The organism is Streptomyces sp. NPDC020845 (assembly GCF_044334165.1).
GTDB lineage: Bacteria > Actinomycetota > Actinomycetes > Streptomycetales > Streptomycetaceae > Streptomyces.
Genome location: NZ_JBIRSJ010000016.1, coordinates 227,918 through 285,588 on the forward strand (window position 1 = coordinate 227,918; position 57,671 = coordinate 285,588).

The window sequence follows — 57,671 nt, forward strand, 5'->3', positions numbered from 1 at the left end:
CAGCCGCCGCGGTCCCGCGGCGCCTGCGGCGGCGGAACTGGCTGCCCGGCTGCGGGCGTACGGGCCCCGGGTGAGTGTGGTGGCTGCCGACCTCACCGACCCCCAGGCGGTGGCGGGGGTATTGGCCGGCATCGACCCGGCGCACCCGCTGACCGGGATCGTGCACGCGGCCGGGGCACGAGCGGGCGCCCCCGCGCAGGTGTGGCACGCCAAGGCCACCGTCGCCGCACAACTGGCCGCCGCCACCCAGGAGCTGCCGCTGCGCTGGTTCGTGGTGTTCACCGCGCCGGTGACCGACCCGGATGAGCCGAACGCGATCGACCACGCGGCCGCCCACACCTACTGCGACGCGCTGATCGCGCACCGGCATGCCCGGGGCCTGCCGGGGACGGCGGTGACCTGGAGCCCGGGGGCCGATCCCGCTCAGGACGGTGCCGCGCTACTCGACGCGGTGTGGTCACACCGCCAGCCGCACCTGCTGGCCGCCGGACCAGCGGGCCCGCTGCCCGCCGCGCCACCGCACTCGGCCGCCGTACGGGCGCAGGCCGCAGGCCGCCGGCGCGCCGCCGCCGGGCAGGCGGACCAGCCGGCGGACTGGGCCGGCCGGCTGACCGGCCTGTCACCCGACGACCGGCGCCGCACGGTGCTGGAGCTGGTGCGCGGCCACGCCGCGGCGGTGCTCGGCCACACCGATCCGGCTGCCGTCCCGGCCCAGGCCGCGTTCAAAAAGCTCGGCTTCAGCTCGCTGACAGACGACATCGACGTCGTGGAGCAGGCGCCCCCGTTCGACCTGTGCGTCAACATCCGCTCGTTCACCGAGATGACCCCCGCCACCGTGCGGGAGTACCTCGACCTGATCGCCGAGAAGTGCCGCGCCTTTTACGTGAAGAACCCGGTCGGCAAGTTCCTCGACAAGGCCCTCGACGGCCACTTCAAGGGCAACGAGGCCGTGCAGATGGCGCTGCAGACCGGCCCGCTCCGCAAGGTCATCGACATCTTCGACAGCGAGGCCGTGGCCAAGGTCGTGCCGGACTACATCGACGCCTACACCCCGGGTGAGGGCTGGCACTGCGTCGCCGAAGCCCGCGCGATCCCGTGGAGCTACTTCCGGCAGGCCCTCTACAAGGACGGAAGCGGCCGGTAGCGATGACCACCCGCACCGCCCCGGACCGCGGCCCCGGCCGTACCGGCGGCAGCGTCGTCGTGCTGGGCGGCACCGGGTTCTTGGGGCGCCACGTGTGCGCGGCGTTCGCCGCCGCGGGCGCCGACGTCGTGCCCTTCTCCCGGACCGCCCGCCCCGCCCTGGACAACTGCGGCCCAGCCCGCCCGGACCCGCTCGCCCCCGACACCGGCGCACTGGCCCGGCTGTGCGCGGACGCCGACATCGTGGTGAACGCTGCCGGCGCCGTCTGGGGCGGCACCGAGCAGGAGATGATCGAGGCCAACACCCACCTGGTGGACCGGCTCACCCGGGCCCTCGCCACCCTGCCCGCCCGGCCGCGACTTGTGCAGCTCGGCAGCGCGTACGAGTACGGGCCCACCGAGCCCGGCGCCGTGACCGGCGAGGACCACCCCCCGGCCCCGACCACTCCCTACGGCCGCACCAAGCTGGCGGGCACCCGGGCCGTGCTGCGGGCCGCCGCTGAGCAGGACATCGACGCGGTGGTGCTGCGGGTGTCGGTGGCCTGCGGCCCTGGCGCGCCCCCCAACAGCCTGCCCGGCATCGTCGCCGCGCACCTCGCCGAGGGCCGCGGCGAACTCCGCCTCGCCCCGCTGCTCGCCCACCGCGACCTGGTCGACGTCCGGGACGTCGCCGACGCCGTGGTCGCCGCTGCGCGGGCCCCCGCGGGCCAGGTCACCGGCACCGTGGTCAACATCGGCAGCGGGCGGGCCGTGCCCGTGTGCACGTTGGTCGACCTGATGATCTCGCTCAGCGGCCGCCCACTGCGCATCGTGGAGGAGCGGACCGCCCGGGGGACCCGTTCGGACGCGCCGTGGCAGCGGCTGGACGTGGCCCGCGCCCGCCGGGTGCTGGGCTGGGCACCCCGCCGCTCCCTGGAGGAGTCGCTGGCCGACTTCATGGCCGCAGCCGGAGTGCCGCCGGCCCGGTCGCGCCCGACCGGACAACCCAAGCCGCCCGGCCACCAGGCCGGGGCCCGACGCACTGACGGCCGTGCCGACGGCGAGCCCGGCCAAGGGAAGGATGGACAATGACAGAACGGGTCGCGCGAATCCTCGACGAGGTCCGCAAGCACCACCAGGACACCCAGGCCGCACAGGGTGGCTTCGTGCCGGGCGTCACCGAGATCTGGCCGTCCGGCGCGGTCCTCGACGAGGACGACCGCGTCGCGCTGGTCGAGGCCGCCCTGCAGATGCGGATCGCCGCGGGCCGCTCCTCACGTCAGTTCGAGCGAACCTTCGCCCGTACCCTGAAGCGCCGCAAGGCCCACCTGACCAACTCCGGCTCCTCGGCGAATCTGCTGGCCGTCTCGGCGCTCACGTCCCACCTGCTCGGCGACCAGCGCCTGACCCCCGGCGACGAGGTCGTCACCGTCGCGGCGGGCTTCCCCACCACCGTCAACCCCATCCTGCAGAACGGGCTCACACCCGTCTTCGTCGACGTCGACCTGCGTACCTACAACGCCACCCCGGAGCGCATCGCGGCCGCCATCGGCCCGCGCACCCGGGCCATCATCATGGCCCACACCCTCGGCAACCCCTACCAGGTCGCGGAGATCGCCCAGTTGGCCGAGGAACACGGCCTGATGCTCATCGAGGACAACTGCGACGCGGTCGGCTCCACCTACGACGGGCAGCTCACCGGCACCTTCGGCGATCTGACCACCGTCAGCTTCTACCCGGCCCACCACCTGACCATGGGGGAGGGCGGCTGCGTGCTGACCTCGAACCTGGTACTGGCCCGGATCGTGGAGTCCATGCGGGACTGGGGCCGCGACTGCTGGTGCGAGCCGGGCGAGAACGACACCTGCCGCAAGCGGTTCGGCTACCAGATGGGCACCCTCCCCGCCGGGTACGACCACAAGTACATCTTCTCCCACGTCGGGTACAACCTGAAGGGCACCGACCTGCAGGCCGCCCTCGGCCTCAGCCAGTTGGCCAAGCTCGACGAGTTCTGCGCCGCGCGCCGCCGCAACTGGCGGCGGCTGCGGGAGGGCCTGGACGGCCTGCCGGGTCTGATCCTCCCCGAGCCCACCCCGCGCAGCGACCCCAGCTGGTTCGGGTTCGCCATCACCGTCGACCCCGACGGCCCGTACAGCAGGGTGGAGTTGATGGACTTCCTGGAGTCCCGGAAGATCGGCACCCGCAGGCTGTTCGCCGGGAACCTCACTCGCCACCCCGCCTACCTCGACCGTGCGCACCGCGTGGCGGGCGACCTGACCAACAGCGACATCGTCGCCGGACAGACTTTCTGGATCGGCGTCTACCCCGGCCTGACCGACGAGATGATCGACTACGTCGTGGCCACCATCACCGAGTTCGCCGGGGCCCACCGGTGACCGCCGTCACCACCGCCCAGCCCCTGGCCTGGCCCCGTGGGGACGCCGGGCTGCCCGCCCGCACCCCGCCGGCCACCGTGCCCGGCTGGGCCCGCGACGGCACGGCGGTCCGCCACGCCGACGGGCGGTACTTCGAGGTGGTGGCCGGGGCCGTGCAGGCGGGCAGCCGCGAGGCCGCCCTGTGGCCCCGGCCGCCCCAGGCACCGCCCGGCTTGCAGTGGACCTCCCACGCGTAGCTGTCCGCGCTCGGCCGCTACGGACACCACGTCAGCGTGCAGGCGCGGCCCGGGGCGGCCGTCGCCGGCCCGGGCCGGCCGCCCCGGGACCGGTCCGCGCGGTTGTCACGCGGTCACCCGTCGCGGCTCCCACCAGGCACGGTTGTCCCGGTACCAGTCGACGGTCCGGGCCAGCCCGCGCTCGAAGCCGGTGACCGGCCGGTAGCCCAGCTCGCGGCGGAGCTTGCCGCCGTCGATCGCGTACCGCCGGTCATGCCCCTTGCGGTCCGGTACGAACTCCACGCTGTCCCAGTCCTTCCCACACGCCGTCAGCAACCTTTCGGTGAGTTGACGGTTGGTCAGTTCCACTCCGCCGTCCACGTTGTACACCTCACCGGCCCGGCCCCCGGCCCGCACCAGCTCCACCGCCCGGCAATGGTCCGTCACATGCAGCCAATCCCGCACATTCAGGCCGTCGCCGTACAGCGGCACCCGGCCGCCATCCAGCAGCCGGGTGATGAACAGCGGTATGACCTTCTCCGGGAACTGCCACGGACCGTAGTTGTTACTGCACCGCGTCACCCGCACATCCAGGCCGTGCGTGCGGAAGTACGCCAGGGCGATCAGATCCGAGGACGCCTTCGACGCCGCATACGGCGAGTTCGGGTTCAGCACGTCCGCCTCCATCGATGAACCGGTCTCCACCGACCCGTAGACCTCGTCCGTCGACACGTGCACGAACTGCTCCACGCCGTGCCGCAGCGCCGCCTCCAGCAACGTCTGCGTGCCCAGCACATTGGTGCGCACAAATGCTCCCGAGTCGGCGATCGACCGGTCCACATGAGACTCGGCCGCGAAGTGCACCACTTGCCCGGCCTCCGCCATCAACGTGCCCACCAGATCCGCGTCGCAGATGTCGCCCTCGACGAACCTCAGCCGCCGGTCGGCCAGGTCGAGATTCTCCCGCGACCCGGCATAGGTGAGCTTGTCCAACACCGTCACACCGGAGACCCCGGCGCCCGAGAGCTCGCCCTCCAGCAGCATCCGCACATACGCCGAACCGATGAACCCCGCGGCCCCGGTCACCAGAAGGTTCACGCTGATCCCCAGCACCTCAGCACCCGTCGACGCCGCCACCCGCAACGCCGGACTGCCGATCCCACACCCCGCATCCAACACCCGACACCCCACACCCACCCCCAATCGCTCCGCCAGCACATCCGTAAACCGATCCGTCGCCTCCTGCGGCGAACTCCGATCCGACGGCCCCTCCCAATAACCGAAGTGGAGGTTGTCGCCCCACGCCATCCGCAACAGCGGCCCCAGCGCGCTGTAGTAGTCGGTCACCTGGTCGCTCGTCGGCGGCGCAGCGGTCTGCCACGCTCCCGCGGAACCGACCGCGGCCGGCCGCGGTCGGCCGCGGATTCGGAAGCTCCCCGCTCCTTGCGCAACGGCTATACGTGTGTATCATCGACGGTACGGCCGTATAGTAAACGACGCGGCCGTACAGCCAGCAATACGCGTGAGTGGGAGCGCCGCATGAAGGGAGCAGGGGATGGCGCCGCCGGGCGCAAGACCCCGGGCGGGATCGGTAGATCAGCACCCGAGTCGGAGGACCTGACCGCCCGCGCCCGCATCCGGGACGCGGCTCTCAAGCACTTCACCGATTCCGGGTTCGCGAAGGCGACGATCCGTGAGATCGCCCGCACCGCAGGTGTGTCCCCCGGGCTCGTCCGGCACCACTTCGGATCCAAGGAGGACCTCCGGGACGCCTGCGACGCATACGTCCTCCAAGCCCTCCACCGCTTCAACGACCAGGCCCTGGAGCGGGAGCGGCAGCCCGGCGGCGTGGAGCCCGAGGTGGCCGACCGCCACACCCTGGACCCCTTCCAGCGCTACCTGGTGAACGCCCTGTGGGACGACTCCTCCGTCGCGGCGCCGATGTTCGACGAAATGGTGAAGATGGTCGACCGATGGCTCGCACGGGCCGACGCCGAGCGGCCGGACGAGCCCCGGGTGGACCGGACGACCCGCGCCGCGCTGATGGTCGCGCAGTCCCTGGGGATCGCCACGTTTCACGAGCACATCTCCCGCACGATGGGCATGGACATCTTCTCCGTGGAGGGCGACCGGACGATCGCCCTGGCCTTGCTCGATATCTACTCCCACCCCCTGGTGAGCCCGGAGTACGCGGCCTCCGCTCAGGAGAACCTGGCCGGCGGCCACACTCCCGGACCCGAGCACCACCTCCCGGACGACCAGCCGCCCGCAGGGGCAGGCGGCACGTCACCCTCCGATGAACACCGAGACGAGAAGACATCCCCCATGACTGAAGGACGCTGCCATGTCTGATGCCATTACGGTGACCGGGCTGGTGAAGCAGTTCGGTCCCACCCGTGCGCTGGACGGACTCGAACTGAGCGTGGCCACCGGCGAGGTCCACGGATTCCTCGGGCCGAACGGCGCGGGCAAGTCGACGACGATCAGGATCCTCCTGGGGCTCATGCGCGCCGATCAGGGTGAGGTTCGGCTGCTCGGCGGCGACCCGTGGGCCGAGGCGACCGAGCTCCACCAGCGGATCGCCTACGTACCCGGCGACGTCAACCTCTGGCCGGCCCTGTCCGGTGGTGAGGTCATCGACTTACTCGGCCGGATGCGCGGTGGCCTGGACAAAACACGGAAGACAGAGCTGCTGGAGCGGTTCCAGCTGGACCCGAAGAAAAAGACGCGCACATATTCCAAGGGCAACCGGCAAAAGGTCGCGCTGGTGGCGGCCCTCGCCTCCGACGCCGAACTGCTGCTGCTGGACGAGCCGACATCGGGCCTGGACCCGCTGATGGAGGAGGTGTTCCGGCAGTGTGTGATCGAGGCGCGTGATGCGGGCCGTACGGTACTGCTGTCCAGCCACATCCTCTCCGAGGTCGAGGCGCTGTGCGAGCGGGTGAGCATCATCCGCGCCGGGCGGCGGGTGGAGGCCGGCACCCTCGCGGACATGCGGCACCTGACGCGCACCTCAATCGACGCCGTGGTGAAGGAGTCGCCGGCCGGGCTGAAAGGCCTCGTGGGCGTCCACGGACTGCGGGTGGACGGCGGCCGTGTGCGGTGCGAGGTCGACACCGACGAACTGGACGGGGTGCTGGGGCGCCTGACGGCGCTGGGAGTGCGCAGCCTGGTCAGCCAGCCGCCGACGTTGGAGGATCTCTTCCTGCGACACTACGCCACGGACGGCGAGAGCAGCGGTGACAGCGGCCAGGGCGCCGGAGTGGGGGCGGCCCGGTGACTGCTTTGACCGGTACGGGCAGGCTGATCCGGCTGATTCTGCGCCGAGACCGCTGGCTGCTGCTGGTGTGGATGCTGTGGCTGGTTCTGATCGCGTCGAGTCTCTCCACCACGTATCAGGACCAGTACTCGACGGCTGCTGACCGCGCGGAGTACGCGAACACCAGCGGCACCAATCCCACGTTCCTCGCACTGTACGGACCATTGCAGGACTCCGGCGCAGGGGGGATCATCTCCCAACGCCTGGGCGCGGTTCCGATCTTCATCGCGCTGGTGAGCGTGCTGACGGTGATCCGTCATACCCGGACGGAAGAGCAGGCGGGGCGGCGTGAACTGCTCAGCGCCGGCGTCTGCGGACGACACTCCGCCCTGGCCGCGGCCGTGTCGGTGACCATGGTGGCCAACCTCGTGGTCGGTCTGCTGATCGGCGCCACACTGCGTCAGGACCTCCCCGGCTCCGGCTCCCTGATCCTGGGGCTGGGCTTTGCCGCGGTGGGGTGCGTGTTCGCGGCGGTCGGTGCGCTGGCGGCGCAGGTGACAGAAAACGCGGGAACGGCCCGTGGTATCGCCATCGGCAGCCTGGGGGCATTCCTGCTGATCCGGCTCGCGGCGGACGCCAGCGGCGAGGACAGCGGCCTCAACTGGCTGAACTGGCTGTCGCCCCTGGGGTGGCGGACGGAGCTGAGCGCGTTCGCGGAAGACCGGTGGTGGGTGTTGCTGCTGTTCGTGGTGTTCACCGCCGTGGTGTCCGCGGTCGCGGTGACGGTCTCTGCGCGGCGGGACGTCGGTGCCGGCTTGCTGGCGGCCCGCCTCGGTCCGGCCGAGGCCGCTCCGGCGCTGCGTGGCCCGCTGGGTCTGGCATGGCGCCTGCACCGGACGCTGCTCGTCGGCTGGGCGGGCGCGTTCGTGATCCTGGGCGGGGTGTTCGGCGGACTGGCCGAGGGCGTGGGCGATCTGTTGAAGGACAATAAGAACCTTCAGGATGTGTTCGCCCGGATCGGTGGACAGCAGGGGCTCGTCGACTCCTACATCGCGGCCATGATGAGCCTGGTGGGTCTGATCGCCGCCGGTTACGGCGTCCAGGCGGTACTGCGACTGCGCCAGGAGGAAGAGTCCTCCCGCGGAGAGTACCTGCTCGCCTCCGGCGCCGGCCGTATCCCGTGGGTGGCCAGCCACCTGGTGTTCGCCTTGATCGGTCCTGCGGTTGCGCTGGCCCTGGCCGGTGTGTCGGCGGGCGTGGTGCACGGGGCGAACGTCTCGGACGTGGGCGGCCAGCTGCCGTCGATCCTGGGGGCAGCGATGATCCAACTGCCGGCGGTGTGGATCCTGTCCGGTCTGACGCTGGCTCTGTTCGGCCTCCTGCCCCGGCTGACCGCCACGGTGGGATGGGGCGCGCTGGCGCTGTGCTTCGTGCTGGGCCAGTTCGGTCAGGCGCTGGAATTCGACCAGAGTGTGCTGGATGTGTCACCGTTCACGCATATTCCGCGGGTGCCGGGCGGTGATGTGGCGGCAGCCCCGCTGCTGTGGCTGCTGCTGACGGCTGTGCTGCTGACGGCGGCGGGACTGGTCCGCACCCGCGGGCGGGATGTGGGCGCCTAGCGGCGGATGCCGTCCCGCGCAGCCGTACGCTCCAGAGCGGCTGCGCCGGGTACGTGAACCGGCCCGTACCGCGGTTTCTCCCTGTGCCCGCGGCGCGGGCCGGTTCTGCCGGGTCGCCTGCGGCGACCGAAAGCGCGTGGGTAGACACTGTATCCGCCCCGGATGATCACGTCCTTCGTCCGGCCGACGATCCAGAAGTATCCGTCCTGGTCGACCCGGCCGAGGTCCCCGGTGTGGAAGCAGCCGTCCCGGATCGGGATGCCGACCGAACCGGGTCTGGGCCATCCCGCAGGGAGCTGGCAGATCGGTGGCCACGATGTCGCAGTTGCGGGTGGGGTTCGCGTGGGTCACTCGGCGCCCTTCGGTGCACCTGTGGTTCCAGAGGTGTAGAGCACCACGGCGGTGTCGTCCTCGTGCAGGTCAGCCACGTCGTCGCCGGACGGTCCGGACTCGGAGAGCTCGTCGAATCCGCCGGCGTCGACGATGACGGCTTCGGCACCGGCCCGCTGTGCACCGATCCGCGCCTCATCGGCGAAGGCGTGCCAGACGGACAACAGCCGGGCCCTGAGTCACCGAGGTAGTAGGCGACTTCCCCAAACTTGAGCAAGAAATTCATCGGAACGACGATGCCGCCGGTCCGGAGCACGCCGAGGTACGTAACGTCCGGGCGCATCGCCACCGCGGGCCGTCTCCGGGGGCCGTCGGCGGCTCGTCAGCCGATGGGTTCCGGCATGGGGCGCACGTCGTAGGCGAGGCGGATGGTGTCGCCGGTGGCGGGGTCGCCCAGTTCCACGCGCCAGGCGTCGGCGAACTGGTCGACACCCGGGGCCATGGGGATGGTGCCGGAGATGAGGACGGTGCCTGGGGTGAGGGCGTCGCGGGAGCGCAGGACGTCGACCCAGTAGGCGGGGGTGAGGAGTTCGCCGAGGGTGCCGTGCTGGATCTCGGTCTCGGTGCCGTCGTGGGTGACCCAGGCGCGCAGGGTGAGGTCGTCCAGGCGTGATTCGACGTCGGCGAGCCGCCAGGCGCGGCGGGCGAGGACGTCGGGGCCGGCGTTCTTGCTCCAGGCCACGCCGTGCACCTCGAGGTCGCGGTCGGTGTGGTCGCAGGCGGCCGTGAGCAGCAGCTCGCCGTCGCCGGCCACGACGAGTGCCCACTCGGCCTCGCCGGAGGTGCGCCGGTGCTGGACCGCGACGCGGTCGATCTGCTGGGCGAGGTAGGGGGCGACGGGGTAGAGGGTCGGGGTCACGGAGGGGGTGGGTACGCCGAGCTCGGCGAGTTCGGCGATATGCGCGGCGACGTCGTCCTGGCTGCGCCCGGCGTACCCGGCGTTGAGGACCTGGACGATGTCGATCTCGCGCGTCGATCCGTCCGGCAGTTCGAAGGTCAGCTGGGCCATGAAGGCACTCCCAGAGTTCGGGTGACGGTCCGCGGTGGTGGATTTCTCCGCGGTTAACTTCTTGCGCAGGGCTTGCGCATACGACCTGTATACAAGAAGTATGCCGGAAGGTCGATGTCTCCGAGCAAGGATGGGCACCATGCACCACACCACCAAGGACGGTCCGAGAGCGTCCGAGAGGCGCTCCGGCGTCCGCCGGGCCTTCGTCGCGAGCCTGACCGGCACAGCCCTGGAGTGGTACGACTTCGCCGTCTACTCCGCCGCGGCGGCCCTGGTCTTCGGCGATCTCTTCTTCCCTTCGGAGGACCCGCTCACCGGCACGCTGCTGGCCTTCTCCACGTACGCGGTCGGCTACCTCTCGCGCCCGCTGGGCGGGGTCGTCTTCGGCCGCCTCGGCGATGTGATCGGCCGCAAGAAGGTGCTGATCGCCACACTGGTCCTGATCGGCGTGGCCACCTTCCTGATCGGCGTCCTGCCCACGTACTCCACGATCGGGGTCGCCGCCCCGATCGCCCTGGTCGTGCTGCGGTTCGCGCAGGGCGTGGGCGTCGGCGGCGAGTGGGGCGGTGCGGTGCTGCTGTCCAGCGAGTTCGGAGACCCGCGCCGCCGCGGCTTCTACGCCTCCGCCGCGCAGGTGGGACCGCCGGCGGGCAATCTCCTGGCCAACGGCGTCCTGGCCGCCCTCGGCGCGCTGCTGACCGAGGCGCAGTTCGAGGCGTGGGGCTGGCGGGTGGCCTTCCTGCTCTCCGGCGCCCTCGTCGCCTTCGGCCTGTGGATACGGGCGAAGCTGGAGGAGACCCCCGTCTTCAAGGCGATGGAGGCCGAGCAGTCCCGGCCCGAGGCGCCGATCCGCGAGGTCCTCACCACCCAGCCCCGCGCCCTGCTCGCCGCGATCCTCTGCCGCGTCGGCCCCGACGTGCTGTACGCCATGTTCACCGTCTTCGTCCTGACGTACGCCACCGGGGAACTGGGCATGTCGCGTGGTTCCGCCCTCGCGGCCGTCCTCATCGGCTCCTCGTTGCAGGTCTTCCTGATGCCACTGGCCGGTGCCGTCTCCGACCGGATCAACCGTCGCGTGCTGTACGGCTGTGCCGCGGTGGCCGCCGGCGTGTGGCCGTTCCTGTTCTTCCCGATGATCGGCGGCGGCAGCTGGATCCCGCTGGCGCTCGGCGTCGTGGTGGGCCTCGTGATCCACTGCTTCCTGTACGGGCCGCAGGCCGCCTTCATCGCCGAGCAGTTCTCGCCCCGGCTGCGCTACACCGGCTCCTCGCTGGCGTACACCCTGGCCGGCATCATCGGCGGCGCCGTCGCCCCGCTGCTGTTCACCACCCTGCTGAGCGCCTACGGCAGCTGGCTGCCGCTGGCCCTCTACATCGCCGTCGCCGCGGCCGTCTCCCTCGCGGGGGTGTTCCTGGGCCGCGATCCCGAAGCCGCCGTCGACGAGGACGCCCGGCTCGCCACACCGGCCGAGCAGGCCACGGCCGACGCCGCCCGACCCACTGCCGTATGACCGCCTGCCGTCCGACCCACTGTCGTCCGACCCACTGAGGAGGAAGTATGCGGATCGCCCTGAGCCAGCTCACCACCGGCCCGGACCCAGGGAAGAACCTGCGGCTCATCGAGGAATGGGCACAGCGCGCCGCGGACGCCGGAGCCCGTGTCGTCGTCTTCCCCGAGGCCTCGATGGCCTGCTTCGGCACCCCACTGGCACCGCTCGCCGAACCCCTGCACGGACCGTGGGCCGACGGAGTACGGGAGATCGCCAGGGCCACCGGCACCGTCATCGTGGCCGGTATGTTCACCCCGGCAGACGGCGGCAAGGTGACCAACACCCTGCTGGCCACCGGCCCCGGCGTCGAGACGTCGTACGACAAGATCCACCTCTACGACGCCTTCGGCTACCGTGAGTCCGACACCGTCGCCGCGGGCTCGCGGACCACCGTCATGGATGTGGACGGCGTACGGCTGGGCCTGGCCACCTGCTACGACCTCCGCTTCCCCGAGCTGTTCCGGGCACACGCCGACGCCGGGGCGGCCGCGACACTGCTGGCGGCATCCTGGGGCGCCGGGCCCGGCAAGCTCGACCAGTGGGAGCTGCTGGTGCGGGCACGGGCCCTGGACGCCACCCTCTGGCTGGCGGCCGTCGACCAGGCCGACCCCGGCACCGCCCCGGGAAGCGCACCCACCGGCATCGGGCACAGCCGGATCGTCGGCCCCGACGGAACCGTCCGACACGCCCTGGACGCCGAACCGGATCTGCTGGTCGCCGACCTCGACATCGACGAGGTCACGGCCGTACGGAAGAACACATCGGTGCTGGCCAACCGGCGGCCGGAGGTATGGCAGTGAGCAAGCCGGAGCTGGAGTTCCACCTGCCCGCCGGGCCGTGGACCACTACCGCGGAGGCCGGTCCGGGCGTACGGGAACGCGTGCTGGCCGACGACCCCGACGGCGGCGGCCGGACCGTTCTGGTCCACTGGGCGCCCGGCACCGACACCTCGGCGCAGGGCGTGACACGCCACGACTTCTGGGAGGAGGTCTACCTCGTCGACGGGGCGCTGCACGACCTGACGCTCGGCGAGACCTTCACCGCGGGCATGTACGCCTGCCGCCCGCCCGGTATGCCGCACGGCCCGTGGACCTCCGAGAACGGCGTCACGATGCTCGTGATCACCTATCCTGACGGACCACCGGCATCCCGGACCACCGGTCAGTAGCCCTCGAGCAGCACCTTGAGCGTCGACTGCAGGTGATGGTCGATCGCGGCGCACGCCTGCCCGGCGTCACCGGCGGCAAGGGCGTCCACGATGGCCCGGTGCTCCTTCAGCACCGCCTCCTGCCGCCCTTGCTGGTTGAACACGGCCACTACCCCGGCCCGGACCTGGCGGCTGCGCAAGCCGTCGTAGTGCCGGTCGAGCAACGTGTTCCCCACGGCCGACACCAGCGCCGCGTGGAACTGGTGGTCCACCGCGATGAACTCCCGGGCCTGGCCGGGGCCGGTGAGTTCATCCTGCCGCTCCAGCAGCGACCGCAGCTCCTGCACCGGCACCCGTCCGGTGGTGACGAGCTGCTGCGCGGCATATCGCTCCACGACGCCCCGCAGCTCCATCAGCTCCCTGATGTCCCGCCCCGTCAGCGGCGACACCCGGGCGCCCCGCTTGGGCACGAGTTCGACCAGGTCCTCGGCGGCGAGCAGGAGCAGCGCTTCCCGGATGGGGGTGCGTGAGACCCCGATCCGGTCGGCGATCTCCTGCTCGGACAGGAACGCCCCCTGCATGTTGGGATCGGTCAGAACCGTGTCCTTCAGATACGCGTACGCCGTCTCCCGACCGGACGCCACCGCAACCCCCAGAAGCTCGCATACATAGCGTATACAGACGCTACCACGCGCTCTCCCCGCGGCGCCGGACGTCGGGTGTCACCTCGCCCGGCCTTCGACTCCGCCACGGGCCGTGCGGCCGCCTGTCCACGATCGGGCGCCCTGTGGCCCGGACCCTACGAGATGTTCAGGTGTTCTCGCGGTTGTTGAGGATGTCGAGGATTCGGCCGGCGTGCCCGTGGCCCAAGCGGGGAGTCTCCGCGTCGGCCGAAGGCCGGGGAGCGGACGGGACAGCGACCGCGACCATCGCGAACTGTCGCGACTCGCACGCGGTGGCCATGCCGCCTCGGAAGCCGATCGGTGTGCCTTCCCGTCACCCAGGGTGATGCGCTCACAGTGCTGCCTGCCGATGAACCCCCGCAAGGCACCGCAATCAACGTAGCTTCAGCACAACCGTGCCACGGTCGACGAACAACCGTGGGGAACTGGTACGTGTCCGAGGGGGGACACACACCATACGTACACGCCCGTCTTGCGGGGGAAGCTGCTTCTGCCGTAGCCACGGTCAAGGGGAGAGCAGGGCAGCGCCGCGAAGGCACAGCAGCCGTCCGAACGGATCAGCGGGGGAGGATGGGCCGCATCGAGGAAGCCCACACGCTACGGCGCTACGGATAGACCCCAGCGGTATCGCGGACCCCGGGCCGTCATCAGCCGAGGACCCGCAACAGGTGTTCCACCGCCTCGGCCATGCGTATGCGGCCGGTCGCCAGATAGCCCCGCGGATCGACGGTGTGCGTGTCCTCGGTGAAGAAGTCGCGTATCGCTCCCGTGAAGGCGATGTTCAGCGCTGTACCTATGTTGATCTTCGTCATGCCTCCAGCGACCGCACGGCGGAGTTCGTCGTCGGGTACGCCGGTCGAACCGTGCAGTACGAGGGGAGCCGGGACGGTATGCGCGATTCGGGCGATGAGGTCGTGGTCGAGTGTCGCTGTTCTGGTCGTCATCGCGTGCGAACTGCCGACCGCCACGGCGAGCGCGTCGACGCCGGTGGCGGCCACGAACGCGCGCGCGGCGTCGGGATCGGTACGGACTCCGGGAGCGTGTACGCCGTCCTTGCCGCCGATCTCGCCGAGCTCGGCCTCCAGCCACAGGCCCTGGGCGTGGGCCCAGTCGGCCGCGGCCCGGGTGGCGGCGACGCTCTCCTCGTGTGGCAGCGCCGAGGCGTCGTACATCGCCGAACCGAAACCGAAGTCACCGGCGCGGCGCAGCAGCGCCTCGTCGGTGACATGATCCAAATGCAGGCCGACCGGGACCCGGGCAGCCTCCGCCACGGCAGCCGTGGCAGAGGCGAGGGGGCCGAGGGAGCCACCGTGAAAGCGGACCGCGTTCTCGCTGATCTGGCAGATGACCGGCGTTCCGGCAGCCTCGGCGCCCGCGACGATCGCCTCGGCGTGCTCCAGTGTGATCACGTTGAACGCGCCGACGCCGCGGCCGTCAGCGCGGGCCGAGCGGACGAGTTCGGCGGTGGGGATCAGGGGCATGGGGTGGTGGCCTTTCCTCGCGGTGAGGTGATCGTGGATGAAAACGCTTGTTTTGGCGCGATAAAATGCTGAAACAGGCATCATCTTTCAGAGACTCGGCTTTGGCCTGTGATTTCATGGGCCCGCACACCACGGAACAGGGGGATGGCATATGGCGGCACCGCAGGCCCGTTGGAGCGCGCTGCTGGAGATGCTGACGCGTGACGGACGGATCGAGGTCGAGGCCGCCGCCGACGTACTGCGGGTCTCCGCCGCCACGATCAGGCGTGATCTGGACGAGCTGGCGCGCCAGCAGATGGTCACCCGCACCCATGGCGGCGCCGTGATCAATGCGATCGCCTACGACCTGCCACTCCGCTACAAAGCCGCGCGCAACGCTCCGGAGAAGGAGCGGATCGCCGACGCGGCGGCGGGCCTGGTAAAGGCGGGCGCCGTGGTGGGCCTGAACGGCGGCACCACGACCACCGCGGTCGCCCGTGCGCTGGCCACCCGGCCGGAGCTGGGCACGGAGGGCGCCGGGCCCTCGCTGACAGTGGTCACCAACGCGCTGAACATCGCCAACGAACTCGTGGTACGCCGCCATGTGAAGCTCGTCGTCACCGGGGGCGTGGCCCGCCCCGCCTCGTACGAGCTCACCGGCCCGCTCGCTACCGAGGTGCTCGCGCAGATCACCCTCGACCATGTCTTCATCGGCGTCGACGCGATCGACGTCAGGCACGGCGCGACGGCCCAGGACGAGGGTGAGGCCGGTATCAACCGGGCGCTGGCCCTGCGCGCCGAGCAGGTGGTCGTCGTCGCGGACTCCTCCAAGCTGGGCCGACGGGCCTTCGCCCGCATCTGCCCGGTGGAGCACGTCCATGTGCTGGTGACCGACAGGACGGCGGGCCCCGAGCTGACCGAACCGTTCGCCGCTGCCGGCGTGGAGATCGTCCGGGCTTGAGCGTCGGTTCACATCACGACTCACCGCGCTATGACTCACTTGACGCCGCCTGCCGTCAGACCGCTGATCAGATAGCGCTCCACGAAGATGAACAGAACGACGACCGGCACGATCGCGATCAGCGAGGTGGCGAAGAGGTACTGCCACTGCTCCTGGTACGCGGTGACGAATCCGGGGATGGCCTTGGTCAGCGTCGTCCGATCGCCGGACGAGGTGATGGTGAGGGCGACGACGTACTCGTTCCAGGCGCCGATGAACGTGTAGACGAGCGCGGTCACCACTCCGGGCAGCGCCAGCGGCAGAGTGACCCGGACCAGCGCGCCCAGCCGCCCGGCCCCGTCCATGTACGCGGCCTCCTCCAGTTCCTTGGGGATACTCGCGAAGTACGCGTTGAGGATCCAGATACAGAACGGCAGGTTGAACGCCGCGTTGACCAGAATCAGCCCCTCCGGGGTGTCGGTCAGATCGAGGCTGACCATCTCCCGGTAGATGCCCACCAGTAGCGCGGTCGGCGCGAACATCTGGGTGACCAGCACCAGCAGCAGGAAGGCGCCGCGCCCGCGGAACCGGTGGCGGGCCGTGTAGTACGCGGCAGGCAGCCCCACGGCCAGGGCGAGGAGCGTGGACATCCCGGCGACGTACAGCGAGAACCACAGGGCGTCGGCGACCGGCGGGTCCTTCAGTGACCAGACGTCGGCGAAGTTCGACCATTCCCACCGCGACGGCAGATAGGAGGGCGGCGACTTCATGAGCTCCGGCGTCGGCTTCAGCGCGGTCAGCAGCATCTGGAGGTACGGCGCGAGGAACATCAGGGCGACCAGCCAGCCGACCGCGGTGAGCAGCGCGGTGCGCAGTCTGAGCGGGCGCCTTGGCCGGGCGGCCGCGGATTCGGCCGGGACCCCGGACATCAGCTGATCTCCTCTCGTCGGCGGACGACGCGCAGATACACCAGCACCACCAGGAGGATCAGCGCGAAGTTCACTACAGCCATGGCGGCCGACTCGCCGACGGACTGGTTGTCGAACGCGAGCTTGTACATATAGGTGGTGGTCGTGTCGGTGGCGAAGCCCGGGCCGCCGCGGGTCATCGCCCAGATGACCGGGAACGAATTGAACACATTGATGACATTGATGATCACGGCGACCAGCAGGGAGGGACGCAGCAGCGGCAGCGTGATGCCGAGATAGGTGCGGACCGGTCCCGCGCCGTCCAGTCGGGCGGCCTCGTACACCTCTGCCGGAATGGTCCCGAGCCCCGAGAGGATGACGAACGCGGTGAACGGAAGGGAGACGAAGACCGCCACGGCCATCATCCAGGCGAACGCCTGGGCAGGGTCGGCCAGCCAGTTCACCGGCTTGTCGAGGATTCCGAGGTCCATCAGCACGCGATTGACGACGCCGTAGAAGTTGTTGAGCATCCAGCGCCAGGTCAGCGCCGTCATCAACACCGACGCCGCCCAGGGCACGATCAGCGCCCAGCGGACCAGCCGACGCCCCGGAAAGCGGGCGTTCAGCAACTGTGCCAGGCCCAGGGCGACCGTGACCGTGACGGCGACCACGCCGACCACCCAGACCAGGGTGCGCACCACCACGCCGGGCAGGTCCTGCTCGGCGAACAGATCGGCATAGTTGGCGCCGCCCGCGAAGCCACGGGTCAGGCCGGTGGAGCTGATGTCCATCAGGGAGGTGCGGATCATCTCGACGACGGGCCAGATGACCACGGCCAGGATCAGCGCGAGGGCGGGGCCTAGCCACAGCAGCGGTTCCAGCCTCCGGATGCGCGGGATGCCGCGAGTGCGGCGGGACCGGCGCTCCGGTGGTGCCACCGGGCCCCGGTCCCGCGAGGCGCGGGGAGCGTGTGCGGTGACATCGTGTACGGCCACCCCGTCAGCCATCCTTCTCGGCGGTCTTCTGGATCTCACTCAGGACCTTTTCTGGGCCGGCGCTCGACACGGCGGTGCCGATGCGCTGCTTCACGGCGCCCTCCACGGCCGCCCAGTTCGGGTTGTCGGTGGGTGCGAACCGCGCGCCCGACAGCGCGTCGACGAACGGCTTGTAGTAGGCGGCGTCCGAGCTCAGCGCGTCACCGGCCGACTTGGTGACCGACAGGAACCCTTCCGTGGACAGGAACTTCGAGGCGTTCTTCTTCTGGTAGAAGAAGTCGAGGAACTTGTGGACCGCTTCGCGGTTCTTGCCCTCGTGCTTCTTGAAGGCCACCAGGTAGTCCTGCACGCCGAGCGTGTGGTGCGTCGTACCGTCCTTGCTGGGCAGCGGCGCGACGCCGTAGTCGAGGTCCTTGTCGACCGGGTCGATGAAGCCCTTGCGCATGAAGACGGCGCCGTTGAGCATGCCGATCTTCCCCTGGGCGAACTGGTTGAAGACGTCCTTGCGGTTGGTGGCCTCGGGGTTGGGCTGCGTCAGCCCGGCCTTGGTGAGCTTCCGCAGGAATTCAAGCGTCTCCACATTGGCCCGCTGGTCGACCGCCCACTTGCCCGATGTGTCGGTCCAGCCGCCGCCGTTGTTCATGGCCCAGATGGAGAACTCGGCCTGGGCCTCCTCCGCGCCGAGCGGCAGGCCCAGCGGGATGTCCCCGGCCTTCTTGATCTTCTCGGCGGCGTCCTCGACCTCGGCCCAGCTGGAGGGTGGCCCGGAGACGCCGGCCTTGGCGAAGATGTCCTTGTTGTAGAACAACAGCCGTGCGCTGGAGATGAACGGCAGGCCGTACTGGATGCCCTCGTACCGAGCCTGGTCTGCGAAGAGCGGCAGAAAGTCGTCGAGCACCTTCGGTGATACGACATCCTTCGCCTTGAAGATCAGGTCGTCCCGGGCGAAGTCGGAGAACTTGTTGTAGTTGAGGATGTCGGGCTGCTGGCCGGTCTGGACATACGTCTTGACCTTGGAGTCCATCTGCTCCCAGTCGACGACCTCCAGCTCGACCCGGTAACCGGGGTTCGCGGCCTCGAAGTCGCCGATGAGGTTCTCCCAATAGGGCTGGGTGTCGTCGTCGTACTTGGCTGCCATGAACTTGATCGTTTTTCCGTCGGAGCTGCCGTCGGACGAGCCTCCCTTGCCGCATCCGGTGAGACTCAGGGCGAGGGTTACAGCTGCTGCGATACCAACGAGGTGCCGTTTCACGGGGTACCACCTTCACTGCAAGCGAGTGATTGGTTCTGCTCGAAAGTTGCCAGAATCGAGCATCGACATCCATCATGCTCAAAGGTTCGCGCACGATGTCAAGGGCCGCCGGTTGCCACTCGGTTACGTCGGCGGCCCCATCGGCGCCTGAGACGGGAGTCCCTGATGAGTCGGACCGAAATCGAGATCGCCACGCAGCCCGAGTGCTGGAGCCGCGCCGCGGAACTGGCGCGGCGGCCGGACGACCCGGCGTACTCGGCCATGCCAAGGCCCGGCGAGCGGGTCGCCGTCGTGGGATGCGGGACCTCATGGTTCATGGCCCAGGCCTACGCGACGCTCCGCGAATCCGGCGGCCACGGGGAGACGGACGCGTTCCCCGCGTCGGAGATGCCGGCCGGCCGGGCCTATGACCGGGTGGTCGCGCTGACCCGGTCCGGAACCACCTCGGAGGTGCTGGAGTTGCTCGGCCGACTGCGCGGCAGGACGCCCACCGTCGCGGTCACCGCCGATCCGGCGACCCCTGTCATGGATGCCGCCGAGGCGGCCGTCGTACTCGACTTCGCCGACGAGACCTCGGTGGTGCAGACCCGGTTCGCCACCACGCAACTGGTGCTGCTGCGCGCCCTGCTCGGCGAGGACGTCGGCCACCTGGGGGCGCAGGCTGCGTCGGCGCTCGCCGAACCGCTGCCCGAAGCGCTCCTCGGCGCCGAGCAGTTCACCTTCCTGGGCCGGGGCTGGGCGTACGGGATCGCCCAGGAGGCGGCCCTGAAGATGCGCGAGGCGGCGGGCGCCTGGACGGAGTCCTACCCGGTGATGGAGTACCGGCACGGGCCGATCAGCATTACCGGACCGGGCCGGGTGGCCTGGTGGTTCGGCGATCCGGCCGCCGTTCCCGACGGCCTGCCCAAGGAGATCGCCCGCACCGGCGGCCAGTTGGTCGCCCTCGGGCGCGACCCGGTGGCCGATCTGGTCGTGGTGCAGCGGCTCGCCGCCGCCCTGGGTGCGGCGCGCGGCCTGGACCCGGACAACCCCCCGCATCTGACCCGCTCGGTGATCCTTACCTGAACCGGCCCCCTCCCACCTGACCCGCACACAGGGAGCTGGAACCGACCGAATCGGGCGTGGTTCACACAGAATTTACCGCCGCCTTTCCCCGGGTCCGCGGCCTCAGAAACCACGTCGCGGACCCAGGGAATCCGCCGTCACCAGGGACGACGGGGCCGGTGGGTAGAGCCAAGAAAATCATGGAGCCCAGCGTTGACAGCTGACGCTTATGGCCACAACATGAACACAAATAAGCATGATCTTGCAGTGCTGCTCAACGACGCCATGCCCCGCCCCGCAGGAGGACGTCAGTGCGCACCCACCCGCGCAGACCGCGCAGAACCGGCAGATTCGGCACACTCCTGGCCGCCGCGCTGGCCCTGACGCTCATACCGTCGGTGACCGAACCCCTCGCCACACCGGCCCGGGCGGACACCACCGCCCAACCGAAGGTGTCCCGCAGCGCGGATGCCCTCACCATGTCCGTGCCGGCCACCAAGACGACCCCCGGCTACACCGTCGACATCGCCACCGGCGCGCTCGCCGTCACCACCGAGCGCGCCGGAGAAGCCGTGCTCAGCACCGCGGGCGGCGACACGGGGGGCCTGCGATTCCGCTCCGGCGGCCAGTGGCAGCACGCGACCGAGATCACCGACTGGGCGTGGAAGGACGGCGTCCTCGCCCTCACCGCGGACACCACGCTCGACGGCGCCACCGTCAAGGCGCGGCTGACCCCCGCATCCGACCGCTACCAGCTGGACTGGGACGTCGAGGGCGGCAGTCCCGACCAACTCGGCCTCGCCTACGACCTGTCATCGGCGGGCCACTGGTACGGCCACGGCGAGGCGGAGACCCCGCAGGGTGGCCCCGGTGTCAATCAGCCCTGGCCGCTCGACACGGGCGAGGTCGACCACCCGACCTTCGGCCCGGCCTCGTACAACATGATCGACCCGTTCTGGTACACCTCCACCGCGACCGGTCTCCGGGTCGACACCGGGGATGTCATGGACGTGACACTCAACAAGGGCAAGGACGGCCTCGGCCGCTTCACCGTCGAGTCGCCCGACACCTACAAGGCCACCGTATTCGTCGAGTCGACCCCGCTGGAGGTCTACCGCGACTACATCGGCATCGTCGGCAAGCCGGACAAGAGCGATGCCACATACGAGCAGTACGCCAAGCCGCTGTGGAATTCCTGGGCACAGTTCTACACAAAGGTCGACCAGGAGAAACTGCTCGACTATGCCACCGACCTCCACGACAACGGTCTTGACGGGCACACCATCCAGCTCGACGACAAGTGGGAGTCGAACTACGGCAATCTGACCTGGGACCCCAAGACCTTCCCCGATCCCAAGGGCATGTCCAAGAAGATCCACGACATGGGGTTCGACTTCGGCCTCTGGGTCACCCTGTGGATCAACCTGGACTCGAACAACTACCAGCACGCGGTCGACAACGGCTATCTCCTCATGGACGCCAAGGACCCCAGCAAGCCCTGCGAAGTGACCTGGTGGAACGGCCAGGCCGGAATCATCGACCTGGCGAACCCCGACGCCAGGGCCTGGTACGAGGGCAATGTCAAGAAGCTCATGAGCGACTACGACATCGACGGGCTGAAGTTCGACACCCGCTTCTTCGACGAGAAGTGCGCGCCGCGCGAAGGCCACCAGGCCACCGACTACCAGAAGCTCGGCACACAGCTCGCCGACGAGTTCGACCTCCAGGGCGCGGGCATCCGGGTGCACTGGAACGAGACGGCCCACAAGGCCGGCTTCGTCACCCGCCAGGTCGACAAGGGCACCGGCTGGGACTCCCTGCGCGCTTCCGCCACCCAGAACCTGGCGATCTCCACCATCGGTTACCCGTTCGTCGAGTCGGACATGATCGGCGGCTCCGGCGGTCAGCCCGCACCGTCCAAGGACGTCCTGGTGCGATGGGCGCAGTCCGCCTCGCTGATGCCGCTGATGTACTCCTCGACATCACCGGTGGACACCAATGACACCACCACCGGGCAGAAGGTGGACTACGACCAGGAGACGGTCGACCTCTACCGGCAGGCGATCGAGACACACAAGAAGCTCGCCCCCTACATCTGGGACCAGGTCCAGTCCACCCTGAAGACCGGCGACCCGATCATGCGGCCTCTGTTCTTCGACTTCCCGAAGGACAAGGAGAGCTACACCGTCACCGACGAGTGGATGCTCGGCCCGGCCGTGCTCGCCGCGCCCAAGCTGAGCGCCGGCGCCACCCGGACCGTCCATCTGCCGCCCGGCACCTGGTACGACGTCAACCAGGGCACGGTGATCCGCGGCCCCAAGACCCTCAAGGGGTACGCGGCGCCGCTCGGCGTCACCCCGGCGTTCGTCGACCTCAAGGCCAAGGGCGCCGCGAAGGCCATCAAGGCGCTGAAGCGCCACGACGTCCCGGCCGCCTCCGTCCTGATCAGTCCGGACGCCCCGTCCACCGGCTCCGGCACCCCCTTCGAGGTGACCACCGAGGCGACCAACTGGTCCACCGGGGCCATCAGGAACGTCCGAGCGGCACTGGACCTCCCCGGCGGCTGGACCGCCACGGCGGCCGGCCCCACCACCGCGAAGTCCCTCAAGGCCGGCGGAACGCTCACCACCACCTGGACGGTGACCCCGGCCGCCGACGCGAAATGGGGCGGTCACGATCTCACCGGGACGGTGACGTACGACCGGGCCCAGAAGGTCTCCGACACCGTGCGGGCGGAGATCAAGGCGGTCCCCGGCAGCGTGACGGCCCCGTATCTGACGACCGCCACCACCGAAGACGCCCGATACGCCCAGGGCGGGGACCAGTTCGCCATCTGGGCCGGCGGTCAGGACCTGTCCGGCTGGAAGGACGAGAAGGGCGTCATCTACCTCGACGACGCGGCCGGCGAGAAGGCCACGGTGCAGACCCAGCTGGTCTCCCAGCACAGCGCCTCACCCTTCGGCAAGGCGGGGATCGCCCTCGCCAACGATCTGACCGCGCCCGGCAAGGGCGGTTACGCGGTACTGGTCATGACCGAGCAGTACGGGCTGGAGTTCATGACCGACAGCAATGGCGACGGCGCGCTCGACACCTGGGCGGGCGGTGGCTCCACCTACCACCCGGCGTATCTGAAGCTGACCCGGGACGGCACCGCCTACACCGCGTATGCCAGTAAGGACGGCGAGACCTGGTCGCAGGTGGGCACCGCCGAGGTGCCGTCGGCCGCGGGCACCGGTGACGCCGGGATGGTCGCCAGCGCGGCCAACGTCAGCTACCCCGGCGAGAACATCGAGGCCGTCTTCAGCGGGTTCTCCGTCGCCTCCTGACGCCACCAGGGCCAGGTGCACCGCCCCTTCCCGGCAGGCCCCGCCCCTCCTCCCCGGGGGCCTGCCGGGAGCCACGCCCGTGCACGTCCGTAAGAGAGGGAACACAGACCCATGGCACGTACGTCCTCACTCGTCGCCGGCTTCGTCGCGGGTGTCGTGGTGGCCGCGAGCACCACCGCGATCGCCGTCACCGGTACGAGCACCGATACCGCCCTCGATTCCAAGGCCACCACCACCTGGCTGACCGTCAAGGTCGCCGATGCCATGGGCACCAGAGACACCATCACCTGGGTGCCCACCGGATCCTTCGCCAGCTCCGCGGAGGAGCGGGTCCCGCGCTACCCGATGACAGCCATCCAGGGCAAGGACACCAAGGAGCTGACCCTCTCCGCCGTGCGCAACGAGCAGATCTCGGCGCAGCTGGCGATCGCGTCCGGCGAGGATCTCGACAACGTCAAGGCCGTGGTCGGCGATCTCACCGGACCTGGCGGGGCGAAGCTGCCCGGAGACGACGCCCAGGTCCGGTTCGTGAAGTACGTGCCCGTGCAGCGTTCCAAGAGCGAGGTCGGCTGGTCCGCCACCATCGACCAGGTCAGCTCCGGCAAGGAGGTCTCCGGAGACCGCAACCCCGATGTGGTCGGCGACCCCCTCGAAGAGCGGTCCTCCGTGGACGTGCCCGCGTACGCGGCGCAGCCGCTGTGGTTCACCTTCCATATTCCCAACAAGGCCAGGCCCGGCGCCTACAAGGGTACGGTGAAGGTCGAGGCCGACGGCCGCACCCAGGCCAGTTACCCGCTGACCATCGAGGTCGCGGACGCGAGCGCGCCCGACTCCGATGACTACAGCTTCTTCCTCGACGTTTGGGCCCAGCCGGAGACCATCGCCCAGGCACACGGTGTGAGGCTCTGGTCCGACAAGCACTGGAAGCTGATCGAGGCCTACAGCCGCGACCTGGCTTCCCGGGGCCAGAAGGTCATCAACACCACCATCGTCGACAACCCCTGGCACCATCAGTGGTCGCTGGGCACCCGGGAGTCGCAGACGGCCACGCCGTACTCCAGCATGGTCGGCTGGACGTGGGACGGGAAGTCGTTCTCCTTCGACTTCGGCCGCTGGGACAAGTACGTCCGGACCGCCAGACACGCCGGGCTCGGGCCCGACATCGGCGCCTTCTCCATGCTGGCGTTCCAGGACAAGGAGCACCTCACCTACACGGACACCCGTACCGGCAAGACCGTCTACGAGAACGTCGATCTGGGCGGGGACCGCTGGCGGGAGGCGTGGGGGGCGTTTCTGCCCGCCTTCGAGAAGCATCTGAAGGCGAAGGGCTGGCTGGAGAACACCTGGCTGTCTTTCGACGAGCGCCCGATCGACACCATGAAGGTCGTCAAGGACTTCGTCCACGAGGTCGCGCCGGTCTTCGACGACCGTATCTCCGTCGCCGGGTCGATCAGCACGGAGGGCGTCGCGTCGAACCTGTCCGTCGACTGGGGCGGCATCGACGCGATGACGAAGGAGAAGGCGGCGGAACGGCGCGCGGCCGGAAAGATCACCACCTTCTACGTGTACGGTTCACCGGCTCACCCGAACACCCTGTCGTACTCTCCCGCCGTGGAGTCACGCATGCTGCCGTGGATCTCCGCCCAGCGGAATCTTGATGGGTTTCTGCGCTGGTCGTACAACAGCTGGACCCGCGACCCCTTCAATCAGCCGGTGCATATCTTCACCCAGGGCGACGAATACCTGGTCTACCCGGGCAAGGACGGGCCGATGTCCAGCATTCGCTGGGAGCAGTTGAAGGAGGGCATCGAGGACTACGAGCTCATCGCCCGGCTGAGGAAGAAGGAAGGCGGCGCCGCCGACAGCGACGCCCTGACCGAAGCCCTCGCCACGGCGACCCGGAACCTCGACGGCCGCACGAAGGACGTCACCGACATCGAAACCGCGCGTGCGGCCGTGGTGAAGGGGCTGACGTCATGAGAGGGCGATGGCGCCCTCTGTTGCTCGCCACGCTTCTGGCCGTCATTCCGCTGACGGGTACGGGCGCCGCGACACCGGCTCAGGCGAAGCCGCAGGCGCAGGAGCACACGGTCACCTACGACCAGTACTCCGTGAAGGTCGACGGCGAGCCCCTGTACATCTGGGGCGCCGAGTTCCACTACTTCCGGCTGCCCAGCCCCGACGCGTGGCGCGACGTGCTCCAGAAGATCAAGGCGGGCGGATTCAACGCGGTCTCGCTGTACTTCGACTGGGGTTACCACTCGGCCAAGCCCGGCTCCTACGATTTCACCGGCATCCGGGATGTGGAGCGGCTGCTGGACGAGGCCGAGCGCGCCGGCCTGTACGTCATCGCCCGCCCCGGCCCGTACATCAACGCCGAGGTCTCCGGCGGCGGCTTCCCGGCCTGGCGGAAGACGCGAAAAGGTGTGAACCGCACATCCGAGGCCGACTATCTGGACGATGCGCGCGAGTGGATGAGCCGGATCAACCGGATCATCGCCCGCCACCAGTTCACCCGTGGCACCGGCACGGTGATCCTCTACCAGGTCGAGAACGAGTACCAGGGCGGCCGCGCGGACGCCGACTACATGCAGACGCTCATCGACTGGGCGAAGAGCGACGGCATCGATGTGCCGACCTTCGTCAACGACGGCGGGGCCAACAAGAACTGGGTGAGTGGCAAGGGCGCCCCCGACATCTACGGCTTCGACGCCTACCCGCAGGGCTTCGACTGCTCGCAGCCCGACGCCTGGAAGAACCTGCCCGACTATTCCCATGTCAACGACTGGAAACCCGAGTCCCCGCTGATCATCCCGGAGGCACAGGGCGGCGCCTTCGACCCCTGGGGCGGTACCGGGTACCAGGACTGCGCGCGGCTCACCGGCACCGACTTCACCCGGGTGTTCAGCAAGATGAACATCGCCGCCGGGGTGAGCGGCCAGTCCTTCTACATGACGTACGGAGGCACCAACTGGGGCTGGCTCGCCGATCCGAACGCGGTGTACACGTCGTACGACTACGGGGCCGCGATCAACGAGTCCCGTCAGCTGACCGGCAAGTACCAGGAGTTCAAGCGTCTCGGGTACTTCGTCAACTCGGTCCGCTCGCTGGCGCGGACCGACAAGGCCGAGGTGCCCGCTCCTTCCGATGAGGCACTGCGCGTCGACCGGCGGGTCAACCCCGACGACGGCACTCAGTTCTTCACCGTCCGGCACGCCGACACACGGGTGAAGGACAAGGATGAGACCACTCTGTCCCTGACCGGCGCGGACGGCGACTATCCGCGCGTGCCGCAACAGGGCACGATCACGGTCGACGGCCGGGACGCCAAACTCCTCGTCGCGGGCTACGACCTGGGCGATCAGCGGCTCGTCTACTCCACCTCGGAGATCATGACGCACGCCCGCGTCGGCGATCGTGACGTGGCGCTGCTGTACGGGCGCAAGGGCGAGGCCGGTGAGACCGTGCTGCGGTACGCGAAGCGGCCGAAGGTCACCGTGCTCGACGGCGATGTCACCACCGCCTGGGATGCCGCACGCGGCGATCTGCGGCTGAACTACACCCATGACGGCCTGGCCCGAGTGCTGGTGAACGGCCTGGAACTGCTGATCGCCGACACCGCGGAGACCGCCCACTGGTGGCGGCAGGACACCGCCGCGGGCCCGGTCCTCGTGCGTGGCCCGTCCCTCGTCCGTACGGCCGAACTGGACGACGGAACGCTGAAGCTGACCGGCGACTCCACCGATGCCGCGAAGATCGAGGTCATCGCGGATGCCACCAAGGTGACGTGGAACGGCCGCGAGACCGCCGTCACCCAGGTGCCTCGCCCCCTCGAGCTGCCCGAGCTGACGACGTGGAAGTACAAGGAGGAAGCGCCCGAGTCCGCCCCGGGCTTCGACGACTCCACCTGGACCACCGCGGCCAAGCTCAGCGCCAACAACGCCGAGCTGGACGGATCGCTGCCCGTCCTCGCGATGGACGAGTACGGCTACCACCACGGCGACGTCTGGTACCGCGGCCGGTTCAAGGCCACGGGGAAGGCCACCGCGATCGTGCTGAACGCCAACACCGGCCCGACCGGCCAGTACGCGGTCTGGCTCAACGGCAGCTACCTCGGCAGCTCCGGCGACGGTGCGCACACCTTCGACATCCCGGCGGGGACGCTCGAGGCGGAAGGCGACAACGTCCTCTCCGTACTCGCCGAAAACGCGGGCCACAACGAGGAATGGGGCCACGACTACTCGAAGGAACCACGCGGCCTGCTCGGCGCCGAGGTGATCGGCGGGGCCACCACCCTCACCTGGAAGATCCAGGGCAGCCGGGGCGGCGAGAACCCGGTCGACACCGCGCGGGGCCCGTACGACAACGGCGGGCTGTACGGGGAGCGGGCCGGCTGGTCGCTGCCGGGTTACCCCGACAACGGCTGGAGTCGCACCACCCTGTCCGGACAGACCGGGAAGACCGGGCCCGGCGTGCGGTGGTATCGCACCACCGTCGGGCTCGACCTACCGCGGGACCAGGACAACGCGATCGCGCTGGATCTCGCCGAACCCAAGGGCGGCAAGACCGACTATCGCGCCCAGATCTTCGTCAACGGCTGGCTGATCGGCCGCTACCTGGCCGACACCGGGCCCCAGACGCGGTTCGTCATCCCCAAGGGCATCCTGCGCGAGCAGGGGACCAACACCATCGCCCTGGCCGTCTGGTCCACCGACAAGGCCTCGGGCCCCGGTTCCGCGACCCTCGTCGACCTCGGCGCGACGGCGGGCGGGATCAAGGTCCGTGCGGTGGACGCGCCCTCGTACGACGCCAAGACCTACGCCATGCCGACATCGGGCGCCCGGGTCACCGTCGGCGCCGAGCCGTTCCTGAGCACCGGCACGGCCACTGAGGTCCCCGTCACGCTCACCGTGCCGAAGGACGCGCCGACCGCTCGGAGCGTCAAGCTGGACCTGACCGTGCCGGACGGCTGGACCGCGACCACCGACGACACCACCCGTCTCGACCGGGTCCGGCCCGGCGACACGGTGACCGCGACCTATACCGTCACCCCGCCCCGCGACCCGGTCCATTACGCCCTCCTGTCCGCGACCGCGGAGCTGACGCAGACCGGCCATCCAGGTGCCGTCACCGGTCAGCGGGGAGTGCAGGTGCCCCCGCCAGGGCTGTCCGCCGACGCCTATGTGAGCGACCTGACCTGGGTCAAGGCGGTCAACGGCTGGGGCCCGGTCGAGAAGGACGCCTCCAACGGGGAGTCCGCAGCGGGCGACGGGCGGCCGCTCGCGATCGGCGGCACCACGTACGCCAAGGGCCTCGGCGTGCACGCGAACAGCCAGATCCGGGTCTACCTCGGCGGCGGCTGCACCCGGTTCACCGCCACCGCCGGGGTGGACGACGAGGTCGGCGACAACGGCAGCGTCTCCTTCCAGGTCATCGCCGACGGCCGCTCCCTCTTCACCAGTCCGGTGCTGTACGGCTCCGGCGGCGGCGCCGCCGTCGACGTGGACGTGACCGGCGCCCGCTGGCTGGACCTGCTGGTCGACGGTGACGGCGATGTCTCCACCGACCACGCCGACTGGGCCGACGCCAAGCTGACCTGCGCGGGAGGCACCTCGTGAACCTCGTCCGTTTTCCCTCCTCTTCTCCCTCCCCTTCCGGCCTCGCGCGAGCCGACCGGCTGCGCTCCGCGCTGGCCGGAGCACTGGCCGCCGTGCTGCTGACGGTCCTGTCCGCGGCGGTGCCCGCCCACGCCACGGGCACAGCCGCCGAATCCACCAAGGCCACGCCGCACACGGTCAGTTACGACAAGTACTCCGTCAAGGTCGACGGCGAACGACTTTTCGTATGGTCCGGAGAGTTCCACTACTGGCGGCTTCCCAGCCCCGACCTGTGGCGTGATGTGCTTCAGAAGATCAAGGCAAGCGGCATGAACGCCGTCTCGATCTACTTCGATTGGGCCTACCATTCCCCCGCCAAGGGCCGCTACGACTTCACCGGCGTCCGTGACGTCGACAAACTGCTCGACATGGCCGAGGAGGCCGGGCTCTATGTCATCGCCCGCCCCGGACCGTACATCAACGCCGAGACGGACGGCGGAGGCTTCCCCGGCTGGCTGATGACCCAGAAGGGACAGGCCCGCTCCACCGACCCCGAATACCTCGACGCCGCCCGCGAGTGGCTCCGGGAGATCGACCGGATCCTGGCCCGCCGCCAGGTCACCGACGGCACCGGACCGGTGCTGCTCTACCAGGTCGAGAACGAGCTGTACGACCCGGATGGCCGGAACTACATCGTCGAGTTGAGCAAGCAGGTGCGGGCCGACGGCATCACCGTGCCCCTCGTCGGCAACGAGCCGATGCCGCAGTACGCGGGCGGTGAGGGTCTGGACTTCGTCGGCGAGCTGGACCAGTACAACTCCTTCTGCAAGGGCGAGTGGTGGCTGCCCGCCCTCAAGCGGCAGCAGGACGACGCACCGCTGGCGATCTTCGAGGCGGGCACCGGCTGGTTCCAGACCTGGGGCGACACGGGCTACGAGAAGTGCCGGGAGAAGATGGGCCCGGCCTACCAGGAGATCGTCAACAAGCACGAGGTCATGCAGGGCACGACGATCGAGAACCTCTATATGACCTACGGCGGCACCAACTGGGGCTGGCTCGCCGACCCGCGGCAGGTCTACACCTCGTACGACTACGGCGCACCGATCAGCGAGCCGCGCCAGACCGGCGCCGACTACGACGAGATGAAGCGGCAGGGCCTCTTCTACACCACCACAGGACCACTCACCGCCACCGATCCGGCCGACGCGCCCGCCTCGTCCAACGATGCCGTGCACATCGAAGCCCGCGCCAACCCGGACACCGGCACCCAGTTCCTGTACCTCCGGCACGGCGACCCGATGGCCGGCGCCGACGCCACCACCACCTTCGACTGGAAGACCCCGGACGGCACCTATCCGGTCACCGCACGGCTGAACGGGAAGACCGGCAAGATCCTCGTCGCCGGCCACGACCTCGGTGGCCGGCAGCGGCTCGTCTACTCCACCAGCGAGCTGCTGACCAGCACACGGATCGGTGACCGCACGCAAGCCGTGCTGTACGGCGGCGAAGGCGACCCCGGGCAGACCGTGCTCCGTTACTCCGCCAAGCCCAAGGTCACCGTGGTCGACGGCAAGGCCGACGCGACCTGGGACGCCGAGCGCGGCGACCTGAAGCTGGACTACACCCACTCCGGTCTCACCCGGATCCTCGTCCAGGGCGGCGGCCGCCCCGATCTGCTGCTGCTCATCGGCACCGACGACCAGGCCGCCGATTTCTGGCGGCAGGACACAAAGGCGGGTCCGGTCCTGGAACGCGGCACCGAGCTGGTCCGTACGGCATCCGTCACCGGCCGGACGCTCGCCCTCACCGGGGACGCCCGGAAGGCGGGGCCGCTGGAGGTCTTCGCACCGCCCGGCGTACGGAGCGTCACCTGGAACGGCGTACCCCTGAAGGTGAAGCCGACCGGGTCCGGCAGCCTGCTCGGCACGGTGCCCGGGCCGAAGGACGTCACCCTGCCTGAGCTGACCGGCTGGAAGACGTCCGCCGAAACCCCCGAGGCCGACCCGGACTTCGACGACTCGTCCTGGACATACGCCGACAAGCTGACCACCGACAACCCCACCAAGCCCGGCACTCTGCCGGTGCTCTACCAGGACGAATACGGCTACCACTACGGCTATGTCTGGTACCGGGGCCGCTTCAAGGCCACCGGCACCGAGAAGTCACTGTCCCTCGCCGCGAACGCCACCAACCCGGACACCGGCTCGGCCGCGGTGGGCGCGTACTCGGTGTGGATCAACGGAAAGTTCGCCGGCACGAGCAAGACCGGCCGCCGGACCTTCCCCCTGGCCGACGGTCTGCTGCGCAAGGGCAAGGAGAACGTGATCTCCGTCCTGGTCGGCAACATGGGCCACAACGAGGACTTCACCTGGAACAGCGACGACCACAAGCAGCCGCGCGGCCTCACCACGGCGTATCTCGCCGGCTCCGACGCGCAGATCACCTGGCGTATCCAGGGTGCCCGGGGCGGCGAAGAGCCCGTCGACACCGTGCGCGGGCACATGAACAACGGTGGCCTGTACGGGGAGCGTTCGGGCTGGACACTGCCCGGCTACCCGGACCGCTCCTGGGACGCGGCCACGCTGCCGACCAGTGACACCACCCCCGGTATCGCCTGGTACCGCACCACCTTCAACCCCAAGCTGCCCAAGGGCCAGGACGTGTCGGTCGGCGTCACGATCGCCGACAACCCCGACCGTGACTACCGCGCCCTCATCTATGTCAACGGCTGGCTGATGGGCCAGTACGTCAACGACACCGGCCCGCAGCACACCTTCCCCGTTCCAGGCGGCATCCTGCGCGCCGACGGCAAGAACACCATCGCCATCGCCTCGTGGAGCGAGGACGCCAAGAGCGGCGGCCTGGGAAAGGTGGGTCTCACCACCCTCGGCAATGTCACCTCCTCGCTGCGGGTGGCCGATGTGGCCGCTCCGGCCTACGACGCCGCCACCTACGCCGACCCGGCCACCCCGGCGCGGATGACCGTCGACGCCCCCGACACCGTCGAGCCGGGCAACACCTACCAGGTCACGGCGACGGCCTCGGTACCGGACAACGGCAAGACGCTCAGCGACCTCACCCTGAGCCCGAACCTGCCGGACGGCTGGACCGCGACCCCGGCCGGCCCGGTCCGGCTCGGCACCCTGGAACCCGGTGCCTCGGCGAGCGCGAAATGGACCATCTCCGTGCCGTCGGCCCAGAAGACCGGCACCGTCGCGATCGTCGGCGCCACCGCCGCGTTCACCCGGCGCGGCAAACCCGGCTCGGCGGCCGGGGAAGAAATGGTGGCGGCGCAGCCACCGCCGCTCACGGCCGGCGAACACTACGTCAGCGATCTGCCGTTCCAGTCCAGCAGCAACGGCTGGGGCCCGGTCGAACGCGACCAGTCCGTCGGCGAGAACGCCCAAGGCGACGGCCGGCCGCTCACCCTGCACGACACCGTCTACGAGAAGGGCCTCGGTACGCACGCCGCCAGCAGCCTCCAGGTGTGGCTCGGCGGCACCTGCACCACCTTCCACGCGGCCCTCGGCCTCGACCAGGAGACCTACGGCCGGCCCGACGGCCCGGCCACCGTCACCTACACCGTCCTCGCCGACGGAACACCCGTCTACGAGAGCGGCACCGTCGACCGGGACACCGCGACGAAGAGGATCGACGTCGACGTAAGCGGCGCGCGCCGGCTCGAACTCGTCGTCTCGGACGCGGGAGACGGCAACGCCCTCGACCACGCCGACTGGGCCGACGCCAAGCTGACCTGCGGCGGCGGTGCCTGATGGCCGGCGTGAGACGGACCCTCCGCCGCTGCTCGGCGGCGCTGGCCCTGGCCGCCCCGCTGCTCGGCGCGGCCCCGGCAGCCGCCGGAACCGGGACGATCACCCTCGCGACACCAGGCTACGAACTGCGCGTCGCGACGGACCGGCTGACCCTCACCACGGTACGGGCGGGCCGGACCGTCCTGGCCACGGCGGCGGGGGCGTTCCGGTTCCGGATCGGCGGTGACTGGTACCTCGTCCGGGAGGTCACCGGCAGCGCCCGCGACGGCGACACCCTGCGCGTCACCGCCGCCACCGATCTGCCGGGCGTCACCGTCGACCTGAGGATCACCCTGCGATCCGACCGGTACGACGTGACGTGGTCGCTGTCCGGGGCGACCGCGGACGCGCTCAGCACGGCATACGACCTGAACAGCGCCGGGCACTGGTACGGGCACGGCGAGAACGGCGACCAGACAATCCAGCCGTGGCCGCTGGACTCCGGGCAACTGGTGGACACCGGGTTCAGCCCGGCGTCGTACCAGGTGGTGTCCCCCTTCTGGTACACCGCGAGCGCCACCGGGCTGCGGGTGGACACCGGTGAACCGATGGACGTGCGCATCAACTCCGGCGGCAACGGGCTGGGAGAGTTCACCGTCACCGGAGAGCGGCCCGCCGCCTCCACCGTGTTCGTCGAGGACACCCCGGCCGAGGTGTACCGCGACCACATCGGACTGGTCGGCAAACCCGAGCGCTCCGACACCCCCTACGAGCAGTACGCCACCCCGCTGTGGAACTCCTGGGCCCAGCTCTACACGGAGCAGAACCAGGACAACGTCATCGACTGGGCCCGTTCGCTGGCCGAGGCGGGGCTGGACGGGCACGCGGTACAGGTCGAGGAGAGCGTGATCGCGGCCGACTTCGGCGAACGCTTCCCCGATCTGCCCGCCCTGTCCAAGGAACTCGGCCGCCTCGGATTCGACCTCGGCATGTGGACCGGCCTGTACATGCCCGAGACCGCCGCCGACTTCGCCTACGCCGTCGACCACGGGTATCTGCTGAAGGACCGCTCCAACTCGTCCCAGCCATGCCTGTTCACCTGGTGGAACGGCCGCCGGACCGGGCTGATCGACCTGGCGAATCCGGCCGCGCGGCAGTGGTACACCGAGGATCTGAAGACGCAGACGCGCGAATCCGGAGTGGCCGGATTCAAGTTCGACACCGCCTTCTTCGACGACCGGTGCGCGCCCTACCCGGGAGCGACCCGTGCCGACTACGTGACCTACGGCACCGAACTGGCCGACGAGTTCGACCAGCAGGGGGCGGGGCTACGGGTCGCGTGGAACGCCGCGCAAGCCAAGGGCTTCGCCACCCGCACGGCCGACAAGCCGGCCACCTTCGGGGGCCTGCGCGCCTCCGTCTCGGCCAACCTGGCCGTATCCACGGTCGGTTACCCGTTCGTCGAGACCGACATGATCGGCGGCTCGCTCCTGTATCCGCCGCCCACCAAGGCGGTCCTGGTCCGCTGGGCACAGGCGGCTTCCCTCATGCCACTCATGTACGCGTCGACCTCGCCCACCGGTGTACGGGACGCGACGACCGGCGAGTGGGTCGGCTATGACCGGGAGACGGTCCGGCTCTACCGCGCGGCCATCGCCACGCACGAGCGACTGGCCCCGTACATCTGGGACCAGGTGCGGAACACCGTCAAGACCGGCGATCCGATCATGCGGCCGCTGTTCTTCGACTTCCCGCAGGACGAGCGGTCCTACACGGTCTCCGACGAGTGGATGCTCGGTCCGGCCGTGCTGGCCGCGCCCAAGCTCGACGAGGGCGCTACCCGGGACATCTTCCTGCCGTCCGGAGTGTGGCGGGACGTGGGCCGCGGCACGGTCGTCCACGGCCCCGTGACACTCAAGGACTACGCGGCGCCCCTCGGGATCACCCCGGCGTTCGTGAACCTCAAGGCCAAGGGCGCCGCCAAGGCGTACCAGGCGCTCGCGCGTACCGGCGCGGAACGGTAGGGGCGGCACATGCATGCGATACGCGGCAGGCTCGCGGCATTGCTCCTGGCGGTCTCGGCCGTTGTGGCCGGGACGGTGGCGCCCGCCGAGGCCGGTCAGCAGGACGATCGGCGCGGCTGGACGGGGACCTGGGCGACGGCGGCCAGCGAGCACTACGAGGTCTCGGGGATGTCCGAGGTGACGGTACGGATGCCGGTGCACACCAGCGTCGGAGGTTCCTCCGTACGCATCCGGCTGACCAACGCCTACGCCACCGACCAGGTGACGATCGGGCACGCGACCGTGGGCCTGCGCGACGGCGGTGCCGCCGTCGCCCGTCCGTACGACCTGCGGTTCGGCGGGAAGCGCACGGTCACCATCCCGCCGGGCGGCCAGGCTGTCAGCGATCCGGTCGGACTCGCCGTACCGGCCCTGGCCGACCTGGTGGTCAGTCTCCATCTGCCCGGTCAGGTCACGCACATCACCGATCACTGGTGGGCGCAGCAGACGGTGTACTGGACGGACTACGGGGCGGGCGACCACGCCGCCGACACCGCCGGTGACGCCTACACCTGGACCACCACGAGCTGGCCGTTCCTCAGCGGCGTCGACGTGACCGCGCCGAGAACCGGGTCGGTGGTGGCGCTCGGCGACTCGATCACCGACGGGTCCTTCTCGACGGCCGATACCAACCAGCGCTGGCCCGACCTGCTGTCCGCCCGGCTGAACGCCTGCCTGCCCGGCGCCGGAGTGCTCAACGCGGGCATCACCAGCAACCGGATCACCGCCGGGACCGCGACGAAGCCCTCGGCCCTGGACCGGCTCGACCGGGACGTGCTCTCCCAGCCGGGGGCGCGGACCCTGATCCTCTTCGAGGGGATCAACGATCTCGGCGGGGCGAGTGCCGAGCAGATCATCGCCGGGATGACGGAGATCGCCGACCGGGCGCACCAGCGCCGGATGCGGGTCGTTGCCGCCACGATCACCCCGTACGAGGACTTCACCTGGGGTGGTTGGACCGAGGAGACGGAGGCGCGGCGGCAGCAGGTCAACGCGTTCGTCCGGGACTCCGGCGGGGTCTTCGACGACTACGCCGACTTCGACCGGGCGGTCCGCGACCCGGCGGACCCGCGTCGGCTGGGCGCGGCGTACGACTCCGGTGACCACCTCCACCCCAACGACGCCGGAATGAAGGCATTCGCCGACTCCATCGACCTGACCGAGCTCGGCCTCGGCCGCGGCTGTTCCTGAGGAGACCCCGTGTCCAGACCCCTTGAACACCTGTGGGGGCAGCGAAGATTCGCGGCCCTGGCCACAGGCATGGCGGCCACCTTGGCAGCCCTGCTTCCGGCGGCGCCGGCCGCGGCCGAGACCCAGCAGCCGGAGTGGACGGGGACGTGGGGGACCGCTCAGCACGCCTCGTACGACCCGGGCACCTCAGAGGTGACGGTTCGGATACCGGTGCGGGTGAGCGCCGGCGGATCGAGCGTACGCATCCGCCTGACCAACGACTTCACCACCGAGCCGGTGACGATCGGACACGCGACCGTGGGGCGCGGGGACGGCCGTTCCGCCGTCGCGACCCCGCACGAACTGCGGTTCGGCGGCAAGGCGGAGGTGACGATCGCAGCCGGGGAACAAGCGGTGAGCGATGCCGTCCGGGTCCCCGTGCCGGCCCGCAGCGACCTGGTCGTGAGCCTGTACTTCCCCGGCCGGCTCACTCATATAAGCCAGCACTGGATGGGCCTCCAGACCGTCTACTGGACGCCGGACGGCGGCGGCGACCACGCCTCGGACGCGGACGGGGACGCCTTCGCCAAGACCGATTCCACCTTCCCGTTCCTGACCGGTGTCGATGTGCGGGGCGGTGACACGGCGGGCACCGTGGTGGCGCTCGGCGACTCCATCACCGACGGCGCGTCTTCTACGGCGAACGCCAACCGGCGCTGGCCCGACTATCTGGCGGGGCGGCTGTCGGCCTGTTCGTCCACCGCGGGGGTGCTGAACGAGGGCATCAGCGGCAACCGGATCACCGCCGGAACCGACGGCAACCCGTCGGCGCTTGACCGGCTGGAGCGCGACGTGCTGTCCCAGCCGAACGCCCGGACGGTGATCCTGTTCGAGGGCGTGAACGACCTCAGCTGGGGCGGCGCCACCGGCGACCAAGTGATCGACGGCATGAAGGAGATCGCGCGGCGGGCGCATGCCCGGGGGCTACGGGTGGTCGGCGCGACCGTGGTCCCGTACCGGGGCTGGGGCGACTATTGGACGGAGGCCAAGGAGGCCGACCGGCAGCGGGTCAACGCGTTCATCCGCGACTCCGGCGGCGTCTTCGACGGGTACGCCGACTTCGACAAGGCGGTCCGGGATCCGGCCGACCCCACCCGGTACGCCGCCGCGTTCGACTCCGGTGACCATCTGCATCCCAATGACACCGGGATGAAAGCGTTCGCCGACGCGGTCGACCTCACCACCCTCGGCGCGGCCCGCGACTGCCCCTCGGCCCGCGTCCGGCTCACCCCGTACCGGCCGACCCTGGAAGCCGACGGCGACGGCACGAAGATCACGTCGACCGTCACCAACACCGGGCCCACAGCGGTCACCCGGGTCAGCACTCGCCTCGATCTCCCCGACGGCTGGTCCGCCGAACCGGCCGGCAGCGCGCGGATACGCTCCCTCGCCCCGGGCGACAGCGCCACCGCCACCTGGACGGTGACCTCCGCGGCCGACGCGGCCTGGGGCACCCACCAGATCGGCGTGCGCACCTCCTTCCGCCAGGACGGCCGGACACGGCACGACTCCGACAGCGTGGACGGCACGGTGACCCCCGTTCCGTCCGAGGTGCGGCCTCCGTATCTGACGACCGCCACCACCACCGAAGAGGCACAATACGCGCAGAACGGCGGCCAGTTCGCCATATGGGCGGGCGGCCAGGACCTGTCGGGCTGGAAGGACGAGAAGGCGGCGGTCTACCTCGCCGACGCCGCGCCGCCGTCCGGCACCGTGACCGCCCGGGTCGCCGGTCAGAGCGGCAGTGGCCCGTCCGCCAAGGCCGGGATCGCTGTCGCCAACGACCTGACCGCGGCGGAGAAGGGCGGCTACGCCGTGCTGACCATGTCGGCGCGGTACGGCGTGGAGTTCATGACCGACAGCGACGGCGACGGCCGCCTGGACACCTGGGCCGGCGGCGGCGACTCGTACCACCCCGCCTGGCTGCGGCTGGTCCGCGACGGCACGACGTACACCGCGTACGCCAGTGCCGACGGCACCGCCTGGCAGCGGGTCGGCACCGCGACCGTGCCGTCGGCGAGCGGCAGCGGCGACGCCGGCCTGGTCGCCAGCGCCGTCAACCTCAACTATCCCGGCCAGACCACCACAGCTGTCTTCGACTCCTTCTCCGTCACCGAGTGAGAGGCACCTTCATGGCAGTCAGCCGCAGAGACCTCCTGACCACCGCGACCGCCCTCGGCGGGGCCGTGCTGCTCGGCCCGCCGGGGATCGCTCACGCCCTCGGCGGCAGGGCGCGCCCCGACTATGAGCCCACCAAGGCGTCGCTGGACACCCACCCGGTGCCGCGCTGGTACAAGGACGCCAAGTTCGGCATCTTCATCCATTGGGGCGTCTACTCGGTGCCCGGGGGCACCGGACGGCACAACGCGGGCGAGTGGTACCTGTGGTACCAGAGCTTCAAGGACACCGCCGAGTGGAAGTACCACCGGGACACCTACGGCGAGGACTTCGTCTACGACGACTTCATCCCGCAGTTCAAGGCCGAGAACTTCGACCCGGACTCCTGGGTCAGGCTCTTCGAGCAGGCGGGCGCCCAGTACTTCGCGCTGACCAGCAAGCACCACGACGGTTTCGCCCTCTTCCCCAGCGAGGTCACCGACCGGCACTCGGTGAAGTACGGCCCCAAGCGCGACCTGGTCGGTGAGCTGATGACCGCCGCCCGAAAGCGCGGCACCGTACGGCCGGGCCTCTACTACTCGCTCGGCGAGTTCTTCAACCCGGCCATCGGCCGGCCGATGAAGAACTTCTACACCGACGAGGAAATCCCGATGGTCGGCTACAAGCCGGTCCAGGACTACGTCGGCGACTACGAGCTGAAGCAGCTCTACGAGATCATCGACCGGTACGACCCCGAGCTGCTGTGGGCGGACGGCCAGTGGTTCCGGCCCACCGGGGAGCCGCCGTGGCGCAGCGAAGAGCCCATGGCCTACTACTACAACAAGGCGAAGAACCGGGCGCGGCCCAAGGGCGTCGTGATCAACGACCGGTTCGACACCCACTACGACTTCGCCACCTACGAGCAGCGCACCAACCCCACCATGGACCCGCAGAAGTGGGAGTGCTGCATCACCATGGGCTACTCCTGGGGCTACAACAAGCACGAGCTGGACGAGGACTACAAGACCTCCGAGTTCCTGATCCACCTGCTCGCCGACGTGGTCAGCAAGAACGGCAACCTGCTGCTGAACATCGGCCCCAAGCCCGACGGCACCATCCCCGCCATCATGCGGGAGCGGCTGCGCGACATCGGCGCCTGGCTGGACGTCAACGGCCCGGCGGTCTACGGCTCGACGCCGTGGGTGCGGGCGGAGGAGGAGGGCAGCCCACTCGGCATCCGCTACACGGTCACCCCCGGAAAATTCAACATCATCGCGCTGGGCGCCCCCAGCGGCACCCTGTCGGTGCCCGCCGACATCCCGATCAGCGCCACCTCCAGGATCCGGCTGCTCGGCCACCAGGGCCCGCTGCGGTGGACCCGCGAGGACGGCAAGATCCACATCACGGTCCCCTCCGCTCTCCCCAGCGACATCGCGAATACCTTCACCGTCGACTGGGACCGGGGGCGAGCCTGATGACCGGACGCGACGAAACCCGATTCGACACCCTCGGGCCCACCCTCACCGTGACCACGGTGCCCGCGGACCCGGCCGGCGGCGACGCGGTGACGGCCACCGCACACCTCACCAACGACTGCCCCTTCCCGCTCCGCGACGCCGTTCTCCACCTGATCGGCCCGGGTGCGACGACGGCCGCCAAAACCATCCCCCTCGGCGACCTGCGGCGCGGCGCGAAAGTCACCCGCAGCTGGCAGACCACGATGCCCGCCGACGTGGCGGGCGACGTATCGTTCACCGCGCACCTCGTCTTCGACGTCGACGGCCACAGCTCCGACTGCGCCCGCTCCGCCAAAACCGTCAGCATCCCCTACGAGCCCAACGGCGTGCGGGAGCCGTACACCACCTTCGCCACCACCGACGACGCCACGTTCGGCCAGTACGCCCCCGGCCAATTGGTCATCTGGGCCGGTGGCCGGGACCTGTCCGGCGGCACCGACGAGAAGGGGGTCATCTACCTCCCCGGCGCCGCCGCCGAGTCCTGTGTGGTGCAGGTCAGGACGGCCGGCCTGACCGGCAGCGACAACCCCAGCGCCAAATCGGGGATCGCGATCGCGGGCGACCTGACCGCACCCGGCAAGGGCGGCTACGCGGTGCTGACCATGTCCGCCCGGTACGGCCTCGAATTCATGACGGACAGCGACGGCGACGGACACCTGGACACCTGGGCCGGGGGCGGCGGCTCCTACCACCCCGCCTGGCTGCGCCTGGTGCGCTCGGGCACCACCTACACCGCGTACGCCACGGGCAACGGGCTGGCGTGGGAGCGGGTCGGCACCGCCACCGTGCCGTCGGCGAGCGGCGCCGGGGACGCGGGAGTCATCGCCAGCGCCGTCAACGCCAACTACCCGGGCACCACCGTCCGGGCGGTCTTCGACCACTTCTCGGTGGAGGCGCCATGAACGGCCACGCGTACCGGCCCGACGAGGACTTCCTCACCCCGCCCATCTCACTGAACGTGTCGCCGACGAGTCCGCAGGCGGGCTCGGCGGTGACGCTGACCGCCACCGTCACCAACACCGCCCCGATCGCGCTGCGTGACACGGTGCTCTACTTCGCCGTGGACGGCTCCGGGCGGCCGTCCCCTCTGGGCAGCCTGGCGCCCGGTGCCACGGCCACCCGCAGCTGGCGGACCCGGCTCGCCGACGACGCCGAAGGCCTCGTCTCGTTCACCGCCCACGCGCTCTTCGACGTCCACCGCGACGGCTCCGACTGCGCCCGCGCCACCTCGTCGGTGCGGCTGCCGAACCGGTCGCTCGCCGGTGCCTTCGACAACGCGGGCATCGCCTCCGACGACGCCCTCACGGTCGCCGACATCGACGGGTCGCGGTCCAGCCTGTCCGCGCAGGCGCTGGCCTCGGTCGGGCTGACACCGGGGGCGGCGGTGACGTACGACGGGACGGCCTTCACCTGGCCGGACACCCGGCCGGGGAACAAGGACAACGTCGTCGCCTCCGGGCAGACCGTGCTGCTGTCCGGCTCGGGCTCCCGGCTGGCCTTCCTGGGCACCAGCACCTGGGGCGAGGGCAAGGGCGAGGGAGCCGTCGTCTACGCCGACGGCACGCGGCAGGCGTTCTCCGTCGCCGTCCCGGACTGGTACGGGGCGCACGGCTCCGCCGCCGTGGTGGTGCCGTACCGCCACATCTCCACCGGCCGGGACGACACCCCGGTCAGCCTCTACGTGTTCGGCGTCGAACTGCAGGACAAGGAAGTGCGCGCCGTCGTGCTGCCGAAGGTCAGCGACGGCCTGCAGTCGGGCGTCCCCGCCCTGCACATCTTCGCGATGACGGTCGCCTGAAAGGAAATTCTGAACAACATGGACAACAACGAAGGCGTCAGCCGCAGACGAGTGCTGACCGGAGCGGCCGCCGTGAGCGGCGCGCTGCTGCTGGCGAAGCCGCAGGCCGCGCGGGCGGCCACCGGGAACGGGAGCGCCCGGCCGTTCGACACGGCACCGGCCGCCGCCGCGCTGCGGCGGCTGGTGCCCGCCCACCACCAGCAGGTCACGCTGCGCGCGGTGGCGGCCGGCGACGGCGACCACTTCCGGGTCACCGGCCGGGCCGGGAGCATCACGGTGGAGGGCACCAGCCCCGCCGTACTGCTCACCGGGTTCAACCGGTACCTCGCCGAGACCGCGAAGGCCGACATCTCCTGGAACGGCGAGCAGCTGAACCTCCCCCGGCTGCTGCCCGCGCCCGGCGCGGAGATCACGGGAGCGGCGAACGTCGCCCACCGGTTCGCGTACAACGACACCAACGAGGGCTACACCGGCGCCTACCGGGGCTGGAAGGCCTGGGAGCGCGAGATCGACGTGCTCGCGCTGCACGGCATCAACGAGGTGCTCGTGTACATCGGTGCCGACGCCGTCTACTACGACACCTTCCGGGACTTCGGCTACTCGGACGCCGAGCTGCGGGCCTGGATCCCCGCCCCTTCCCACCAGCCCTGGTGGCTGCTGCAGAACATGTCGGGGTTCGGCGGTCCGGTGTCCAAGCACCTCATCGACCAGCGGGCCGCCCTCGCCAAGAAGATCATCGCCCGGGTGCGGGAACTCGGCATGACCCCCGTGCTGCCCGGCTACTACGGCACCGTGCCGGACGACTTCCTGGCCAAGAACCCCGGCGCGTCGCTGGTCTCCCAGGGCACCTGGGGCGCCTTCAAGCGCCCCGACTGGCTCGATCCGCGCACGGACCTCTTCGCCCAGGTCGCCGCCGCCTTCTACCGGCACCAACGGGAACGCTACGGCGACAGCTCCATGTACAAGATGGACCTGCTGCACGAGGGCGGCAACCCCGGTGACGTGCCGGTCGGAGAGGCGGCCAAGGCCGTCGAGGCGGCTCTCCAGAAGGCACACGCCGGGGCGGTCTGGGCGATCCTGGGCTGGCAGACCAACCCCAGCCGGGAGATCCTCGGCGCGGTCGACAAGAGCACGATGCTCGTCGTCGACGGCCTGTCCGACCGCTACACCACCGTCACCGACCGGGAGAGCGACTGGGACGGCACCCCGTACGCCTTCGGCTCCATCTGGAACTTCGGCGGTCACACCCCGATCGGTGCCAACGCTCCCGACTGGGTGGAGCAGTACCCGAAGTGGCGGGACAAGACGGGCAGCGCGCTCGCCGGGATCGCGATGATGCCGGAGGGCGCCGACAACAACCCCGCCGCGATGGCCCTGTTCACCGACCTGGCCTGGACGCCCGGCGCCATCGGCCTCGACGACTGGTTCGCCTCGTACGCCGTGTCCCGGTACGGCGGCGAGGACCCGCACGCCGTCGCCGCCTGGAAGGCGATCCGTGACACCGCGTACAACATGTCCCGCGCGGACGCGTGGAGCGAGGCGCCCGACGGGCTGTTCGGTGCCCGGCCGAGCCTGGGCGCCAACAAGGCCGCCGCGTGGGGCCCGGAGGCCGACCGCTACGACACCACGGCCTTCGACGCGGCGCTCACCGAACTGCTCCAGGTCGCGCCGGGGCTGCGCGACAGCTCGGCCTACGCCTACGACCTGGCCGACGTGGCCCGCCAGGTGCTTTCCAACCGCAGCCGGATGCTGCTGCCCCAGATCAAGGCGGCGTACGAGGCCAAGGACCGCGGCCGCTTCGACCGGCTCACCAAGACCTGGCTCAGCTGGATGAAGCTGATGGACCAGGTGCTGGCCACCAGCGGCCAGCACCTGCTCGGACGGTGGCTGGCCGACGCCCGGTCCTGGGGCGCCACCAGGGCGGAGAGGGACCAACTGGAGTACGACGCACGGTCGATCATCACCACCTGGGGCGGCCGCGCGAGCAGCGAGGAGGGCCTGCACGACTACGCCAACCGGGAGTGGTCCGGACTGCTCGGCGGCCTCTACCACCTGCGCTGGAAGACGTACTTCGACGCGTTGTCCACGGCGCTCGCGGCCGGCCGGCAGCCCGCCGGGATCGACTGGTTCGCGCTGGAGGACCACTGGGCGCACCAGCACGACAGCTACCCGACGCGGACGTCGGGCGACATCCACAAGCTGGCCCGGAAGGTGCGGGACACCCTGACCGCGGATCCCCACCAGGTGGCGCTGACCGCGTCCGCCGACGGGGGAGCGGTGGCCGAGGACCGCCCGGCCACGGTCACCGTGTCGTTCACCAACCGCAATGGGTTCGGCCCGGCGACGGATGTGAGCCTGTCGGTCGACGCGCCGGAGGGGATGACCGCCGAGCCGGCCGGCCCGACCACCGCGGCGTCCGTCGCCCCGGGCGAGACGTTCTCGGCGAGCTTCCGGGTCACCCTCACCTCCGCGGCCGCCGGTGAGCTGGTCTCCCGGGTGCCGGTGGGCGCGTCCTACCGGACCGGCGGCTCGCGGGGCTCGGCCTCGGCAGCCGTCCGTCTGATGGCGGGCACCGGTGTACAAGCGCCCTACCGAACGGCTTCCTTCAACGACGCCGTCTTCGGCCAGTCGGGGGACGGACTCGCCATCGAAGGCGGGGGCGCCGATCTGTGGGGTGGCACCAATGAGTTCGGCACGATCCACCGGGTCGCCGCCTTCGGTTCCGCCTCGGTCGCCACGGTCCAGGTCACCTCGCAGGACAACACTGGCGGCTGGGCCCGCGCCGGGCTGATGGTCCGTAACGACCTCTCCGCGAACGGCGACGGCTCGGCCGGGTACGTCAATCTGGCGGTGACACCGTCCAACGGATGCGCCCTGTCCTGGGACGCCGACGGCAACGGAACACTCGACTCGATCGAACTGGCCGGGTCTTTCGCCGCCCCGGTGCATCTGCGGCTGACGCGCTCCGGCGACGCCTATACCGGCGAGTGCAGCGGTGACGGCGTCTCATGGACCACGGTCGGCACGGCCACCCCGGGCGGCGTTGCCGACGCCCAGGACATCGGGGTATTCATGACGGCTGCCAACGGCTGGACCGGCACCCGCGGGATCGCCGCCTTCCAGGGCTTCTCCGTCACCTGAGCACCGCGGTCCGCGCGGTCTTGTCCAACCCCATGGCACCGGCCACCGGGTCCAGAACACGCGAGGTCGCCTGCTGGACTGCCAAGGTCTACGGGACCCGGGACTCGCGCAGATCACGAGCCCGAAAGCACCTTGTGCAGGCCGAGCCTCGCCTCGACCCGCGCAAGGTGGGGTCAGCTTGTTCCGCTTCGGACGGACCTCGGGCGGCCAGCTGCGCCCCGCACCGACTACGCGCGATAGGGCAAGGGTGGATCTGACTCGCATCCCTTCGGGCAGCCATGCGAATCCCCACCTCACGCCCTGACAACAGTGCAGGTCACGGCCCTGAGGCCATGACGCCGCAGACCCTGGACACACAATCTCCACATGAACCCGACGCGACCCCCACTCCATGAGATCGAGAGAAACCCCAGGCCAGCGCGGTGCCAGCCCGACAATCTCGCGCGACCCATTTCGGTCACCTGCTCGACGCCTCACACAGAAAGCCTGGTCAGCGCACCGACCAGGCTTTTGGAGTGAGTGTCCGAGGACCGACACGACCACCACGCCCCCGCCCTGGCACGGCCGACGCGGCTGGTGGTGGGGTAGGTGGCCAGGCAGCCAACGCCCACAAGCACGCGTCCGACTGCATGCTTCGCGGAGGCTGCCCGGTTCGGGGCCGGACCGGTTGGCGCCCGGCCCTGAAGTCCGTGTCAGCTCTTCAGATCCCACTGCTGGTTCGATGCGCCCGAGCAACTCCACAGTTGGATCTTCGTTCCGTCGGCGGTGTTCGCGTCGCCGGCCTCAAGACACAACCCCGACTGCACTCCTGTGATCGTGCCGTTGGCGTTGACGTTCCACTGCTGGTTCGTCTGCCCGTTGCAGTCCCAGATGATCGCGGCAGTGCCATTGCCGGTGCCCCGCCCGGAGGCGTCCAGGCACTTGCTGCCGTAGATCATGAGTTGCTTGGAGGCGGTGTAGGTCCACCGCTGGTTGGTGCCGCCGTGGCAGTCCCACAGCTGCGCCTGGGTGCCGTTGGCCGTGGTGGAGTTGGGGATGTCGATGCAGCGGCCCGACTGCCCGCCGACGATCTGCTGGCCGGTGGGCAGGGGCGGGGTGGTCGAGTCGAACTGGGTGAAGAACTTCCACACCTCTCCCGACGTCCAGGTCTGCCAGCCGCTGCCGCCGCTGTCGATGGGGCCGGGGTCGTGACCCCCGTCGAACGCGGCCCATACGACGGGATGCCCGGACGAGCACCCTGAGTAGGCCGTGATGATGTGCGTGTGGCTGCCGGACGACGGCTCGGGCGGGTTCTGCGGGGTGCAGCCGTTGTTCCGTACGAACGTGTCGCGCAGCGCCCGTCCCGAAGAGATGGGCAGGACGTTGTCATTGATGCCGTGGAGCCCCATGTACGCGATGGGCTGGGTGCCGCCGCCGCAGCCGCTGAGGTTCGCGCCGGAGTAGACCGCGACCGCGCGGAAGACCGTCGCCCGGGAACAGGCCAGGGCGTACGTCATCGCCCCGCCGTAGCTGAAGCCCCCGGCGAACAGCTGCGCCGTGTCGACGCACAGGCCTGCCTCGATCTGCCGGACCATGTCGTCGACGAAGGTCACGTCCTGGCCGCCGGAATTGGCCCAGCCGTTGTTGATGCCCTGGGGCGCCACGAAGATCGTGCCGTTGTTCGCGCTGTCCGCCAGCCGCCTGAGGCCGTAATAGGACCAGTTGTATCCGTCGGTTCCGCCCGAATCGACATCGTTGGCGGTGCCGCCCACCCAGTGGAATCCGAAGACCAGCCGGTAGGCGCGGTTGCTGTCGTAGTTCGCCGGGACCCTGAGGATGTAGCTGCGGTTCTGGCCGCTGCTCGAGATCGTGTGCGTGCCGCTGTTCAGCGCCGGAGCCTTGCCGCATCCGTCACTGGCGGCGGCGGCACTGGCACTGGTGGGCGACGTGCCTGCGTCGGGACTGCGGCCCAGCGCCGTACCGGCACCGGACATGACGAGAAGTGCCGCGGCCACAAGGGGCATTAAGAGGGATCTTCTCTTCTTCACTGCTTCTCCTTTTCCGTCGAGGGCACAGGCGGCTCAGACGCCGGCGATGGTCCATGCGTTGCTGGTGCTGGAATTCGGCGTCCACATCACCGTCGTCGAGCCGGACGTGGTGCTGCCCGCGCCGTCGAGGGCGGTGCCGGTGCCGCGGTTGACGATCTGGTAGCGGTTGTTGCCGAGGCTCTTGAGCGACCACTGCTGGTTGTTGCCGCCGGTCCACGCGCTCTGCCGGGCGGGAGCGCCGTTGGCGGCGTTGCCCCAGCTGTCGGCGGCCATGCCATTGGTGCGGTTCATGATCCGGTAGTAGCCGTTGCCGAGGTCGATCAGCTGCCACTGCAGGTTGCTGCTCCCGTCGTAGGTCCACTGCTTGAGGTTGGAGCCGGAGGCGACGTTGCCCCCGCTGTCGAGTGCCAGCCCGCTGGTCACATTGGTGATCTTGGCCCAGCTGGTGGGAACGCCCGCGCCGTTCAGGGCGGGGATCTGGCCGGAGAAGGTGAGCTTGATCGTGTACGCCAGGGCGCTGAACGGCGCGCCGGACGAGGGCATGGCCAGGTGCAGGCCGGAGGTGTCCTGGGTCGGTGCGGGCAGGTTGATGTACTTGCCTGCGGTGTTGTCCAGCAGTTGTGCGCCGGTCAGGCTGCTGAGGTTGATCCGGTTCGAGCTCAGCGTGGCGATGGTCATGGTGCCGCCCTGCCAGCCCAGCGCGGTGGCGTACAGGACCTTGTTGTCCTGGCTGCGGGTGAACCGGATGTCCTTCGCCGTGCCGGCCACCGGGCCGCTGAACGAGCCTCCGCCCATCTGGGTGGGGCCCTCGCCGTAGCTGGTCCAGGAGCGGGTGCCGTAGATCGCTTCTCCGAAGCGGCCGAGCCAGTCACCCATGGCGAGCAGGATCGACTGCTGCCCGGAGGGGATGGTGCCGTCGGCCATCGGGGCGATGTTCAGCAGCATGCTGCCGCCCTTGCTGACGCGGTCGATCAGCGCGTGCAGCAGGGCCTGCGTCGAGTAGTAGCCGATGCCCACCGTGTAGCACCAGCTGGAGGAGGAGATGCTGTCGTCGGTCAGCCAGTACGGGGTGAGCAGCCCGGCCGGGCCGCCGCGCTCGAAGTCGAAGACCTCGCCCTTGTTGTTGAAGCCGTCCTTGTAGGTCGCGGCCACGTCCTTGTTCCAGGCGACCGCCTGGTTGTAGTAGTGCGCGAGGAACTGGAGCCGGTAGGACTCCTGCACCTGACCCAGGTTGAAGTCCTGCCAGACCAGGTCCGGCTGGTAGCCGTCGACGACCTCGATCAGCTTCTGGTACCAGAGCTGGTTCTCCGCGGCCGCACCCTGCTGGCCGTAGAGGATGCGCAGCGTCGGGTCGGACTGGTACGGCACGTGGTCGTAGTAGCCGGTGAAGTGGTACGCGTGGTGTAGCGAGGCCATGAACTTCAGCCCCTGGTCGCGGATGGCCTTCGCGTGCAGCCCGACGAGGTCGAGCTTCGGGCCGTGCTGGACGGAGTTCCACGGGCTGGCGTGGCTGTCCCACATGGAGAAGCCGTCGTGGTGTTCGGCGACCGGGCCGGCGAACTTCGCGCCCGCGGACTTGAACAGCTGCGCCCAGGCGTTCGGGTCCCACTTGCCGCCCTGGGAGGCGAGCTTGGGGGCGAACTGGACGAAGTTCCCGGCCTTGTCGCGGGCGCCGTCGATGAAGTTGTGGTACGGCCAGGCCGACGGGTCGCCGTAGGTGGCGATGTGGTGCTTGTTCTCGTTCGAGCCGCCGACGTACATGTTGCGCGGATACCACTCGTTCCCGTACGCGGGGACGCTGAAGACGCCCCAGTGGTAGTAGATGCCGAACTTGGCGTCCTGGAACCAGACCGGGGCCGGGGGGTGCTGGTCCACCGAGGACCAGCTCGCGGTGTAGCTCTGCGGGCCGTCGGTGGCGGCGGCCTCGGGGGCGAAGCGCAGCAGACCGAAGGCCGTGGCCGCGCCCGCCGCCGCGATCAGCCGACGCCGGCTGATCGGAAGGGAAGAGGAAGTCATAGGGGGGCCTCTCTGCGTGAGTGGCGCGGGTGGATTCAGGAGGGTCAGCCGTGCGTCCACTTCTGACTGCTGCCGCCGTTGCAGGTCCACAGCTGCAGCAAGGTGCCGTTCGCCGTTCCGCCGCCGGTGGCGTCCAGGCACAGGCCGGACTGGACTCCGGTGATCGTGCCGTTGTCGTGGATCGTCCACTTCTGGTTGGCGCCGCCGTTGCAGGACCAGATGTCCACCTTGGTGCCGGGGCTGGTGCCCTGGCCCGAGGCGTCCAGGCAGGAGCTGCCGTAGACCCGCAGCTCGTCTGCCGCGGTCTTCGTCCACTGCTGGTTGCTGCCGCCGTTGCAGTCCCACAGCTCCACCTGGGTGCCGTTCGTCTGCGACTGGTTCGGCACGTCCACGCACCGGCCGGAACCGGTCCCGGTGATCGGGGCCGTTATGCCGCCGGATCCGCCGGACCCGGGGGTGAGGGACAGGTTGTCGAACTGCGCCGTCTCGGTCTGGCTGGTCGCGTAGCCGACCTGGCCGCCGGCATAGGTGTTGTCGTTCACGGAACCGACCTTCGTATCGTCGATGACGGCGGTGATGCTGCTGCCGGAGAAGGTCAGGCCCAGGGTGTGCCACCGGTTGGTGCCCAAGGCCGCGGTCGTGCCCTGGGCCAGGGTGGTGACGTTGCCGTTGGTGTTCGAGCGCTGGATCGACCACGCGCCGGTGTCGCTCACCCGCAGGTGGTAGGCGTTCAGCTGGCCGGTGCTGCTGTAGTCCTGCACGTTCGCGCGTCCGATCAGCTCGGCGTATCCGGACTGTTCGAGCAGCACGTCGGAGGAGACGGTGTAGTTGCTCCAGCCCACGTCGCCGAGCAGGGCGTGCGGATCGGACAGCGCGTCCCAGGTGATCGGCTTCTGCGGGCTCATCTGGCGCACGCACCTGCCGCTACGGCCGCCGCCACAGCCGACCGCCTCGAAGGCGCCCTGCCAGTCCATGAGGTACTTGGCCTCGGTGCCGGTGGCGTAGCTGTCGAAGGAGTCGCTGTACGGCAGGCCGAACGTGCCCCGGGCGGGACCGGTGGCGGTGCCCTTGCCCTGTCCGGTCGTGGTGGTGAGGGTGTACACGCGGCCGGGCTGCACGGTCAGGCTGAAGGCGCCGCCGGACGGGGTGATGTCCGTCGCGTGCACGAAGTGGTCGGACGTGTTGTTGGACCGGACGTCGGTCGACCAGACGTGGACGGTCTTGGTCGAGGCCAGCCCTCCGGCGACGTTGAAGTTCAGGGTCTGGGCGCCGCCGGCGTCCATCGTCTCGATGACCGTGGAGTAGTCGGAGTTGTTCGTGGACTTCAGGGATACATAGCTGCCGTTGTTCCGGTTGCCGCCGATATAGCCGCTGGAGTCGTCGAGGTAGTGCCACCCCGGGGCGGTGAACTGGCTCGTCTGCGCCATCACCCAGGTGTTCTTGCCGATCGCGTAGTAGCCGGACCACGGCTCCGGTGCCAGGGCGAGCCCCATGGTGGGGTAGGGCAGGTTGGGCGTGAGCGCGGCGACCACAGGCCAGTTGAGATACGCGGTCATCCGGCCGTCGATGTATCCGCGGTTGATGCCGCGGGCCACGGCCGTCGCGCCCGCGTTGTAGTCGTCCGAGCCGTTCTCGCTCGCCCACAGCTGCTTGCCGGACGAGGTGGCGGCCGACGGCACCGAGCAGTTGGTCTGTGCGGAACGGTAGCCGCAGGGGTAGTGCGTGCCGATGATGTCCACCGACGCGCGGAACGCCGCGTTGGAGTTGATGTCGTTCGCCACCGCCCAGTCCGAGTCGGCTGCCACGATCTTTACGTTGCCGTAGCCGTTGGCGTTGAGCGTGCTGCGCAGTTGCTGGTACCAGGAGACGTTGTAGCCGCGCTCGTTCCACCCGCCGAGGTAGTCGATGGTCAGCCCGTGCTGTTTGGCGCAGCCGAGCCACGAGACCAGATAGTTGATCATATCGGTGGACCAGAAGTTGCCGTTGCCGATCCAGCCGGGTGCGCCCCAGGCGAGTCCGTACAGCTTGATGTCCGGGTTGCGCGCCTTGGCCTGTTCCATCAGCCACCACTCGTAGCCCCGGTTGCAGTTCAGGTCGGACCGGGTGTGCTGGTGGCTCGGCTCGGCCCCCGAGGTGGAGTTGGTGTCGCCGCCGACCTCGGCTTTGAGGAGGTGCAGGGAGGCGCCGTAGCCGGGCTTGAACAGGTAGTCCAGGACCTGGCCGCGTTGGGGTTCGGGATAGTCGATCAGGAGTCTGCTGTTGCCGCCCCCGCCGCTGATCGCGCCGACGCCGTCGAAGGTGCGGCCGCCCGACGCGCCGTTGATGGTGATCGAGGTGGCGGCCTGGGCCGGCGTGGCGGTCGTGCCCACGATGCCGCCGACGGCCAGGACGAGGCCCGTGAACATGGCCGTCGGGACGCGCAGGCGCCGGAGTAACTGGCGGAATGCTGACACGATGGATTCCTTTCGCAGGTCAGAGGTGCCCCGTGGCCGGTGCGGTGGTCAGCGGAGGATGAAGTTCTGGTTGGTGCCGGGCGCGTTCTTGCACGGCCATTGGTCGAGTTGCTGGCCCGGGTTGCTGGAGGCGCCGTAGACGTCCAGGCACAGGCCGCTGTTCTGGTTCTGGAATGCGTAGGAGCCGTCGGACTGCCGTACGGGCAGCCAGAGGCTGCTTGCCGCCGTGCCGGTGGCCTGCTGGACGATGTCCGGGGTGCCCGCCGTCGTGGAGCCGCCGGCCACCGCCACATCGAGGCCGGAGTTCTGGGCCCGCAGTTCGCCGTAGCCGCCCGAGGCCGGCAGGAACTGGAATTGCTGGTTGCTCTGCCCGTTGCAGGTCCACTGGTCGATCGTGGCGCCCGCGCTGCCGGAGTTGCCGTTTACGTCCAGGCACAGGTTGTTGTTGGCGACCACGAGCTGGTGGTAGCCGCTCGGGAAGCCGGCCTCGGACGTGGCGGGTGTCAGATAGACCGCGAACGCGTCGTGCGAGGCCTGGAAAGACAGCGGCACGGTGATCGAGCCGCCCGAGGTGCTGACGTTCTGGTCGTACACGGTCTGCGGGGCGGCGAGCGGCGCCTGGTCCGGGATGCGGTGCACGGTGACGTGCACGCTGCCGGCGTCCGCCAGCCAGGGCACGGACGCCAGCCCGTTGAAGGCCACGGACGCGGAGCCGGTGTAGCCGTTCGCGTCGCCGATCATCGCCACGGCGCGCTTGTTGACGGAGTCCTGGGAGGCCGAGATCGCGGTGGAGCCGACCTGGCCGGAGGTCTCCACGAGGGTGCCGGTCATGTCGGCGTAGTCCCGCAGCGCCCACCAGTTGCCGGTCGGCTGCCAGCTTCCCCCGCTCTGGGTCAGGACCCCGGTCAGGTTCGGGGTCATGCAGCACACCCAGTTGCCGCGCATCGCGTTGGTGTACCCGGACTGCGCGAACCGCGCCAGGTACCACGCCGTCACCCCGGCGGTCTGCCGGTCGGCCGGCTGGTACTCGTTCGAGGACAGCGGCAGCGGACCGATGCCCGCCGCGTTCAGGCTGCTGTTGAGGGACTGCGAGACGGTGACCGGGTCGTCGACATCGCCCTCATTGTGGTTGGCGATCATGTCCGGCACCGTCCCGGCCGCCTTTACGTGCGCGAGCCAGGTCTGCCATTGGCCCGGATTACGCTGCGGGGTGAAGGCGAAGGACGGTCCCACGATCTTCGCCGAGGGGGCGAGGCGCCGGATCTCGCGGTACGCGGTGTCCCACATCTGGAAGTACTGGGCGCTGTTCACGCCCCGGGTCCAGAAGTAGGAGATGTCCGGCTCGTTCCAGATGTCGTACGCGAACGTCAGCCCCGAAACCTGCAGCGCTCCCACCGTGGAGTCGATGAAATTGATCCAGTTGGAGCAGTCGCCGTTGTCGCACGGGTACCTGGTGTTCGACGGCTGGCCGCCGTTGGCGCCGTAGATGTCGCTGACCAGCACCTGGTACTGCGCGTGATAGGGCGCCTGGGTGAGCCGTTTTCCCAGCGCGATGATCGAGTCGAGGTCGGCCCGGGTGGCGGAGCCGTACAGGTAGTTGTCCTTGATCCAGCCGCCGGAGAACCAGCCGCCGCCGCGGAACGCGTTGATCCCCAGCGGCTTGATGAACTGGTCCGCCGGCTGGCTGCCGTCCGCCGTGAACCCGTAGAGGAACCCCTCGCCCACGCCGGTCGACGGGCCCCGATTCGACGCCAGGTTCACGCTCAGCGCCTCGCCCGCGGCGGCCCGGCTCTCGGCCGTCGCGAGCAGCTGCAGCACGAACGCCAAGACGATGCCGACCGCGAGTACCAGACGGCCGCGTCTCGCTCTCGTCCTCATGCGATCCTCCGGGGTCAGCTCATCGACCATTGCTGGTTGGATCCGCCGTTGCAGGTCCAGAGGTCGACCAGGGCCCCGTTGGCGGTGGAAGCGCCGGTGACGTCCAGGCAGAGGCCGGACTGGGCGCTGGTGATGGTGCCGTTGGCGTTGACGTTCCACTGCTGGTTGTTCTGGCCGTTGCAGGTCCAGGTGATGACCTTGGTGCCGGGGCTGGTGCCCCGGTCGTAGGCGTCCAGGCACAGCTGGCTGCCGCCGCTGTAGATGGTCAGCTGGTTGGCGGACGTACGGGTCCAGGTCTGGTTGGCGCCGCCGCTGCAGCTCCAGATCTGCAGCTGGGTGCCGCTCGTGGTGGACGAGTTCGGCACGTCCAGGCACTTGCCCGCGCCCACCGCGCGCAGCTCGCCGGTCACGTCGGTGCCGCCGCCGCTGGTGCCGCCCGCGACCCGGTACATCACCGTCCCGTGCGCCGGCACCGAGGCGCTGATCGTGCCCGAGGTGGTCGAGGTCGCTCCCGACCACAGGTCGGTCAGGGCGTAACCGGACGCCCCGGTCTTGCCGATCGCCGCCGCCGTGGTGGAGATGGTCGCGGTCGAGCCCGTCTCGTTGAACAGCACCACCGACACGTCCCCGTTGGCCAGCGGCTTGGCCAGCACGTCCAGGCCGCCCGCGGACGACACCAGGGTGCCCTGCTTCCCCAAGGGGTCCTGGTCGACCGCGATCACCCGGGAGTTGGTCAGCGTGGCCAGGGTGTCCGCACTGGCCTGGGGGATGTTGGTGCCGGCGATCAGCGGCGCGGCCATCTCCGCCCACAGGCTGAACTCGCTGCGGCTCTCGGTGGCCGTCATCGAGCCGTTGCCGACCTCCAGCATGTCCGGGTCGTTCCAGTGGCCCGGGCCGGCGTAGGAGGCCAGCCCCACATTGCTGTGGAAGATCGACAGCATGCTGGCGAAGTTCGCGCTGATGTCTCCGGTGGTACGCCAGCTGTTGCCCACGTTCGCGCCCCAGGTCCACACGCTCTCCTGGCCCCAGTTGCACAGGCTGTACAGGATCGGCCGGTCGGTGGCCGCCAGGGCGTCCCGCATCGCGGTGTACCGGGTCTGCGCCGGCACACCGTTGTTGTTGCAGTTGTCGTACTTCAGGTAGTCCACACCCCACGACGCGAACGTCTGCGCGTCCGTGGTCTCGTGCCCCAGGCTGCCCGGATACCCGGCGCAGGTCGCGGTGCCCGCGTCCTCGTAGATCCCCAGCTTCAGCCCCAGCGAGTGCACGTAGTCCGCGGTGCCCTTGATGCCGTCGGGGAACTTGGCCGGATCCGGCACCAGGCGGCCGGCGGAATCGCGGCTGTGCGTCATCCAGCAGTCGTCGATGTTGACGTACTCGTATCCCGCCGCCTGCATGCCGTTCGTATGCATCGCCTGCGCGGTGGACTTGATCAGCGCCTCGGAGACATTGCAGCCGTACGCGTTCCAGTTGTTGAAGCCCATCTGGGGGGTCCGCGCGAGCCCGTTGTCCAGCGCGGCGGCGGGCTGCGCGGTGCCGGGGGACACGACGGATGCCGCCGCGATGAGCAGCGCGACCGAGGTGACCGCCACCGCCCTGCGCAGGAGCGGACGCGGGAGGAGGGACAGAAGTTGTCCGATAATGACCATGTCAATGACTCTCCTGGGCGGGTCTCTCGTGGCGGTGCTCGGGGTGTGCTGGAGGGGGCCGGCCTCCAGCACGGGTGCGCGAAGCTCAGCGGTAGCCGGCCGCGGTGATGTTGGCCTGTACCGCGTCGTCGGTCGCGTCGGACGGGTAGCCGGCGACGATGGCCCCCTCGTAGAAGGTGCCGGCGCTCAGGTTGGCGCCGCCGCCGGGCTTGCAGCAGTCACCGCCGCTTCCCAGGACGATGGCTCCCTGTTTCTTCATCGGGCTGTATCCGTTCGGCAGGCCGCCGTCCCACAAGGTGGTCAGGCTGCCGGACTGCGCGTTGGCGCCCTTGAGGGCGAATCTCGACGTCCCGTTGTTCTTCAGCATCGCGGTGACGAATTTGCTGGTGAACGCCCGCTGGTTGGGGTTCCAGGACTGGCTGCCACCGGAGTACAGGCCCCATTCGAGATCGGCTTGCACCCAGGGGCCGCTGCCCGAGCAGCCGCCGAACCAGCACTGGGTGCTGAAGTTGATCGCGTCCATCGCCCCGGCGGCGTCGGCGCTCCTCGTCGTCTCGCTGTTGCCGTAGTCGAAGCAGCAGCCGCCGTTGACGTGGGTGCCGCTGGTCACCATGTACGCCCCTTCGGGCGCGCTGCCGGTGGGCACGCCCGTCAGGTGACCGTCCCGCCAGTAGCTGTTCCCGGGATTGATGTAGAGCGAGTACGCCTTGGTGCCCCCGGCGGTCAGCGACTCGGAGGCCGCCTTGGCGGGGCTGCTCTGGCTCGATCCCGGGACCTGGGCCGAACCCTGGTACCACAGGTCGTTGCCGTGTCCGGACTGGTCGTAGACGACCGTGATCACACACGAGGTGCCCGCGCAGAACGCGTCCTGCGCCGCCGCGTCGGCGAAGCCGCCGGCCGCAAGCACACCGATGTTCCTGGTCGCGTTGTCCGAGGAGCGCCTGACCTGGTACAGGTTGCCGCCGTACGACCCCAGGAGCGCCCGCACCGTGCTGTGCGCGGCCACGCACGGCGTACCGCCCGCCGCGTAGATGTCGCACGGGCCCGATCCGTCGGGCGACGGAGTCGACGGCGTGCTCCACTTCTGGTTGCTCTGGCCGTTGCAGGTCCACAGGATGACCGCGGTGCCGTTGGCCGTGCCCGCCCCGTTGACGTCCAGGCACAGGCCGGACTGGACGCCGGTGATGGAGCCGTCGGCGTTCTGCCGCCACTGCTGGTTCTGCTGCCCGTTGCAGGACCAGATGATCACCGCGGTTCCCGGAGCGGTCCGGTTGCCGTAGGCGTCCACGCACCGGGTGCCGCCCATCGTCCTCAGCTCACCCGCCGACGTGAACTCGAACGCCTGGTTCGCCTGACCGTTGCAGTCCCCGATGTCCAGCGCGGTGCCCGCCGTGTCGGCACCACCCATGACATCCAGGCACCGCCCCGACGCCGCACTCACCAGGGGTGCCGGCGCCGATGCCGACCGCGCCGGCGCGATCGACAGCAGCATGGCCAGCAGCGCCGTCACGCAGACGGCGGCGGCCGCCGTTAAGCGGGAGCTCCGGAACGAAACCGATGAAGGCTGCATGGTGTTCCTCGGGTATGTGGAGGGCGAGCATCTGGGAGCGCTCCCACTTTGCAAAACGCGCTCAGACATCCCATGTTCCATAGTGATTCCACAAGGTACTTCGTCTGTCAATACGCATATCACTCCCGGTCCGAACCCAATCCATCCCATGTTTTCCTCGGTCAGACCGCCGTGAAGGCGTGCCAGAACCAGCGCCCGGCCAGAGCCGCCGCACCGGGCGCGAGAGTTCGCCGGATCACCTCACTTAAAGTTCCAGTGCTGGTTGGTGCCGCCGTTGCAGTCCCAGATCTCGATCTTGGTGCCGTTGGCGGTGCCGCGGCCGGTGGCGTCGAGGCACTTGCCGAGCGCTCGCAGGGTGCCGTCGGAGCGCGCGGACCACTGCTGCCCGGTGGAGCCGTTGCAGGTCCAGATCTGCGCGGCGGTGCCGTTGGCGCTGCTGCCGCCGTTGACGTCCAGGCACTTCCCCGCGATGCCGGAGCGCACCTGCCCGCCGCCCACGGAGACCGGCGGCTTGATCCAGCCTGCGGCGTCCGCGGCCTGGACACCCGCGTCGAATGCCGCCGCCATCTTGCTGAAGCCGTTGTCGTTGGGGTGCAGCGAGTCGGACAGGTCCGCGGTGGTCAGGGCGCTCATGTCGACCAGGCGGACGTGCTTGCCGGCCGCCTGCTCGGCCTGGACGATGCCGGGCAGCTTGGCGTTGAACGCGGGCCGGTTGGCCTCCTCCGTACCGCTGGTGGAGATGATCACGGTGCCGACGAGGACGGTGGCGTCGGGTGCGGCGTTGGTGATCTGGTCGATCAGCGCACGCATCCGGTCGGCGGCGGTCGGGATCTGGTAGTTGCCGTTCAGATCGTTGGTGCCGATCTCCAGGGTGATGACATTCGGCCGGAAGCGGGCCAGCACGGAGTCCGCGATGCCGGCTATCTGGTCGATCCGCCAGCCGTTATGGCCCTCGTTGTCCGGGTCGGACATGGTGCCGTTGCGGCCCGAGCCGACGAAGTCCTGGGTGTGCCCCTCGGCGGCCAGCCGGTTCCACAAAAAGCTCCGGTAGCTGTTCCCGGACGCGCTGCCGACGCCCCAGGTGATCGAGTCGCCCAACGGCATCAGCCGCAGGGTGGCGGGCGCGGCGGCGGACGCCGAGGTGCCGGTGGCGGCCGCCGCGGGCCATGCCGCGCCCATACCGAGCGCGGTCAACAGCACCGCGGCCAAGGCTGTCAAGAGCTTCTTCATCTGTTTCCTCACTGGTGCGGGACAGCGGGCGTAGGGAACGAGCCGGTCAGCGCGGGGTGAAGTCCTGGTTGGAGCCGGCGGCGTTCTTGCACGGCCATTGGTCGAGTTGCTGGCCGGTGTTGCTGCCGCCGCCGTAGACGTCCAGGCACAAGCCGCTGTTCTGGTTCTGGAAGGAGTACGAGCCGTCGGACTGCCGCACCGGCAGCCACAGGCTGCCGGTCGCCCCGTTCGCGGCCTGCTGCACGATGTCGGGCGTACCGGCGGCGGTGGCATCGCCGGACACCGCCACGACCAGCCCGGAGTTCTGCGCCTGCAGCCGGCCGTAGCCGCCTGAGGCCG

Annotated in this window: 38 protein-coding genes and 1 pseudogene (2 of these 39 running past the window's edge); 23 read left to right on the plus strand and 16 right to left on the minus strand. The window is 69.7% G+C overall.

The genetic code is table 11. The features are described from left to right. The 4 genes in view from ACH4U7_RS38235 to ACH4U7_RS38250 are tightly spaced (at most 2 nt apart) and all read left to right on the plus strand, a layout consistent with a single transcriptional unit that may run on beyond the window. A protein-coding gene (locus ACH4U7_RS38235) for a KR domain-containing protein (RefSeq protein ID WP_398532364.1) crosses the window boundary here: on the plus strand, window positions 1-1,144 show its end. Its footprint begins 2,423 nt before the window's first position; the window shows 1,144 of its 3,567 coding nt (coding positions 2,424-3,567); its start codon lies beyond the left edge, outside the window; the stop codon is at window positions 1,142-1,144. Window positions 1,145-1,146: 2 nt separating this feature from the next. Beyond that, window positions 1,147-2,214: an NAD-dependent epimerase/dehydratase family protein gene (locus tag ACH4U7_RS38240; RefSeq protein WP_398532365.1), complete on the plus strand. Its 1,068-nt coding sequence runs from the start codon at window positions 1,147-1,149 to the stop codon at window positions 2,212-2,214. Continuing rightward, complete coding sequence (gene rfbH, locus ACH4U7_RS38245; protein ID WP_398532366.1) at window positions 2,211-3,518, plus strand: lipopolysaccharide biosynthesis protein RfbH; 1,308 nt, start codon at window positions 2,211-2,213, stop codon at window positions 3,516-3,518. Before ACH4U7_RS38240 ends, rfbH begins: the two co-directional genes overlap by 4 nt. After that, window positions 3,515-3,754: an NDP-hexose 2,3-dehydratase family protein gene (locus tag ACH4U7_RS38250; RefSeq protein WP_319698545.1), complete on the plus strand. Its 240-nt coding sequence runs from the start codon at window positions 3,515-3,517 to the stop codon at window positions 3,752-3,754. The genes rfbH and ACH4U7_RS38250 overlap by 4 nt, the downstream gene beginning before the upstream one ends. Window positions 3,755-3,859: 105 nt before the next feature. Here the strand turns inward: ACH4U7_RS38250 and rfbB are convergent, their stop codons facing one another. Continuing rightward, window positions 3,860-4,831, minus strand: a complete 972-nt coding sequence (gene rfbB, locus ACH4U7_RS38255; protein ID WP_398532430.1) for a dTDP-glucose 4,6-dehydratase — start codon at window positions 4,829-4,831, stop codon at window positions 3,860-3,862. Window positions 4,832-5,272: 441 nt separating this feature from the next. Between rfbB and ACH4U7_RS38260 the strand changes: the two genes are divergently transcribed. The 3 genes from ACH4U7_RS38260 to ACH4U7_RS38270 are packed head-to-tail and all read left to right on the plus strand — an operon-like array spanning window position 5,273 to window position 8,611. Further along, window positions 5,273-6,085 (plus strand): TetR/AcrR family transcriptional regulator, encoded by an 813-nt coding sequence (locus tag ACH4U7_RS38260; protein WP_398532367.1) that lies wholly within the window; start codon window positions 5,273-5,275, stop codon window positions 6,083-6,085. Then, complete coding sequence (locus tag ACH4U7_RS38265) at window positions 6,078-7,013, plus strand: ATP-binding cassette domain-containing protein (RefSeq protein ID WP_398532368.1); 936 nt, start codon at window positions 6,078-6,080, stop codon at window positions 7,011-7,013. Before ACH4U7_RS38260 ends, ACH4U7_RS38265 begins: the two co-directional genes overlap by 8 nt. Then, window positions 7,010-8,611 (plus strand): ABC transporter permease, encoded by a 1,602-nt coding sequence (locus tag ACH4U7_RS38270; RefSeq protein ID WP_398532369.1) that lies wholly within the window; start codon window positions 7,010-7,012, stop codon window positions 8,609-8,611. Before ACH4U7_RS38265 ends, ACH4U7_RS38270 begins: the two co-directional genes overlap by 4 nt. Window positions 8,612-8,958: 347 nt before the next feature. Here ACH4U7_RS38270 and ACH4U7_RS38275 read toward each other — a convergent pair whose 3' ends face one another. Both ACH4U7_RS38275 and ACH4U7_RS38280 read right to left on the minus strand, forming a co-directional pair. Further along, window positions 8,959-9,165, minus strand: coding sequence for an AMP-binding protein (locus tag ACH4U7_RS38275; protein ID WP_319698556.1), 207 nt, complete (start codon window positions 9,163-9,165; stop codon window positions 8,959-8,961). 158 nt (window positions 9,166-9,323) lie between these two features. Beyond that, window positions 9,324-10,010 (minus strand): DUF2848 domain-containing protein, encoded by a 687-nt coding sequence (locus tag ACH4U7_RS38280; RefSeq protein ID WP_398532370.1) that lies wholly within the window; start codon window positions 10,008-10,010, stop codon window positions 9,324-9,326. 139 nt (window positions 10,011-10,149) lie between these two features. Between ACH4U7_RS38280 and ACH4U7_RS38285 the strand changes: the two genes are divergently transcribed. Genes ACH4U7_RS38285 through ACH4U7_RS38295 form a run of 3 tightly spaced genes read left to right on the plus strand, consistent with a single transcriptional unit; the run spans window position 10,150 to window position 12,727 of the window. Continuing rightward, window positions 10,150-11,520: an MFS transporter gene (locus ACH4U7_RS38285; RefSeq protein WP_398532371.1), complete on the plus strand. Its 1,371-nt coding sequence runs from the start codon at window positions 10,150-10,152 to the stop codon at window positions 11,518-11,520. 47 nt (window positions 11,521-11,567) lie between these two features. Then, a complete protein-coding gene (locus tag ACH4U7_RS38290) occupies window positions 11,568-12,359 on the plus strand; it encodes a carbon-nitrogen hydrolase family protein (protein WP_398532372.1) in 792 nt (263 codons plus the stop codon). Further along, entirely contained in the window at window positions 12,356-12,727 is a 372-nt protein-coding gene (locus tag ACH4U7_RS38295; protein ID WP_398532373.1) for a cupin domain-containing protein, read from the plus strand. Before ACH4U7_RS38290 ends, ACH4U7_RS38295 begins: the two co-directional genes overlap by 4 nt. Here ACH4U7_RS38295 and ACH4U7_RS38300 read toward each other — a convergent pair. Together ACH4U7_RS38300 and ACH4U7_RS38305 are read right to left on the minus strand one after the other, a co-directional pair. Further along, window positions 12,721-13,350 carry a GntR family transcriptional regulator gene (locus tag ACH4U7_RS38300; RefSeq protein ID WP_398532374.1) on the minus strand — a complete coding sequence of 210 codons (630 nt, stop codon included), beginning with the start codon at window positions 13,348-13,350 and terminating at the stop codon, window positions 12,721-12,723. The two genes, ACH4U7_RS38295 and ACH4U7_RS38300, sit on opposite strands and share 7 nt — an antisense overlap. A gap of 686 nt (window positions 13,351-14,036) precedes the next feature. After that, on the minus strand, window positions 14,037-14,870 hold the full coding sequence (locus tag ACH4U7_RS38305; RefSeq protein ID WP_398532375.1) for a ketose-bisphosphate aldolase: 834 nt from the start codon (window positions 14,868-14,870) through the stop codon (window positions 14,037-14,039). Between the two features lie 151 nt (window positions 14,871-15,021). Between ACH4U7_RS38305 and ACH4U7_RS38310 the strand changes: the two genes are divergently transcribed. After that, window positions 15,022-15,810, plus strand: coding sequence for a DeoR/GlpR family DNA-binding transcription regulator (locus ACH4U7_RS38310; protein ID WP_398532376.1), 789 nt, complete (start codon window positions 15,022-15,024; stop codon window positions 15,808-15,810). 35 nt (window positions 15,811-15,845) lie between these two features. On the opposite strand, the gene ACH4U7_RS38315 is transcribed toward ACH4U7_RS38310, so the two are convergent. Genes ACH4U7_RS38315 through ACH4U7_RS38325 form a run of 3 tightly spaced genes read right to left on the minus strand, consistent with a single transcriptional unit; the run spans window position 15,846 to window position 18,830 of the window. After that, a complete protein-coding gene (locus ACH4U7_RS38315) occupies window positions 15,846-16,718 on the minus strand; it encodes a carbohydrate ABC transporter permease (RefSeq protein ID WP_398532377.1) in 873 nt (290 codons plus the stop codon). After that, entirely contained in the window at window positions 16,718-17,692 is a 975-nt protein-coding gene (locus ACH4U7_RS38320; protein WP_398532378.1) for a carbohydrate ABC transporter permease, read from the minus strand. Before ACH4U7_RS38320 ends, ACH4U7_RS38315 begins: the two co-directional genes overlap by 1 nt. Window positions 17,693-17,696: 4 nt before the next feature. After that, complete coding sequence (locus tag ACH4U7_RS38325; RefSeq protein ID WP_398532379.1) at window positions 17,697-18,830, minus strand: extracellular solute-binding protein; 1,134 nt, start codon at window positions 18,828-18,830, stop codon at window positions 17,697-17,699. 279 nt (window positions 18,831-19,109) lie between these two features. Here ACH4U7_RS38325 and ACH4U7_RS38330 point away from each other — a divergent pair, with 279 nt between their 5' ends. From ACH4U7_RS38330 to ACH4U7_RS38385, 12 genes are all read left to right on the plus strand, one after another. Then, window positions 19,110-20,009, plus strand: coding sequence for an SIS domain-containing protein (locus ACH4U7_RS38330; RefSeq protein ID WP_398532380.1), 900 nt, complete (start codon window positions 19,110-19,112; stop codon window positions 20,007-20,009). 290 nt (window positions 20,010-20,299) lie between these two features. Further along, complete coding sequence (locus ACH4U7_RS38335) at window positions 20,300-23,314, plus strand: TIM-barrel domain-containing protein (protein ID WP_398532381.1); 3,015 nt, start codon at window positions 20,300-20,302, stop codon at window positions 23,312-23,314. A gap of 111 nt (window positions 23,315-23,425) precedes the next feature. Further along, the gene (locus ACH4U7_RS38340; protein ID WP_398532382.1) at window positions 23,426-25,294 is read left to right on the plus strand and encodes a glycoside hydrolase domain-containing protein; all 1,869 of its coding nucleotides are present in this window, start codon (window positions 23,426-23,428) and stop codon (window positions 25,292-25,294) included. Beyond that, entirely contained in the window at window positions 25,291-28,932 is a 3,642-nt protein-coding gene (locus ACH4U7_RS38345) for a beta-galactosidase (RefSeq protein ID WP_398532383.1), read from the plus strand. Before ACH4U7_RS38340 ends, ACH4U7_RS38345 begins: the two co-directional genes overlap by 4 nt. After that, the gene (locus tag ACH4U7_RS38350; RefSeq protein WP_398532384.1) at window positions 28,929-32,684 is read left to right on the plus strand and encodes a beta-galactosidase; all 3,756 of its coding nucleotides are present in this window, start codon (window positions 28,929-28,931) and stop codon (window positions 32,682-32,684) included. Before ACH4U7_RS38345 ends, ACH4U7_RS38350 begins: the two co-directional genes overlap by 4 nt. After that, window positions 32,684-34,687 (plus strand): glycoside hydrolase family 31 protein, encoded by a 2,004-nt coding sequence (locus ACH4U7_RS38355; RefSeq protein ID WP_398532385.1) that lies wholly within the window; start codon window positions 32,684-32,686, stop codon window positions 34,685-34,687. The genes ACH4U7_RS38350 and ACH4U7_RS38355 overlap by 1 nt, the downstream gene beginning before the upstream one ends. Window positions 34,688-34,696: 9 nt before the next feature. Next, the gene (locus ACH4U7_RS38360; protein ID WP_398532386.1) at window positions 34,697-35,917 is read left to right on the plus strand and encodes an SGNH/GDSL hydrolase family protein; all 1,221 of its coding nucleotides are present in this window, start codon (window positions 34,697-34,699) and stop codon (window positions 35,915-35,917) included. Window positions 35,918-35,926: 9 nt separating this feature from the next. Continuing rightward, window positions 35,927-38,077, plus strand: coding sequence for a GDSL-type esterase/lipase family protein (locus tag ACH4U7_RS38365; RefSeq protein ID WP_398532387.1), 2,151 nt, complete (start codon window positions 35,927-35,929; stop codon window positions 38,075-38,077). An 11-nt stretch (window positions 38,078-38,088) separates the two neighbouring features. After that, window positions 38,089-39,528, plus strand: coding sequence for an alpha-L-fucosidase (locus tag ACH4U7_RS38370; RefSeq protein WP_398532388.1), 1,440 nt, complete (start codon window positions 38,089-38,091; stop codon window positions 39,526-39,528). Further along, window positions 39,528-40,472, plus strand: a complete 945-nt coding sequence (locus ACH4U7_RS38375) for a hypothetical protein (protein ID WP_398532389.1) — start codon at window positions 39,528-39,530, stop codon at window positions 40,470-40,472. The genes ACH4U7_RS38370 and ACH4U7_RS38375 overlap by 1 nt, the downstream gene beginning before the upstream one ends. Further along, window positions 40,469-41,368 carry a CARDB domain-containing protein gene (locus ACH4U7_RS38380; protein ID WP_398532390.1) on the plus strand — a complete coding sequence of 300 codons (900 nt, stop codon included), beginning with the start codon at window positions 40,469-40,471 and terminating at the stop codon, window positions 41,366-41,368. The genes ACH4U7_RS38375 and ACH4U7_RS38380 overlap by 4 nt, the downstream gene beginning before the upstream one ends. An 18-nt stretch (window positions 41,369-41,386) precedes the next feature. Continuing rightward, window positions 41,387-44,509 (plus strand): alpha-N-acetylglucosaminidase TIM-barrel domain-containing protein, encoded by a 3,123-nt coding sequence (locus tag ACH4U7_RS38385; RefSeq protein WP_398532391.1) that lies wholly within the window; start codon window positions 41,387-41,389, stop codon window positions 44,507-44,509. A 692-nt stretch (window positions 44,510-45,201) separates the two neighbouring features. On the opposite strand, the gene ACH4U7_RS38390 is transcribed toward ACH4U7_RS38385, so the two are convergent. The 8 genes and pseudogenes from ACH4U7_RS38390 to ACH4U7_RS38425 all read right to left on the minus strand — a co-directional run. Continuing rightward, window positions 45,202-46,512: a ricin-type beta-trefoil lectin domain protein gene (locus tag ACH4U7_RS38390; RefSeq protein WP_398532392.1), complete on the minus strand. Its 1,311-nt coding sequence runs from the start codon at window positions 46,510-46,512 to the stop codon at window positions 45,202-45,204. 57 nt (window positions 46,513-46,569) lie between these two features. Further along, window positions 46,570-48,552 carry an alpha-L-fucosidase gene (locus tag ACH4U7_RS38395; protein ID WP_398532393.1) on the minus strand — a complete coding sequence of 661 codons (1,983 nt, stop codon included), beginning with the start codon at window positions 48,550-48,552 and terminating at the stop codon, window positions 46,570-46,572. Window positions 48,553-48,596: 44 nt separating this feature from the next. After that, the gene (locus ACH4U7_RS38400) at window positions 48,597-51,005 is read right to left on the minus strand and encodes a ricin-type beta-trefoil lectin domain protein (protein ID WP_398532394.1); all 2,409 of its coding nucleotides are present in this window, start codon (window positions 51,003-51,005) and stop codon (window positions 48,597-48,599) included. 48 nt (window positions 51,006-51,053) lie between these two features. Further along, window positions 51,054-52,883, minus strand: coding sequence for an RICIN domain-containing protein (locus ACH4U7_RS38405; protein WP_398532395.1), 1,830 nt, complete (start codon window positions 52,881-52,883; stop codon window positions 51,054-51,056). A gap of 14 nt (window positions 52,884-52,897) precedes the next feature. After that, window positions 52,898-54,532 (minus strand): glycoside hydrolase family 27 protein, encoded by a 1,635-nt coding sequence (locus ACH4U7_RS38410; RefSeq protein WP_398532396.1) that lies wholly within the window; start codon window positions 54,530-54,532, stop codon window positions 52,898-52,900. 85 nt (window positions 54,533-54,617) lie between these two features. Continuing rightward, window positions 54,618-56,024, minus strand: a complete 1,407-nt coding sequence (locus ACH4U7_RS38415) for an arabinofuranosidase catalytic domain-containing protein (RefSeq protein ID WP_398532431.1) — start codon at window positions 56,022-56,024, stop codon at window positions 54,618-54,620. Between the two features lie 318 nt (window positions 56,025-56,342). After that, on the minus strand, window positions 56,343-57,332 hold the full coding sequence (locus tag ACH4U7_RS38420; RefSeq protein WP_398532397.1) for a GDSL-type esterase/lipase family protein: 990 nt from the start codon (window positions 57,330-57,332) through the stop codon (window positions 56,343-56,345). 46 nt (window positions 57,333-57,378) lie between these two features. Then, window positions 57,379-57,671: pseudogene (locus ACH4U7_RS38425) on the minus strand (RICIN domain-containing protein) (its annotated part continues 13 nt past the right edge of the window); the annotation flags it as partial.

Coding starts and splice junctions, on each gene's coding strand:
- ACH4U7_RS38375 (WP_398532389.1), top strand. CDS start 39,528: ATGACCGGACGCGACGAAACCCGATTCGACACCCTCGGGCCCACCCTC.
- ACH4U7_RS38395 (WP_398532393.1), bottom strand. CDS start 48,552: ATGACTTCCTCTTCCCTTCCGATCAGCCGGCGTCGGCTGATCGCGGCG.
- ACH4U7_RS38280 (WP_398532370.1), bottom strand. CDS start 10,010: ATGGCCCAGCTGACCTTCGAACTGCCGGACGGATCGACGCGCGAGATC.
- ACH4U7_RS38420 (WP_398532397.1), bottom strand. CDS start 57,332: ATGAAGAAGCTCTTGACAGCCTTGGCCGCGGTGCTGTTGACCGCGCTC.
- ACH4U7_RS38265 (WP_398532368.1), top strand. CDS start 6,078: ATGTCTGATGCCATTACGGTGACCGGGCTGGTGAAGCAGTTCGGTCCC.
- ACH4U7_RS38240 (WP_398532365.1), top strand. CDS start 1,147: ATGACCACCCGCACCGCCCCGGACCGCGGCCCCGGCCGTACCGGCGGC.
- ACH4U7_RS38325 (WP_398532379.1), bottom strand. CDS start 18,830: ATGGCAGCCAAGTACGACGACGACACCCAGCCCTATTGGGAGAACCTC.
- ACH4U7_RS38405 (WP_398532395.1), bottom strand. CDS start 52,883: ATGAGGACGAGAGCGAGACGCGGCCGTCTGGTACTCGCGGTCGGCATC.
- ACH4U7_RS38390 (WP_398532392.1), bottom strand. CDS start 46,512: ATGCCCCTTGTGGCCGCGGCACTTCTCGTCATGTCCGGTGCCGGTACG.
- ACH4U7_RS38370 (WP_398532388.1), top strand. CDS start 38,089: ATGGCAGTCAGCCGCAGAGACCTCCTGACCACCGCGACCGCCCTCGGC.
- ACH4U7_RS38305 (WP_398532375.1), bottom strand. CDS start 14,870: ATGCCCCTGATCCCCACCGCCGAACTCGTCCGCTCGGCCCGCGCTGAC.
- ACH4U7_RS38260 (WP_398532367.1), top strand. CDS start 5,273: ATGAAGGGAGCAGGGGATGGCGCCGCCGGGCGCAAGACCCCGGGCGGG.
- ACH4U7_RS38380 (WP_398532390.1), top strand. CDS start 40,469: ATGAACGGCCACGCGTACCGGCCCGACGAGGACTTCCTCACCCCGCCC.
- ACH4U7_RS38385 (WP_398532391.1), top strand. CDS start 41,387: ATGGACAACAACGAAGGCGTCAGCCGCAGACGAGTGCTGACCGGAGCG.
- ACH4U7_RS38310 (WP_398532376.1), top strand. CDS start 15,022: ATGGCGGCACCGCAGGCCCGTTGGAGCGCGCTGCTGGAGATGCTGACG.
- ACH4U7_RS38290 (WP_398532372.1), top strand. CDS start 11,568: ATGCGGATCGCCCTGAGCCAGCTCACCACCGGCCCGGACCCAGGGAAG.
- ACH4U7_RS38340 (WP_398532382.1), top strand. CDS start 23,426: ATGGCACGTACGTCCTCACTCGTCGCCGGCTTCGTCGCGGGTGTCGTG.
- ACH4U7_RS38355 (WP_398532385.1), top strand. CDS start 32,684: ATGGCCGGCGTGAGACGGACCCTCCGCCGCTGCTCGGCGGCGCTGGCC.
- ACH4U7_RS38285 (WP_398532371.1), top strand. CDS start 10,150: ATGCACCACACCACCAAGGACGGTCCGAGAGCGTCCGAGAGGCGCTCC.
- ACH4U7_RS38410 (WP_398532396.1), bottom strand. CDS start 54,532: ATGGTCATTATCGGACAACTTCTGTCCCTCCTCCCGCGTCCGCTCCTG.
- ACH4U7_RS38345 (WP_398532383.1), top strand. CDS start 25,291: ATGAGAGGGCGATGGCGCCCTCTGTTGCTCGCCACGCTTCTGGCCGTC.
- rfbH (WP_398532366.1), top strand. CDS start 2,211: ATGACAGAACGGGTCGCGCGAATCCTCGACGAGGTCCGCAAGCACCAC.
- ACH4U7_RS38315 (WP_398532377.1), bottom strand. CDS start 16,718: ATGTCCGGGGTCCCGGCCGAATCCGCGGCCGCCCGGCCAAGGCGCCCG.
- ACH4U7_RS38330 (WP_398532380.1), top strand. CDS start 19,110: ATGAGTCGGACCGAAATCGAGATCGCCACGCAGCCCGAGTGCTGGAGC.
- ACH4U7_RS38415 (WP_398532431.1), bottom strand. CDS start 56,024: ATGCTGCTGTCGATCGCGCCGGCGCGGTCGGCATCGGCGCCGGCACCC.
- ACH4U7_RS38360 (WP_398532386.1), top strand. CDS start 34,697: ATGCATGCGATACGCGGCAGGCTCGCGGCATTGCTCCTGGCGGTCTCG.